Source organism: Streptomyces sp. NPDC048258 (assembly GCF_043201995.1).
GTDB lineage: Bacteria > Actinomycetota > Actinomycetes > Streptomycetales > Streptomycetaceae > Streptomyces.
In genome coordinates this window covers 537,559-594,014 of record NZ_JBICZH010000001.1, presented here as the reverse complement: position 1 = coordinate 594,014, position 56,456 = coordinate 537,559, and the positions used below count along the sequence as shown (strand labels likewise).

At 72.4% G+C, this 56,456-nt stretch carries 50 protein-coding genes, 1 tRNA gene and 1 riboswitch (2 of these 52 only partly in view); of the genes, 28 read left to right on the top strand and 23 right to left on the bottom strand.

All coding sequences use genetic code 11. The features are described from left to right. On the bottom strand, positions 1 to 49 hold the beginning of the coding sequence (locus tag ACGFYQ_RS02815; RefSeq protein WP_393739192.1) for a helix-turn-helix domain-containing protein. It extends 800 nt beyond the left edge of the window; the window shows 49 of its 849 coding nt (coding positions 1–49); it begins with the start codon at positions 47 to 49; the stop codon falls past the left edge of the window. An 84-nt stretch (positions 50 to 133) separates the two neighbouring features. Between ACGFYQ_RS02815 and ACGFYQ_RS02810 the strand changes: the two genes are divergently transcribed. From ACGFYQ_RS02810 to ACGFYQ_RS02780, 7 genes are all read left to right on the top strand, one after another. Further along, on the top strand, positions 134 to 544 hold the full coding sequence (locus tag ACGFYQ_RS02810) for an ATP-binding protein (RefSeq protein ID WP_393739190.1): 411 nt from the start codon (positions 134 to 136) through the stop codon (positions 542 to 544). Positions 545 to 626: 82 nt separating this feature from the next. Continuing rightward, complete coding sequence (locus ACGFYQ_RS02805; protein ID WP_393739188.1) at positions 627 to 2,453, top strand: protein kinase; 1,827 nt, start codon at positions 627 to 629, stop codon at positions 2,451 to 2,453. A gap of 377 nt (positions 2,454 to 2,830) precedes the next feature. Further along, the gene (locus ACGFYQ_RS02800; protein ID WP_393739186.1) at positions 2,831 to 3,463 is read left to right on the top strand and encodes a class I SAM-dependent methyltransferase; all 633 of its coding nucleotides are present in this window, start codon (positions 2,831 to 2,833) and stop codon (positions 3,461 to 3,463) included. A 298-nt stretch (positions 3,464 to 3,761) separates the two neighbouring features. Next, positions 3,762 to 4,700, top strand: coding sequence for an N-acetylmuramoyl-L-alanine amidase (locus tag ACGFYQ_RS02795; RefSeq protein ID WP_393739184.1), 939 nt, complete (start codon positions 3,762 to 3,764; stop codon positions 4,698 to 4,700). A gap of 150 nt (positions 4,701 to 4,850) precedes the next feature. Continuing rightward, positions 4,851 to 5,672 carry a hypothetical protein gene (locus ACGFYQ_RS02790; RefSeq protein WP_393739182.1) on the top strand — a complete coding sequence of 274 codons (822 nt, stop codon included), beginning with the start codon at positions 4,851 to 4,853 and terminating at the stop codon, positions 5,670 to 5,672. 113 nt (positions 5,673 to 5,785) lie between these two features. Further along, on the top strand, positions 5,786 to 6,796 hold the full coding sequence (locus ACGFYQ_RS02785; protein WP_393739180.1) for an LLM class F420-dependent oxidoreductase: 1,011 nt from the start codon (positions 5,786 to 5,788) through the stop codon (positions 6,794 to 6,796). A 184-nt stretch (positions 6,797 to 6,980) separates the two neighbouring features. Further along, a complete protein-coding gene (locus ACGFYQ_RS02780; RefSeq protein ID WP_393739178.1) occupies positions 6,981 to 9,725 on the top strand; it encodes a PKD domain-containing protein in 2,745 nt (914 codons plus the stop codon). Between the two features lie 87 nt (positions 9,726 to 9,812). On the opposite strand, the gene ACGFYQ_RS02775 is transcribed toward ACGFYQ_RS02780, so the two are convergent. Next, positions 9,813 to 10,208 (bottom strand): hypothetical protein, encoded by a 396-nt coding sequence (locus ACGFYQ_RS02775; RefSeq protein ID WP_393739176.1) that lies wholly within the window; start codon positions 10,206 to 10,208, stop codon positions 9,813 to 9,815. A gap of 48 nt (positions 10,209 to 10,256) precedes the next feature. Beyond that, positions 10,257 to 10,859 carry a hypothetical protein gene (locus ACGFYQ_RS02770; RefSeq protein WP_393739713.1) on the bottom strand — a complete coding sequence of 201 codons (603 nt, stop codon included), beginning with the start codon at positions 10,857 to 10,859 and terminating at the stop codon, positions 10,257 to 10,259. A gap of 151 nt (positions 10,860 to 11,010) precedes the next feature. On the opposite strand from ACGFYQ_RS02770, the gene ACGFYQ_RS02765 reads away from it, so the two are divergent. Beyond that, positions 11,011 to 11,313, top strand: coding sequence for a hypothetical protein (locus ACGFYQ_RS02765; RefSeq protein WP_393739174.1), 303 nt, complete (start codon positions 11,011 to 11,013; stop codon positions 11,311 to 11,313). Positions 11,314 to 11,371: 58 nt separating this feature from the next. On the opposite strand, the gene ACGFYQ_RS02760 is transcribed toward ACGFYQ_RS02765, so the two are convergent. The 3 genes from ACGFYQ_RS02760 to ACGFYQ_RS02750 form a co-directional block, all read right to left on the bottom strand. After that, complete coding sequence (locus ACGFYQ_RS02760) at positions 11,372 to 12,460, bottom strand: prenyltransferase (RefSeq protein ID WP_393739172.1); 1,089 nt, start codon at positions 12,458 to 12,460, stop codon at positions 11,372 to 11,374. After that, positions 12,457 to 13,218, bottom strand: a complete 762-nt coding sequence (locus tag ACGFYQ_RS02755; protein WP_393739170.1) for a class I SAM-dependent methyltransferase — start codon at positions 13,216 to 13,218, stop codon at positions 12,457 to 12,459. The genes ACGFYQ_RS02760 and ACGFYQ_RS02755 overlap by 4 nt, the downstream gene beginning before the upstream one ends. A gap of 66 nt (positions 13,219 to 13,284) precedes the next feature. Continuing rightward, on the bottom strand, positions 13,285 to 14,601 hold the full coding sequence (locus ACGFYQ_RS02750) for a glycosyltransferase family 4 protein (protein ID WP_393739168.1): 1,317 nt from the start codon (positions 14,599 to 14,601) through the stop codon (positions 13,285 to 13,287). 206 nt (positions 14,602 to 14,807) lie between these two features. On the opposite strand from ACGFYQ_RS02750, the gene ACGFYQ_RS02745 reads away from it, so the two are divergent. After that, positions 14,808 to 15,431, top strand: a complete 624-nt coding sequence (locus tag ACGFYQ_RS02745) for a TetR family transcriptional regulator (RefSeq protein WP_362398762.1) — start codon at positions 14,808 to 14,810, stop codon at positions 15,429 to 15,431. Between the two features lie 168 nt (positions 15,432 to 15,599). Here ACGFYQ_RS02745 and ACGFYQ_RS02740 read toward each other — a convergent pair whose 3' ends face one another. Together ACGFYQ_RS02740 and ACGFYQ_RS02735 are read right to left on the bottom strand one after the other, a co-directional pair. Next, a complete protein-coding gene (locus ACGFYQ_RS02740) occupies positions 15,600 to 15,833 on the bottom strand; it encodes a ferredoxin (protein WP_328925458.1) in 234 nt (77 codons plus the stop codon). After that, positions 15,833 to 17,296 carry an aldehyde dehydrogenase gene (locus tag ACGFYQ_RS02735; RefSeq protein WP_393739165.1) on the bottom strand — a complete coding sequence of 488 codons (1,464 nt, stop codon included), beginning with the start codon at positions 17,294 to 17,296 and terminating at the stop codon, positions 15,833 to 15,835. The genes ACGFYQ_RS02740 and ACGFYQ_RS02735 overlap by 1 nt, the downstream gene beginning before the upstream one ends. 198 nt (positions 17,297 to 17,494) lie before the next feature. Between ACGFYQ_RS02735 and ACGFYQ_RS02730 the strand changes: the two genes are divergently transcribed. The 7 genes from ACGFYQ_RS02730 to ACGFYQ_RS02700 all read left to right on the top strand — a co-directional run bounded on the left by ACGFYQ_RS02730 (position 17,495) and on the right by ACGFYQ_RS02700 (position 25,997). Further along, the gene (locus tag ACGFYQ_RS02730; RefSeq protein WP_393739163.1) at positions 17,495 to 18,544 is read left to right on the top strand and encodes an MBL fold metallo-hydrolase; all 1,050 of its coding nucleotides are present in this window, start codon (positions 17,495 to 17,497) and stop codon (positions 18,542 to 18,544) included. Positions 18,545 to 18,623: 79 nt separating this feature from the next. Continuing rightward, positions 18,624 to 18,704: riboswitch (cobalamin riboswitch) on the top strand. Between the two features lie 130 nt (positions 18,705 to 18,834). After that, positions 18,835 to 20,100: a prenyltransferase/squalene oxidase repeat-containing protein gene (locus ACGFYQ_RS02725; RefSeq protein WP_393739161.1), complete on the top strand. Its 1,266-nt coding sequence runs from the start codon at positions 18,835 to 18,837 to the stop codon at positions 20,098 to 20,100. Then, complete coding sequence (locus ACGFYQ_RS02720; RefSeq protein WP_393739159.1) at positions 20,100 to 20,747, top strand: SCO2322 family protein; 648 nt, start codon at positions 20,100 to 20,102, stop codon at positions 20,745 to 20,747. The genes ACGFYQ_RS02725 and ACGFYQ_RS02720 overlap by 1 nt, the downstream gene beginning before the upstream one ends. Positions 20,748 to 21,154: 407 nt before the next feature. Beyond that, entirely contained in the window at positions 21,155 to 22,303 is a 1,149-nt protein-coding gene (locus ACGFYQ_RS02715) for an energy-coupling factor transporter transmembrane component T (RefSeq protein ID WP_393739711.1), read from the top strand. After that, positions 22,300 to 24,393 (top strand): ATP-binding cassette domain-containing protein, encoded by a 2,094-nt coding sequence (locus ACGFYQ_RS02710; protein ID WP_393739157.1) that lies wholly within the window; start codon positions 22,300 to 22,302, stop codon positions 24,391 to 24,393. The genes ACGFYQ_RS02715 and ACGFYQ_RS02710 overlap by 4 nt, the downstream gene beginning before the upstream one ends. Then, the gene (locus ACGFYQ_RS02705; RefSeq protein ID WP_393739155.1) at positions 24,390 to 25,256 is read left to right on the top strand and encodes an ECF transporter S component; all 867 of its coding nucleotides are present in this window, start codon (positions 24,390 to 24,392) and stop codon (positions 25,254 to 25,256) included. Before ACGFYQ_RS02710 ends, ACGFYQ_RS02705 begins: the two co-directional genes overlap by 4 nt. 285 nt (positions 25,257 to 25,541) lie before the next feature. Beyond that, positions 25,542 to 25,997, top strand: a complete 456-nt coding sequence (locus tag ACGFYQ_RS02700; RefSeq protein ID WP_393739153.1) for a transglycosylase SLT domain-containing protein — start codon at positions 25,542 to 25,544, stop codon at positions 25,995 to 25,997. 147 nt (positions 25,998 to 26,144) lie between these two features. Here ACGFYQ_RS02700 and ACGFYQ_RS02695 read toward each other — a convergent pair whose 3' ends face one another. Next, positions 26,145 to 27,314 carry a steroid 3-ketoacyl-CoA thiolase gene (locus tag ACGFYQ_RS02695; RefSeq protein WP_393739151.1) on the bottom strand — a complete coding sequence of 390 codons (1,170 nt, stop codon included), beginning with the start codon at positions 27,312 to 27,314 and terminating at the stop codon, positions 26,145 to 26,147. A 242-nt stretch (positions 27,315 to 27,556) separates the two neighbouring features. On the opposite strand from ACGFYQ_RS02695, the gene ACGFYQ_RS02690 reads away from it, so the two are divergent. Further along, positions 27,557 to 28,801, top strand: a complete 1,245-nt coding sequence (locus ACGFYQ_RS02690) for a cytochrome P450 (RefSeq protein WP_393739149.1) — start codon at positions 27,557 to 27,559, stop codon at positions 28,799 to 28,801. A 583-nt stretch (positions 28,802 to 29,384) separates the two neighbouring features. Here the strand turns inward: ACGFYQ_RS02690 and ACGFYQ_RS02685 are convergent. Further along, entirely contained in the window at positions 29,385 to 30,134 is a 750-nt protein-coding gene (locus ACGFYQ_RS02685) for a hypothetical protein (RefSeq protein ID WP_393739147.1), read from the bottom strand. 146 nt (positions 30,135 to 30,280) lie between these two features. Beyond that, on the bottom strand, positions 30,281 to 32,314 hold the full coding sequence (locus ACGFYQ_RS02680; RefSeq protein WP_393739145.1) for a bifunctional glycosyltransferase 87/phosphatase PAP2 family protein: 2,034 nt from the start codon (positions 32,312 to 32,314) through the stop codon (positions 30,281 to 30,283). A 119-nt stretch (positions 32,315 to 32,433) separates the two neighbouring features. On the opposite strand from ACGFYQ_RS02680, the gene ACGFYQ_RS02675 reads away from it, so the two are divergent. Beyond that, positions 32,434 to 32,784 carry an antibiotic biosynthesis monooxygenase family protein gene (locus tag ACGFYQ_RS02675; protein ID WP_393739143.1) on the top strand — a complete coding sequence of 117 codons (351 nt, stop codon included), beginning with the start codon at positions 32,434 to 32,436 and terminating at the stop codon, positions 32,782 to 32,784. A 135-nt stretch (positions 32,785 to 32,919) separates the two neighbouring features. Here the strand turns inward: ACGFYQ_RS02675 and ACGFYQ_RS02670 are convergent, their stop codons facing one another. After that, entirely contained in the window at positions 32,920 to 33,315 is a 396-nt protein-coding gene (locus tag ACGFYQ_RS02670) for a nuclear transport factor 2 family protein (protein ID WP_393739141.1), read from the bottom strand. Positions 33,316 to 33,424: 109 nt separating this feature from the next. Here ACGFYQ_RS02670 and ACGFYQ_RS02665 point away from each other — a divergent pair, with 109 nt between their 5' ends. Continuing rightward, positions 33,425 to 33,931 carry a GNAT family N-acetyltransferase gene (locus tag ACGFYQ_RS02665; protein ID WP_393739139.1) on the top strand — a complete coding sequence of 169 codons (507 nt, stop codon included), beginning with the start codon at positions 33,425 to 33,427 and terminating at the stop codon, positions 33,929 to 33,931. Between the two features lie 17 nt (positions 33,932 to 33,948). Here ACGFYQ_RS02665 and ACGFYQ_RS02660 read toward each other — a convergent pair whose 3' ends face one another. After that, complete coding sequence (locus tag ACGFYQ_RS02660) at positions 33,949 to 36,021, bottom strand: MDR family MFS transporter (protein WP_393739137.1); 2,073 nt, start codon at positions 36,019 to 36,021, stop codon at positions 33,949 to 33,951. 224 nt (positions 36,022 to 36,245) lie between these two features. Here ACGFYQ_RS02660 and ACGFYQ_RS02655 point away from each other — a divergent pair, with 224 nt between their 5' ends. Beyond that, entirely contained in the window at positions 36,246 to 37,088 is an 843-nt protein-coding gene (locus tag ACGFYQ_RS02655; RefSeq protein WP_393739135.1) for a peptidoglycan-binding protein, read from the top strand. A gap of 141 nt (positions 37,089 to 37,229) precedes the next feature. After that, entirely contained in the window at positions 37,230 to 37,913 is a 684-nt protein-coding gene (locus tag ACGFYQ_RS02650; RefSeq protein ID WP_393739133.1) for an HAD-IA family hydrolase, read from the top strand. A gap of 1,705 nt (positions 37,914 to 39,618) precedes the next feature. Here ACGFYQ_RS02650 and ACGFYQ_RS02645 read toward each other — a convergent pair. Then, the gene (locus ACGFYQ_RS02645; RefSeq protein ID WP_393739131.1) at positions 39,619 to 40,200 is read right to left on the bottom strand and encodes a TMEM165/GDT1 family protein; all 582 of its coding nucleotides are present in this window, start codon (positions 40,198 to 40,200) and stop codon (positions 39,619 to 39,621) included. Positions 40,201 to 40,776: 576 nt separating this feature from the next. On the opposite strand from ACGFYQ_RS02645, the gene ACGFYQ_RS02640 reads away from it, so the two are divergent. The 4 genes from ACGFYQ_RS02640 (at position 40,777) to ACGFYQ_RS02625 (ending at position 44,831) form a co-directional block, all read left to right on the top strand. After that, the gene (locus tag ACGFYQ_RS02640) at positions 40,777 to 41,421 is read left to right on the top strand and encodes an HNH endonuclease family protein (RefSeq protein ID WP_393739709.1); all 645 of its coding nucleotides are present in this window, start codon (positions 40,777 to 40,779) and stop codon (positions 41,419 to 41,421) included. 220 nt (positions 41,422 to 41,641) lie between these two features. Continuing rightward, a complete protein-coding gene (locus ACGFYQ_RS02635) occupies positions 41,642 to 43,303 on the top strand; it encodes an alkaline phosphatase D family protein (protein WP_393739129.1) in 1,662 nt (553 codons plus the stop codon). A 131-nt stretch (positions 43,304 to 43,434) separates the two neighbouring features. Further along, entirely contained in the window at positions 43,435 to 44,067 is a 633-nt protein-coding gene (locus ACGFYQ_RS02630) for a DedA family protein (RefSeq protein ID WP_393739127.1), read from the top strand. 173 nt (positions 44,068 to 44,240) lie between these two features. Beyond that, positions 44,241 to 44,831, top strand: coding sequence for a hypothetical protein (locus ACGFYQ_RS02625; RefSeq protein WP_393739125.1), 591 nt, complete (start codon positions 44,241 to 44,243; stop codon positions 44,829 to 44,831). Positions 44,832 to 44,862: 31 nt separating this feature from the next. Here the strand turns inward: ACGFYQ_RS02625 and ACGFYQ_RS02620 are convergent, their stop codons facing one another. The 5 genes from ACGFYQ_RS02620 to ACGFYQ_RS02600 form a co-directional block, all read right to left on the bottom strand. Next, a complete protein-coding gene (locus tag ACGFYQ_RS02620) occupies positions 44,863 to 45,087 on the bottom strand; it encodes a DUF2277 domain-containing protein (protein ID WP_393739123.1) in 225 nt (74 codons plus the stop codon). Between the two features lie 15 nt (positions 45,088 to 45,102). After that, positions 45,103 to 45,756, bottom strand: a complete 654-nt coding sequence (locus ACGFYQ_RS02615) for a hypothetical protein (protein ID WP_393739121.1) — start codon at positions 45,754 to 45,756, stop codon at positions 45,103 to 45,105. Positions 45,757 to 45,932: 176 nt separating this feature from the next. Then, positions 45,933 to 46,832, bottom strand: coding sequence for a PaeR7I family type II restriction endonuclease (locus ACGFYQ_RS02610; RefSeq protein WP_393739119.1), 900 nt, complete (start codon positions 46,830 to 46,832; stop codon positions 45,933 to 45,935). Positions 46,833 to 46,843: 11 nt separating this feature from the next. After that, positions 46,844 to 48,523, bottom strand: coding sequence for an Eco57I restriction-modification methylase domain-containing protein (locus ACGFYQ_RS02605; RefSeq protein ID WP_393739117.1), 1,680 nt, complete (start codon positions 48,521 to 48,523; stop codon positions 46,844 to 46,846). A 394-nt stretch (positions 48,524 to 48,917) separates the two neighbouring features. After that, positions 48,918 to 48,992 (bottom strand) — tRNA-Val (locus ACGFYQ_RS02600). A gap of 21 nt (positions 48,993 to 49,013) precedes the next feature. Between ACGFYQ_RS02600 and ACGFYQ_RS02595 the strand changes: the two genes are divergently transcribed. From ACGFYQ_RS02595 to ACGFYQ_RS02585, 3 genes are all read left to right on the top strand, one after another. Continuing rightward, positions 49,014 to 50,342: a hypothetical protein gene (locus ACGFYQ_RS02595; RefSeq protein WP_393739115.1), complete on the top strand. Its 1,329-nt coding sequence runs from the start codon at positions 49,014 to 49,016 to the stop codon at positions 50,340 to 50,342. Positions 50,343 to 50,412: 70 nt separating this feature from the next. Further along, entirely contained in the window at positions 50,413 to 51,138 is a 726-nt protein-coding gene (locus ACGFYQ_RS02590; protein ID WP_393739113.1) for a DUF4383 domain-containing protein, read from the top strand. 94 nt (positions 51,139 to 51,232) lie between these two features. Further along, positions 51,233 to 51,448, top strand: coding sequence for a zinc ribbon domain-containing protein (locus ACGFYQ_RS02585; protein ID WP_362398684.1), 216 nt, complete (start codon positions 51,233 to 51,235; stop codon positions 51,446 to 51,448). A gap of 28 nt (positions 51,449 to 51,476) precedes the next feature. Here the strand turns inward: ACGFYQ_RS02585 and ACGFYQ_RS02580 are convergent, their stop codons facing one another. The 4 genes in view from ACGFYQ_RS02580 to ACGFYQ_RS02565 are tightly spaced (at most 8 nt apart) and all read right to left on the bottom strand, a layout consistent with a single transcriptional unit that may run on beyond the window. Continuing rightward, positions 51,477 to 52,136, bottom strand: a complete 660-nt coding sequence (locus ACGFYQ_RS02580; protein ID WP_393739111.1) for an O-methyltransferase — start codon at positions 52,134 to 52,136, stop codon at positions 51,477 to 51,479. After that, a complete protein-coding gene (locus tag ACGFYQ_RS02575) occupies positions 52,133 to 52,954 on the bottom strand; it encodes an HAD family hydrolase (RefSeq protein ID WP_393739109.1) in 822 nt (273 codons plus the stop codon). The genes ACGFYQ_RS02580 and ACGFYQ_RS02575 overlap by 4 nt, the downstream gene beginning before the upstream one ends. Then, positions 52,951 to 55,527: a phosphoribosyltransferase gene (locus ACGFYQ_RS02570; RefSeq protein WP_393739107.1), complete on the bottom strand. Its 2,577-nt coding sequence runs from the start codon at positions 55,525 to 55,527 to the stop codon at positions 52,951 to 52,953. The genes ACGFYQ_RS02575 and ACGFYQ_RS02570 overlap by 4 nt, the downstream gene beginning before the upstream one ends. Positions 55,528 to 55,535: 8 nt before the next feature. Further along, positions 55,536 to 56,456, bottom strand: the 3' portion of a protein-coding gene (locus tag ACGFYQ_RS02565) for an HpcH/HpaI aldolase/citrate lyase family protein (protein ID WP_393739105.1). The gene runs 246 nt beyond the window's last position; the window shows 921 of its 1,167 coding nt (coding positions 247–1,167); the start codon falls outside the window, past its right edge — the gene reads right to left on this strand; it ends in the stop codon at positions 55,536 to 55,538.

The following is a 56,456-nucleotide window of genomic DNA, read 5'->3' as shown; positions in this document are numbered from 1 at the left end:
AGTAGTCCAGCGGCGATGCGCTGGGATCGAGATCGCGGATGTTGACCACGAGGCGGTCACCCCCAAGTTCACGCCGTGCGGCGTTCGTTTCGGTCTGTAGCCGAGCGTAACCACGCCACCGCAGCCTGGTGACATGAATCACGCAACTGACCTCTCCCCCACGGAGATCGGCGACAGCTACCGCATGGGCTTCACCGTCGGTGAGCACTCGGCGCGGCACATGCGGCGCGTCCTGCGGATGATGCTGGCGAGCTGGGGCCTCGGCGGGCTGACCCACCCCGCCGAGCTGGCGCTGACCGAGCTGGTCGCCAACGTCGTACGCCATGTCCCCGGCCGGGACTGCTCGGTACTGATCCAGTGCCGGCGGGCGGGGGTGCGGGTCGAGGTGTCGGACGGCTGCTCCTCCCCGCCCCAGGTGACACGCGGCGACGGGGAGCTCGCCGAGGGCGGCCGGGGGCTGCTCCTGGTCGAGGCCGTCACCGACCGCTGGGGCACGGTGCCGCTGCCCACGGGCAAGACGGTGTGGTTCGAGTGCGACGCGTGACGCACTGAGCCCCCGGCCCCTCGTACTCGGCGATAATGCTCTGCCGAACGGGGTGGATCATGCAGTGACGGGGGCCGGGAGCGTGCGGGAACTGATCGAAGGCCGTTACTCGCTGGAGGAGTTGCTCGGCCAGGGCGGCTTCGGCGAGGTGTGGCGGGCCGAGGACAGCCGGGTGGGCCGCCAGGTCGCCGTCAAGATCGGATATCCGCAGACGCCCGAGGAGACCCGCCGGTTCGAGCGGGAGGCCAGCCTGGCGGGGAACCTCGCGCATCCCAACATCGCCACCGTCCACGACTTCGGGCGTACGGAACGGGCCGGGCGCAGTGCCGTCTTCCTCGTCATGGAGCTGCTCCAGGGCCGCAGCCTGGCCGAGGTCCTGGAGGCCGGCGTACCGCCGCTCGCGGACGCGCTGGACTGGGCCGCGCGGATCGCGGACGCGCTCGGGGCCGCCCACGACGCCGGAATCGTCCACCGGGACATCAAGCCGGCCAACGTGATGGTCACCGGGAGCGGGGTGACGAAGGTCCTCGACTTCGGCATCGCCAAGGCCCGGGGCGGACCCGGTACGGAGCTGACGGCCACCGGCATGATCATCGGCTCGTTCCCGTACATGGCACCCGAGCGGTGGACCGGGGGAGCGGACGGCGTGCCCGTCGACGGCCGGGCCGACCTGTACGCCCTGGGCTGCGTCCTCATGGAGCTGCTGACCGGCGCCCGCCCGTTCCCCGCCCGGGAGATGCACGAGCTGCTCGCCCAGCACCTCACGACGCAGCCGCCCGCACCCGGTTCCCTGCGGGCGGGGCTGCCGGCCGCGCTGGACTCCCTCGTGCTCGACCTGCTCGCCAAGGACCCTCGCGAGCGCCCCGAGAGCGCGGGCGAGGTGTCCCGTCGGCTGGCGGAGATCGCCCGGGGTGGGACGGCCGACTCCGGCAGCGCCGACGCCCTGCCGGTGACCGCGCCCGTGACCGCGCCGGTGGCTGCCTGGCCGGCTCCGCCGTCGTACTCCCCCACCGTGCACACCGAGGCCGGCGATCCGGTCCGCACCATGCTGGGGCGCAGGCTGACGCAGCTGCTGGAGGACGCACCGGCCGACGTCGTGGAACGGCTCGGGATGCTGACCTCGGACCTGGCCGAGGAGCTCGGCGCGCAGGACCCGCTCACGATGCGCGCCGCGTACCACCACGCGATGCGCGTCCGGGGGCGGTCCGTCACGGAGCTGGAGCGCATCCTGCCCAGGATGGTGCGGGTCCTGGGACTTGAGCACCCGGACACGATCACCGCGCGTGCCACGTACGTCGGCGAGGCCGCCGCCTTCGGGCCCGGCGACGGCCGCCGGCACGAGGAGGAGCTGCGCGAGATCATCGGGCAGGCGACGCGGGTGTTCGGCGCGCACGCCACCGTCACGCTGACCGCCCGCTACCACCTGGCCTCGGCCATGCACCGGGGTTCCCGCGACCGCGACGGCCAGTGGGACGCGCGCACCCGTGAGCGGGCGGAGAGCGAGCGGGCCTGGCTGGGGCCGCTGCTGCCCGACCTGGAATGGGCGCTGAGCGCCGACAGTCCGGTCCTGCTGGACGTACGGCGCCGGCTGGCGCACGACGCCTGGCTGCTCGGTGACTTCGCCGCCGCCGCGCCGCTGTACTGGCGGCTCTTCCCGGACCTCGCCGAACTCGCGGAGCACGGCGACCCGGAGGTGGCCCACCGCGTGCTGCGCAGCATCGGCGAGGCGGGCGATCCCGCGAGCGCGCTGGCGCACATGAACCTGCTGCTGCACCGGCTCCCCTTCCTCGCGGGCAGCCGCTGGCTGGCCCAGGAGGTGTCCGAGACCCGGACGGAGTTCCGGCGGGCGGTGCGCGAGCAGCGCCGAGCCGACGGGGGCGGCGGCCTGTCCCGCCTGTTCGGCCGCTGAGCGTCCCGGGTACGCGGGTGCGGCTACAAGCCCGGGGCTCCGCCCCGCACCCCGCGCCTCAAACGCCGGCGGGGCTGGATGTGGCTGATGCCGCCTGCCCGGCGGAGCTGGATTGCCCGCAGGGCAATTCCAGCCTCGCCGGCGTTTGAGGCGCGGGGTCTGGGGCGGAGCCCCAGGTCTTTTCAGCCTCGCCGGCGTTTGAGGCGCGGGGTCTGGGGCGGAGCCCCGGGTCTTTTCAGCCTCGCCGGCGTTTGAGGCGCGGGGGCTCGGGGGCAGGGCCCCCGCAATGGCGCCGCACCGGACCACGGGACCCGCCATGGACCGCTACTCAGCGGTAAGGCAGCATGGGCCGACCAGCCGCAGCTCAGGAGGAACCCATGGCCGCCACCCCCAAGCCGGAGACCCTCGCCGCCTTCGAGGCCGCCAAGGGGTTCATGCCCGTAAGGGAAGGGCTCGCCCTGTACGAGGCCGCCACCGCCGCGGCGACGCTCGGGCTGCCGCTGCTGGAGGTCGGGACGTACTGCGGGCGCTCCACCATCCTGCTGGCCGACGCCGCCCGTGAGGCCGGCGTCGCCGCGATCACCGTGGACCACCACCGCGGCAGCGAGGAGCAGCAGCCCGGCTGGGAGTACCACGACCCGACGGTCGTGGACCCGGAGATCGGCCTGATGGACACCCTGCCCACCTTCCGCCGCACCCTCCACAAGGCCGGGCTGGAGGACCACGTGATCGCGATCGTCGGCCGCTCCCCGCAGGTCGCCGCCACCTGGGGCGGCAAGCTCGGCCTGGTCTTCATCGACGGCGGCCACACCGACGAGCACGCCACCGGCGACTACGAGGGCTGGGCCCCGCACGTCGCCGAGGGCGGGACGCTCGTCATCCACGACGTGTTCCCGGACCCAGCCGACGGCGGCCAGGCCCCGTACCGGATCTACCTGCGCGCCCTCGCCTCCGGCGCCTTCGAGGAGATCTCGGTGACCGACTCCCTGCGCGTGCTGCGCCGCCGTTAGCCCGCGGCGCGAAGCCGGCCCCCGGGACGCCCCCGACCCGCTCGCCCCGGACCGGCAGGGGCTCCGTCCCCGGACTGGGCTCCGTCCCAGGATCGGCAGGGGCTCCGTCCCTGGACCGGCGGAGGCTCCGTCCTCGGACCCCCGCGCCTCGCACTCCCCCGGCCACCGCTGGGGCGTGCCCCTAGCGGAGCTTGAGGGCCGCCCGGACCCACCCCCGGCGCTTAACCGACAATCGCACCGCGCCCTCGGATGGCCCAGGGTCCGTCCGGCCCGGGGGACCCCGGTCTAGCATCGCGGCGTGCGCTACCACGACACTCCCCCGCCCTCCGGGTCCGCCTCGCCGGCCCCCTCCGACCGGCCCTGGTTCACCCGGCGCTCCACCCACGTCGTCGCGGTCGCGGCGCTGGCACCGGCCTGCCTGGCGGCCTGGCTGCTGACCCAGGTCCTGACCGGGGCCGGGACCGCGGCCGGGCACGACGCGAAGCCCGGCACCACCCCGGGCACCACCCCGAGCGGGAGCCCGAGCGGGAGCCCGAGCCCCGTCGCGCCCGCCGCCCCGGCCAAGGCCCTGGCCGGCCGGACCGTCGTCATCGACCCCGGCCACAACACGGGCAACTTCAAGCACACCGACGAGATCAACAAGCGGGTGGACATCGGCACCGGCCTCAAGGAGTGCGACACCACCGGCACCACCACCAACTCCGGTTACATGGAGGCGGAGTTCACCCTCGACGTCTCCGTGCGCCTGCGGGCCGTCCTGGAGGCCCAGGGCGCGAAGGTCGTGCTCACGCACGAGGCCGACCGCCCCTGGGGCCCCTGCATCAACGAGCGCGCCCGCATCGGCAACGAAGCCAAGGCCGACGCCGTGGTCTCCGTCCACGCCGACGGCGTCTCCGCGGGCAACCGCGGCTTCCACCTCATCCTCCCCGCCAAGGTCAAGGGCGGCGCCGCCGACACCGCGGCGATCGTCGAACCCTCCCGGCGGCTCGGCGAGCGGATCGCCGGCAACTTCGCCCGGACCACCGGATCGGCGCCCGCCAACTACCTCGGCGGCGGTACCGGCTTGGTCGTCCGCGACGACCTCGGCGGACTGAACCTGTCAACCCGGCCCAAGGTGTTCATCGAATGCGGCAACATGCGTGACGCCAAGGACGCGGCGCAGCTGACGAGTCCGGAGTGGCGGCAGAAGGCGGCCCAGGGCATCGCGGACGGCATCGTAGGGTTCCTCGGCGGGTAGTCCCACCGGAGGTCCCGCCGGGACTGCTCGCAGCCCCGATCCTCTCGGTCGCGCGAGACCTCCGTACCATGGTGCCGCCCGCCCGCTCCCAGGCAAGCTCTGCGACCGCGGTACCACGAGACGACCGAGACCGAGAAGGACACCTAAGACGTGAACATCCGCTCCCTCACTCGAGGCGACGGCGTGGTGATCGGAGCAGCGGCGCTGCTGTTCATCGCCTCGTTCCTCGATTTCTACTCCACCACCGGTGGCGACCTCCCGAGCGCATGGGACACCGACGCCTACCGCCTGGTGCTCCCCAGCGTCTTCCTGCTCGGCTTCATCGCCGCCGGCCTGCTGATCGCCGGCCGCTTCCAGCCCGAGACCCGCAAGGTCCTGGGCCTCCCCATGGCGGCCTGGGGCACCGTGCTCGCCGTGTCGGCCGCCTGGTCCGCGCTGTGGGCCCTGATCACCTGCCCGAGCACGATCGACCTCGGCGCGGGCGCCATCCTCGCCTTCCTCGCCACCCTGGCCCTGGCCGGCGTGGCCGTGGCCGGCGCGAAGGTCCCGGCGCTGGCCGGCCAGCTGGTGCCGGAGCCGAAGCCCGCCGCCGTCCCGCCGTACGGGGGCCAGCCCCAGCCGGGTGCCGGTTACGGCTACCCGGGCGGCCAGCAGCAGCCGTACGGCTCCACCCCGCAGCCGGTCCCGCCGTACGGCGGCACGCCGACCCCGGCCCCGGCTCCGCAGGACAACGCCCAGCACACCCCGGCTCCGGCGCCCGCCCCGGCGGGCGACTTCACCCCGTTCTGGTTCGCCGTTCCGGTGGCCCGCCCCCTCTTCCCCGAGGACGGCTCCCCCACCCCGATCGCCGAACTCGCCCCGGGCACCTGGTACCTGGCCGTCGAGCAGCGTGACGCCGCCACCCTGATCGCCCAGACCCAGGACGGCCGCCGCGGCGTCCTGAACGACACCTCGGGCATCCAGCGCGGCTGATCCCCCGCTCCGCCCGGCCGACGGCCCCCCGCCCTTCCGGGCGGGGGGCCGTTGCCCTACAGTCACCTGACGCATCGTCAGAAATGACTGCCGGCATCGCGGAGGGACCGTACATGCGCCTCGGACTCGCACTCGGCTACTGGGGCCGCGGCCCCCACCCGGACCACCTCGCCCTCGCCACCGAGGCGGAGAACCTCGGCTACGACTCGGTGTGGACCGCCGAGGCCTGGGGCTCGGACGCCTTCACCCCGCTCACCTGGATCGCCGCGCACACCTCCCGGATCCGCCTCGGCACGGCCATCGCGCAGATGGCGGCGCGCACCCCCACCGCGACCGCCATGCACGCCCTCACCCTGGACCACCTCTCCGGCGGCCGGATGATGCTGGGCCTGGGCCTGTCCGGACCGCAGGTGGTCGAGGGCTGGTACGGGCGCCCGTTCCCCGCGAGCCCGCTCACCGCGACCCGCGAGTACGTCGACGTCATCCGGCAAGTGCTGCGCCGCGAGGGCCCGGTCGCGCTGGAGGGCCGCTTCCACCAGCACCCGTACCGGGGCGGGGACGGCACCGGCATCGGCAAGCCGCTGAAGCCGATCACCCATCCGCTGCGCGCGGACCTGCCGGTCCTGCTGGGCGCGGAGGGGCCGAAGAACATCGCCCAGACGACGCGGATCGCGGACGGCTGGCTCCCCCTGTACTGGTCGCCGGCCCGCACCGACGTCTACCGGGCCTCGCTGGCCGACCTCCCCGAAGGGTTCATGATCGCGCCGATGGCTCGGGCCAGGGTCTGCGACGACGTCGCCGAGGGGCTGCTTCCGGTCAAGGCGATGCTCGGCTTCTACATCGGCGGCATGGGCCACGCGGCCCGCAACTTCCACGCCGACCTGATGGCCCGGATGGGGTACGAGGAGGAGGCCCGCCGCATCCGGGAACTGTTCCTCGCCGGACGCAGGGAGGAGGCGGTCCTCGCCGTCCCGGACGCGTTCGCGGACGAGATCTCGCTGGTGGGCCCGCGGGAGCGGATCGCGGAGCGGCTGGAGCTGTGGCGCAAGGGCCCGGTCACGGACCTGCTCGTGACGGCCCCGGACCCGCACACCCTGCGCGTCCTGGCGGAGCTCAACACCTAGGATCCGACGCTCCGATATGACCATCGGAAGTGACAGCGACTGTCCGAAAGTGGATGATGATCGTTGCCGCTACGGGTTTCGCGAGTGCCCGACTGCCGCCGGGGGGAACTGGCCGCATTGACAGGTCGCGAAGCGCCGCGCCCGTGGCGACCCACGCCATCCTCTGCTCGAAGGAACACTCCTGGTGCGTCCCACTCGTGCGACGGTCCTGCTGACCGCGGGTCTCGTCTCCCTTCTCGGCCTGCCGGCCACCGCGGCCGCCGCCGACATCCCGACCTACCTCTACGTGAACCATGCCGCGCACTCCGGCTGCTCGGACAGCGGCCCCGGTTCGGGCAGCACTCCCTTCTGCACGATCTCGGCCGCGGCCAAGACCGTACAGCCGGGCCAGACCGTGCTCATCGTGCCGGGAACGCCCTACGACGAGGCCGTCACCATCAATCGGCCCGGGCAGCCGGGCAAGCCGATCACGTTCATGTCCGAAGGGATGGAAGCCCTCCCGAAGTTCAAGCTGGCGCCGGGCAAGGCCCTGACCATCAACGGCACCTCCCACGTGACGGTCATCGGGCTGGACGCCCCGGCCGGCGTCCGGGTCACCGGTTCCACCGACATCGAGCTCCGCGGGATCGCCGTCACCGGCAACCCCGACTCCGTCACGGTCGACGGGGGGAGCGCGAACGTACGCCTCAAGCACAGCAAGCTGAGCACGTCCGTCCGGGTCGAGAGCGCGCGCGACGTCGTACTGAGCCGCAACGAGATCCAGGGCTACGTCCACCCGGCGGTCATCGCGTGGGACGCGACCGGCCTGGTCGTCACCAACAACACCATCCGCCGCGACTGCGAGGCGGGCATCAAGCTCACCGGCGGCTCCACCGGCTCCGCCCTGTTCAACAACGTGGTCCACACCGACTTCGAGGCCGGATGCGGGGACCCCGGTCCGCGCTACGGCATCGAGGTGGCGCAGACCTCGGCCGCCGACACCCGCGCCGACTACAACCTGATCACCGGCCCCTTCACCGCCGACCGGGTGGCCTACAAGTGGGCCGGCACCACCTACCCGGACCAGGCGGCCTTCCACGCCGGCACCGGCCAGGGCGCGCACGACATCCTGACGCCGTCGGCGCAGGGCGTCGGCGCCGTGGACGGCTCCCCCACGGTCGACTCCGCGGACGCGACGGCGCCGGGCGTCCTGCTCACCGACTACTTCGGCCGGCAGATCGGGGACGACCCGCGCGTACCCAACACCGGTAAGGACGGCGGCTACCTCGACCGCGGTGCCTTCGAACTGTACGACGACCTGCGCGGCGTCCGGGCGGAGCTCGAACCGGGCTCGGCCCCGGCCGGCACCACGTTCAAGGTGAAGGCCACCGCGGACAGCCGCTGGCTCGCCGCGCTCACCTACGAGTACGACTTCGGCGACGGCACCGCCCCGGTCGTCACCCAGGCCGCCACCGCCGAGCACGTGTACGGCAAGCCGTGCGAGTGCACGGTCAAGGTGACGGCGTCCAACCTCGTCAGGCAGGAGGTCTTCACCTACGTGACGGCCAAGGTGACCGCGGCCGGCTCGCTGACCACGGCCTTCACCACCAGGCCGTACCTGCCGAACCCGGACGACCAGAGTGTGTTCGTGGCTCCGCTGGCCATCGAGGTCGACCCACGGACCTCCGCCACGCCGTGGCCGATCGTGCGGATGGACGTGGACTACGGTGACGGTGCCAAGGAGGTCAGCGACCCGATAATCATCACCCGCCACGCCTACAAGCAGCCCGGCACGTACAAGGTGACGGTGACCCTCCAGGACGCCAAGGGCGCCACGTCCACGGCCGAGCGGACCGTGCAGGTCGGCTACACCCCGGCCGGTTACGTCCCCGTCGCCCCGTCCCGCGTACTGGACACCCGCACCACCAACGCGCCCGTCCAGGGCGGCACCGCCACCCCGATCATCCTGCCGGTCGCCCACTACAGCTGGGGCCCGAGCCACACGGCCGGCGCGTCCGCGGCGGTCCTGAACGTGACGGTCACCGGCGCCACCGAGGACACCCACCTCGGCGTCTGGCCCTCCGGCCAGCCGCGCCCGGTCACCTCGAACGTCAACGTCAAGGCGGGCGGCACCTCGTCCAACACCGTCACCGTCCCGATCGGCGCCGACGGCAAGGTCTCCGCGCAGCTCAACTCGGGCAAGGCCGCGCTGATCGTCGACTTCGTCGGCTACTACCAGCCGAACACCGGGCAGCGCTTCTCGCCGCTCGCCCCGACCCGCGTCGTCGACACCCGGATCACGGGCGGCGCCCTCGGCGGCGGCCGGACCCGCACCGTCAAGGTCGCCGGGGTCAACGGCATCCCCGCCGACGCCACCGCGGTCGCGCTCAACCTGACCGGCACGGGCGCGACGGAGAACGGCCACGTCATCGCCTACCCGGACCCGGCCAAGCGACCCACCACCTCGAACCTCAACCTCGAACCCGGCAAGGACAAGTCCAACCAGGCCATCGTCCCCGTCGGCCCGAACGGGACCATCACCCTGTTCACCAACACCGGCTCCACCCACCTGATCCTGGACGCGGTCGGCTACTACGCCAAGGACGGCAAGGCCCTCTTCACCCCCGCCGTCCCCCAGCGCCTCGCCGACACCCGCACTACCGGCAAGCTGAACCCCGGCGCGACCACCACCGTCACCGGGATCCCGGCGAACGCGCTCGGCGCAGCCCTGAACGTCACCGCCACCGACACCTCCGGGCCCGGCTTCCTCACGGTCTACGGGCACGGCGGCACGCGGCCCGAGGCCAGCAGCCTCAACACCCGCCCCGGTGAGACCGTGCCCAACCACGTCACCACCCCCGTCGCCGACGGCCGCGTCAGCATCAGCAACAGCTACGGCGGCAGCACCCACGTGATCACCGACCTCTTCGGCTACTTCACCCAGGGCTGACCCCACCCGCAGAACACTGGAGCCCCGGCCACCGCGACACGCGGCGACCGGGGCTCCCGGCTGTGAACGGGGTCTCAGGAGTGCTTCTCAGGAGTCCTTCCCGGGACCCTGCACGATGGCCGCCAGCAGCTCGCGCAGGTCCAGCGCCATGACGGCGATCTCGATGCTCCCGCCGCCCTCGTAGGCGCAGGTGACGATCCGCGAGCCGGGGTTGATGGACATGCCCTCCTTCACGGAGGGGGCCCGTACCTCGGTGGCACGGGCGCCGGGCAGCGGCACGGGCTCGCCGCGCTGCGGGACCCAGCGGGCCGCGCCCTCGTCGGCGTACACCCGGCCCGGCCGCCAGCGGCCCTCGCCGGCCGGCCTGCGGGCCATGCCGGGGATCCCGGGCACGGGCCCGGCGGCCGTCCGCGCGAGGTGCTTGCGCCGCAGGAGCCAGCCGGCTCCGACGGCGGCGAGGACGGCCACCACGATCTCGATCACGCGACCATTGAAACAGGCCGCAGGGGCCGGGTCGTGACCTGTTCGCTCCTATCCGCCCAGCTGGGAGACGCTCGGGACCTTGTCGGTCACCTCGGCGCCCGCGCTCTTGCCGGCTTCCTTGACCCCGTTGATGACGTTGCCGAAGGAGTCGATGTCGGCGTCACCGGCATCGCCCTTGCGGAGCTTGCTGCCGAGACCCTTGAGGGACTCGATGCCCGCCGTCAGCGGGACGAGCGCCTTCGACAGCAGCGGGTCGCCCTTGGCGTTGTCGGCGGCCGCCTTCAGCCGGTTGTACGCGAAGGCACCCGCGAGGCCGGCCTTGATGAGCGCGAACGTACGGCCCTTCGCGCCCTTCTTGAACTTGCCGGCACGGTACGGCTTGATGATCCATTGGTACGTCGCCCCGGCCGCGAGGCCCGCGTTGGCGACGAAGCGCGCCTTGGCGAACTTCTGCTTCTCGGCGGAGGTGGTGGGCGAGGGTGTCGGGGCGGCCAGCTCATCGGCTTCGACGGCGGCCGGCTCGGCGGCCGCCAGGGCGGCCAGCTCGCCCATGGAGGCGGCCGAGAGCTCCTCCTGCCGACCCCTGTCGCCACCGCCGTCGCCGCATGCGGTGGCGCCGGCCAGCAGCGCGGTGGACAGGACCACCGCCATCAGGGCACGGCGGATTCGGACGGTCGTGGGTACGGACACGGTTTCCTCCGGGGAGTGGGGTGTCCCTCGCAGCCTCGCCCGGGCCCCGGGGCTGCGCCACTTGGGGGACCCGTTCGGGTTTGCGGCGCGTCCGCGCGGCAAGACGCGTGACATGCGCACACACACCCGAGTACACGCCCGAGGAAGCAGTCAGGCAGGCCGGGCCGTCGCACTGGTGGCGGACGTGCTCGCCTTCGTGATCGTCCTGTGGATCCTGCTGTACCTGCTGGACGCCAACCGCGGCAACGAGCTGGTGGAGTTCGTGCACGACACGGCCTCCTGGCTGGCCGGCTGGTCCTACGACCTGTTCACCTTCAGCCGCGAATGGGTCCAGGTCGTCATCGGCTACGGCCTGGCCGCGGTCGTCTACGTCCTCGTCGGACACGCCGTCGCCGGCTGGCTGTACCGCCGCTGACGTCCGACGAAGGGGCCTTCCCCCACCGCACGGTGGAAGAAGGCCCCTTGTCCACACCTCAACGGCAGCAGTCGGGCTCCAGCCCGGCCGGGAGCGAGGTCCCGCCGAACACCTCGGTGGTGGCCTCGTCGCCGCCGAGCGCCGCGACGGCGAGCAGCAGCGACCCGGCGGTCCAGGTGGTCTGCTCGACCGGCCACACCGCCTCGTCCTGGAACACGTACCCCGTCCAGTACATGCCGTTGTCGGCGCGCAGGTGCGTGATCGAGCGCAGGATCTCCAGCGCCCGGTCCGACTCCCCCGTCGCCCACAGCGCGAGCGCCAGCTCGCAGGACTCGCCGCCCGTCACCCACGGGTTCGGCAGGACGCAGCGCACGCCCAGGTCCGCGACGACGAACTCGTCCCAGCGCTCCTCGATGCGCGCCTTGGCCTCGGGGCCGGTCAGGGCCCCGCCGAGGACCGGGTAGTACCAGTCCATCGAGTAGTGGTTCTTGTCGAGGAACCGCTCGGGGTGGCGGCGTATGGCATGGCGCAGGGCGCCGGCCGCGAGCTCCCAGTCGGGCTGCGGCTCCTCGCGGTGCTCGGCGATGGCCAGCGCGCAGCGCAGGGCCTGGTGGATGGAGGAGGAGCCGGTCAGCAGGGCGTCCGTGACGGGCGTGCCGTCCGCCTCCCGCTTCCAGCCGATCTCGCCGCCGGGCTGCTGGAGCGAGAGCACGCACTCCACGGCCGCGTAGACGGCGGGCCACATCCGGTCGAGGAAGGCGTCGTCGCCGGTGGACAGGTAGTGGTGCCAGACGCCGACGGCTATGTACGCCGTGAAGTTGCTCTCCCGGCTCGCGTCCTGCGGCTCGGCGGTGTCCACCCCGTCCGGCCGGTCGGCGTAGGCCGCGTACCAGGAGCCGTCCTGGTTCTGGTGGGCGGCGAGCCACTCGTACGCCTTCTCGGCGGCCTCGTGCTCGCCGGCCGCGTCCAGCGCCATCGCGGCCTCGGTGTGGTCCCACGGGTCCAGGTGGTGCCCGCGGAACCACGGGATGGCCCCGTCCGTCCGCTGCGCGGCGAGGATGCCGGCGACGGTCTCGGCGGCCTGCTCGGCGGTCAGTACGCCGTCCAGGACGAGGTGTTCGGGTGCGGTGCGCCCGGGCGAGGTCACTGTGCGGCGCCGACGGGGTGGGGGTACCCCCCGCGAAGCGAGGGGGAGTGCGGCTTGGTCGCGTACGCCACGAAGCTCTTGCCGATGACCGGGTTGAGGGCCTGCTCCGCGAGGCGGGTGAGCGCGGGCTTCTTCATGATGTCCCAGACCAGGAGCTTGTGGTACGCCTTGACGGGCAGCGCCTTGTCGTTGTCGACGCCGAAGGCGCACTTGAGCCACCAGTACGGGGAGTGCAGCCCGTGCGCGTGGTGCGTGCCGTACGGCTTGAGGCCCGCGGCCTCCATCTTGCCGAGCAGCTCGTCCGCCTTGTAGATGCGGATGTGGCCGCCCTCGACCTCGTGGTAGGCGTCGGAGAGAGCCCAGCAGATCTTCTCGGGGCCGTAGCGCGGCACGGTGACGGCGATGCGTCCGCCGGGCTTGAGCACGCGGACCATCTCGGCGAGGACGCCCTTGTCGTCGGGGATGTGCTCCATCACCTCGGAGATGATGACGACGTCGAAGGACTCGTCGGGGAAGGGCAGCGCGAGCGCGTCGCCCTCCATGGCGGTGGCGGTGGCGCCGGCCGGGGCCTCGCCGGCCTCCTTCATGGCGGCGAACCACTTGGCGACCTCGCGGATCTCCTCGCCGTTGCGGTCGACGGCGACCACCTGGGCGCCTCTCCGGTAGCACTCGAAGGCGTGCCGGCCTGCGCCGCAGCCCAGATCGAGCACGCGGTCGCCTGCGGCGAGCGGGAACCGGGAGAAATCGACGGTCAGCACGGGGTCCTGCCTTCGCGGTCGCGGGGGTGGAGGGGGTGGGGGTGGTTCATGGAGGGACGTGGAGGGTCAGCGCGCCCGGCGGGTACGGCCGGCGGCCTGTTCGATGGCGGCCCGGTAGTGCGCGGCGGTGCCCTCGGCGGCCTTGGCCCAGGTGAAGCGGGTCAGGACCCGTTCGCGCCCGGCGGCGCCGAGGCGGGCCCGCAGCTCCGGGTCGCCCAGCATCCGGCCCAGCGCGCCGGCCAGCGCGCCCGCGTCGCCCGGGGGCACCGCGAGGCAGGTCTCGCCGTCGGGGCCGGAGACTTCGGGGATCGCGCCGCCGGTGGTGGCGACGAGGGGGGTGCCGGTGGCCATGGCCTCGGCCGCGGGGAGCGAGAAGCCCTCGTAGAGGGAGGGCACGCAGGCGACCTGGGCGCTGCGGACGAGGTCGACGAGTTCGGCGTCGGTGATGCCCTTGACGAAGCGGACGGCGTCCTGGAGCCCGTACGTCTCGATGGCGCGGGCGACCGGCCCCTTCTCGGCGCGCTTGCCGACGACGACGAGGTGGGCGTCGGGCTGCTCGGTACGCAGCTTCGCGAGCGCCTCGACGAGGTGGACGAGCCCCTTGAGCGGGACGTCGGCGCTTGAGGTGGTGACGATGCGGCCCGGGACCTCGGCCACGGAGGGGTCCGGCGACCACAGGTCGGTGTCGGCGCCGATGTGCACGACGTGGATGCGGCCGTCCTGGACGCCGAGGTGCTGGGCGATCTCCTGCTTGGAGGAGCCGGAGACGGTGAGCACGGAGGGCAGGCGCCGGGCGACGCGGCCCTGCATGCGCGTGAAGGCGTACCAACGCCGTACGGAGGCCCGCTTCTTGCGGTCCTTGGCGGCGGCGAGGTCGAGCTGCCGGTCCACGGTGATGGGGTGGTGGATCGTGGTCACCAGGGGTGCGCCGAGGTCCGCCAGCAGTCCGTATCCCAGGGTCTGGTTGTCGTGGATGACGTCGAACTCGCCGGCGCGGGCGGCGAGATGGCGCCGGGCCCGCAGGGAGAAGGTCAGCGGCTCGGGGAAGCCGCCGGTCCACATGGTGGCGACCTCCAGCGCGTCGATCCAGTCCCGGTACTCGTCGCGCTTGGGAGTGCGGAAGGGGTCGGGATGCCGGTAGAGGTCGAGGCTCGGGAGCTCGGTGAGCGTGGCCCCCGTGTCGAGCACCGGGTAGGGCTGCGCGCCGATGACCTCGACGGAGTGCCCCAGGCGTACGAGCTCGCGCGAGAGGTGGCGGACGTAGACGCCCTGACCACCGCAGAACGGGTTCCCCTTATAGGTGAGGAGCGCGATGCGCAGCGGGCGGTCGCCGTCGGTGGCGGAACCCGGGAAAGGGCTCGTCACCATGGCCTCAGCGGTCACTCCTGGCCCCCTTCATACCCTGCACTTTCGCCGGAGCGTAACCGCTCGGATAATGTAGAACAAGTTTCAGACTTGATCCGTTGAGACCATTGAATCTACCGGCCGGAAACCACACCGTAAGAGGCGGAGCAGGTGATTCGCGCCACGGCTTCGGCGCCTGACATGCTGGCTCCGGATCAGCCCCGCAACGACTCGGAACGGGACACATGACAGCGGAAGCGAAGGCCGCCCACACCTCGGCGTCCCCTCCCCTGACGGAGCGCCAGGAGGCGCGCCGCCGCCGGATCCTGCACGCCAGCGCCCAGCTGGCGAGCCGGGGCGGCTTCGACGCCGTCCAGATGCGCGAGGTCGCCGAGTCGTCCAGCGTCGCGCTGGGCACTCTGTACCGGTACTTCCCGTCCAAGGTGCACCTGCTGGTGGCCACCATGCAGGACCAGCTCCAGCACATGCACACCACGCTGCGCAAGCACCCCCCGGCCGGGGACGACCCGGCGGCGCGGGTCGCGGAGACGCTGATGCGGGCCTTCCGGGCGCTCCAGCGGGAACCGCACCTCGCGGACGCGATGGTGCGGGCGCTGACCTTCGCGGACCGCAGCGTGAGCCCCGAGGTGGACACGGTGTCGCGGCTGACCACGGCGATCATCCTGGATGCGATGGGCCTGGAGGCCCCGCCGACGGCGGAACAGCTCTCGGCGGTCCGGGTCATCGAGCACACCTGGCACTCGGCGCTGATCACCTGGCTGTCGGGCCGCGCCTCGATCGCGCAGGTCAAGATCGACATCGAGACGGTCTGCCGCCTGATCGACCTGACGGCCCCCGAAAAGGCCTGATCCCGACCGTCGATGGCGGGGCGAGCCTCGGTCCGGGCGCGGCGGATCGCCGGGCGGGGCTTCGGGGGCGGGAGCCGCTCTGGGCGGCATGAGGGTCTCCGTGGCCGGCGCCGCCGGGTCGTCCCCGGCCGGCGGGCCCCGGCGACGGGGCCCGCCGGGCGCGCCCCGCTACTCCTCCGGCGGGAAGACCGGCTCGCCCGTGGCGGCCAGGGTGATCATGATGGCCTCCACCGGGCAGCCCTCCGCCGCCGTCAGGACCGGCTCGTTCGCGTCCGTTTCCGGGGTGCGCGGGTGCGACTGCCGGGCGGAGTCGAGGGCGAAGCCCTCCGGGGCGTGGTTCACGCACATGCCCGAGCCGATGCAGACCCCCCGGTCCACCTCGACCTGCCAGCGGTCACCCATCAGGCACCCGCCTCATAGCCCGCCGGCAGGTGGATCATCTTGTGCTCCAGGTACTCGCCGAGGCCCTCCGGCCCGAACTCCCGGCCCACGCCGCTGTTCTTGTAGCCGCCGAACGGGCCGAGCATGTCCAGGCTGAAGGTGTTCACGTTGAAGGTGCCCGTCCGGACCTGACGGCCGAAGTCGATGCCGTGCTCGACGTCGGCCGTCCAGACGCTGCCGCTCAGGCCGAACTCCGAGTCGTTGGCCACCCGTACCGCCTCCGCCTCGTCCCCGTACGGGATCAGGCAGACGACCGGGCCGAAGATCTCCTCGCGCGCGATCCGCATGGAGTTGTCCACGTCGCCGAAGAGGGTGGGCTCCACGTACCAGCCCCGCTCCAGGCCCGCCGGCCGGCCGCCGCCCGCCAGGACCTTCGCGCCCTCCTCCTGGCCGATCCGGATGTAGTCGAGGGACCGCTGCTGCTGCCGCCGCGCGACCAGCGGCCCGAGCTGGGTCGCCGGGTCCAGCGGGTCGCCGACCACCAGGGCCCCGGCCGCGGCCGCGAGGGCCTCGGCCACCTCCTCGTACCGGCTGCGCGGCGCGAGCACACGGGTCTGGGCCACGCACGCCTGGCCGTTGTTCATCCAGGCCGCGGGCACGATCCCGGCGATGGTGGTGTCCAGGTCGGCGTCCGGCAGGATCACCGCGGCCGACTTGCCGCCGAGTTCGAGGGTGACCCGGGTCAGGTTGCGCGCGGCGACCTCCATCACGCGCTTGCCCGCGGCGACCGAGCCGGTGAAGGCGACCTTGTCGATGCCGGGGTGGCCGACCAGGTACTCGCTGACCTCCCGGTCGGCGGGCAGGATCGACAGCACGCCCTCCGGCACCCCGGCCTCGCGCGCGATGTCGGCGAGGATGTACGAGTCGAGCGGGGACTCCGGGGACGGCTTGAGGATCACCGTCGAGCCGGTGAGCAGCGCGGGCGCGAGCTTGGCGGCGGCCACGAACTGCGGCACGTTCCACGGGATGACGGCCGCGACGACCCCGACCGGCTCGCGGCGCACCAGGATCGGGCCGAGGACGCCCTGGCGGTGCTCCTCGTACGGATAGGCGCGCGCGACGGTGATCGCGGCGTCGTAGACCATCATCGGGCCGAGCGCCTGGGCGAGGACGCTCCAGGAGTACGGGGATCCGTTCTGCGAGCTGATCGAACGGGCGATCTCCTCGTGCCGGACGGCTATGGCGTCCTTGATCCGGGAGACGACGGCGACGCGTTCGTCGAGCGACATCCGCGGCCAGGGCCCCTCGTCGAACGCCTTGCGCGCGGCGGCGACCGCCCGGTCGACGTCGGCCTTCGAGGCGTGCGGGACGGAGCCGATGACCTGCTCGGTGTGGGGGGAGACGACCTGGATCGTGTCGCTGCCCAGCGGATCCGTCCACTCCCCGCCGATGAACAGTTGTCCGTGTTCCACGAGCTCGGTCATGGCTGATGCCTCCTGCGGCTTGGCGTTCCAGAACTGATACCAGTTCTAGTTGGAGGAGTCCACGGCCAGGACGGAACAGCCCGGAAGATCCAACGACTAGTCAGAAAGGGCTGGAGGTGGTCGACTTGGGCTACTACTGAAACAAGTTCTCGTTCGGTTCGGGTTCGGTTCGGGTTCGGTTCAAGGACTGGGGGTCTCATGTCAGAGGACACGTCACAGGTGACCGACCACGGCGGAGGAGTGTGGGCGATCAAGGTCCCCATCCCCGACAACCCCCTCGGGCACACCCTCGTCCACGTCCTCGACACCGACCGCGGCCCGGTCCTCGTCGACACCGGCTGGGACGACCCCGAATCCTGGGACACCCTCGTCGCCGGCCTCGCCGCGCTCGGCATCGCCGTCGCCGACGTCCACGGCGTCGTCATCACCCACCACCACCCCGACCACCACGGCCTGTCCGGCCAGGTCCGCGCCGCGTCCGGCGCCTGGATCGCCATGCACGCCGCCGACACCGAGGTCGTCGTACGGACCCGGTCCGCCGAGCCGGGCGTCTGGTTCGACTACATGAGCGAGAAGCTCGCGGCCGCCGGAGCCCCCGAGGAGCACATCGCCCCGCTGCGCGCCGCCCGCGCCAGCGGCCGCATGCGGACCCTGCCCGGCCTGCGCGCGGCCGTCCCCGACCGGGAGATCGTCCCCGCCGAGCTGCTCCCCCTCGCCGGACGCCGGCTGCGCGCGATCTGGACCCCCGGCCACACCCCCGGCCACGTCTGCCTGCACCTGGAGGAACAGCACCCGGCGAACCTCCCCGGCAACGGCCGCCTCTTCTCCGGCGACCACCTGCTGCCCGGGATCTCCCCCCACATCGGCCTGTACGAGGCCCCGGAGGACACCCGCGTCACCGACCCCCTCGGGGACTACCTCGACTCCCTCGAACGCGTCGGGCGCCTGGGCCCGGCCGAGGTGCTCCCGGCCCACCAGCACGCCTTCACCGACGCCCCCGCCCGCGTACGGGAACTCCTCGACCACCACGAGGAACGGCTCACCGGGCTGTGGGCGCTGCTCGCCGAGCCGCTCACCCCGTGGGCGCTGGCGGAGCGGATGGAGTGGAACCGGCCCTGGGAGCAGATCCCGTACGGCTCCCGCAACATCGCCGTCTCGGAAGCGGAGGCCCACCTGCGGCGGCTGGTGAAGCAGGGCCGCGCGGAGGCGGTCCCGGGCACCGACCCGGTGACGTACCGCGCTGTGTAAGGGGTGCGGGCGGGCATCGCCCCCGGGCGAGCGGGTTACGGGCCGGTAGAGTGAACCCGTCGTCCACACCTCTGTACGGGGGGAAGCCGGTGCGAATCCGGCGCTGACCCGCAACCGTGACCCGCCCTCGGCACCGCCGCGGCGAGGAGCCGGAATGCCCCGTACAAGAGGTGCGCGGCTCGTGCCGCCGGGGCCCCCGGCGGCCGGCACCGTCGAGGTAAACGGAGCCGGAGCCCGGTGCCTGAGCGTGCCTGCCTCCAGCCCCCCAGCACGAGAGGCACCCCCGCCCCATGAACGTCCGCCGCAGCGCCGCCGCGCTCGCCGCCTCCGCCGTGCTCTGCGTGGGCGCCGCCCCCGCAGCCCTCGCCGACACCGCGCCGCCCGCCTCCCCGTCCGCGCCGCCGGTCATCCCCTCCGGGCTCTACGGCAAGAAGGACCCGGTGTACGACGGCGTGTGGCGCCAGTCCTTCGCGCTGCTCGCCCAGCACACGGTCGGCGTGAAGCCCGCCGCGCAGGCCGTGGACTGGCTGACCGGCCAGCAGTGCGCGAACGGCTCCTTCCCCGCCTTCCGCGCGGACACCGCCCAGGCGTGCGACGCCTCGACGTACATCGACTCCAACGCCACCGCGGCCGGCGTGCAGGCGCTGGCCGCGCTCGGCGGCCACGACGAGACGGTGAAGAAGGCCGTCGGCTGGCTGAAGTCCGTACAGAACGAGGACGGCGGCTGGAGCAACAACCCCGGCGGCGCCATGGACAGCGGTACGGACGCCAACTCGACCGGCATCGTGATCAGCGCCCTGGCCGCGGCCGGTGAGAAGCCGGCCGAGATCAGGTCGAAGGCGGGCAAGTCGCCGTACGAGGCGCTGCTCACCTTCCAGCTGGGCTGCTCCGCCGAGCCGGCCGCCGACCGGGGCGCCTTCGCGTTCCAGCCGCTCGACGGCAAGCTGCTCGCCAACGCCGACGCCACGGCCGCCGCCGCGCTGGCCGGCCTCGGCAAGGGCGCGGCCGTTCCGCCCGCCACGACGGACACCCCCGCGACGGCGCTCGCCTGCCCGGCCGGCTCCGCCGACCCGGTGGCCGCCGCCCAGGGCGCGGTCGGCTACCTGGCCGAGGCCCTCAAGAAGGACGGCCACCTCACGGCCTCGACCCCCGGCTCGGACCAGGCGACCGCGGACACCGGCAACACCGCCGACGCGGTGATCGCCCTGGCCGCGGCCGGGCACAAGCAGTCGGCGGCGGGCGCGCTGGAGTGGCTCAAGGCCAACTCCGCGGAGTGGTCGAAGGGCAGCCCGGCGGCCCTCGGCACGCTGATCCTCGCCGCGCACGCGACGGGCACCGACCCGAAGTCCTTCGGCGGCACCGACCTGGTGGCGGCGCTGAACGCGACGGGCCCGGCCCCGCAGGGCGCGGACACCTCCGCGACCACGGTGGACAGTGACGAGGACAAGCCCTCCGGCGGCCAGAGCATCTGGTGGATCATCGGCGCGGGCGGCGCGGCCGGCGTGGGCATCGGCATCCTGCTGAGCGGCCGCCGCAAGAAGAAGAACCAGCTCTGATGCCCCGCCGCCTCCTTCCTCTCGTTCTGGGCCTCACCCTCGTCCTGCTGGCCGCCGCCCCGGCACTGGCGTCGAGCTACCGCTACTGGTCGTTCTGGGACGGCGCGGGCGGCCGGTGGGCGTACGCCTCCGTGGGCCCCTCGACGGCCCGTCCGGCGGACGGCTCGGTGCAGGGCTTCCGCTTCGCGGTGAGCAAGGACGCGGCGGCCGAGGCGGCTCGGCCGCGGGCGGCGGCGGACTTCACGGCGATCTGCGCGGCGACCCCGCCGGCCGAGGGCAGGAAACGGGTGGCGCTCGTCATCGACTTCGGCGTCCCGGCGGACGCCCCGGCGGGCGACGCCCCGCCGCAGCCGGAACCGCGCACGGCCTGCGCCCAGGTGGCCCCGGAGGCCACGACGGCCGAGGCTCTGGCATCGGTCGCGAAGCCGCTGCGCTACAACAGCGCGGCCCTCCTGTGCGCGGTCTCGGGCTACCCGGCCCAGGGCTGCGGCGAGCCCCTGGCCGACGCCCCGGCCACCCCCGCGGCTACCGCGGCCACTCCCGAGAAGAAGGACGGCGGCCCGTCGGCGGGCCTCCTGGCCGGCATCGCGGCGGTGGCCGCCCTGTCCGCAGCCGCCCTCTGGCAGTCCCGCCGCCGCACCCGATGACATCCGACGACACGGGACCGGGTAACGGCGCGGCGGACGCCGACGGCGCCAAGCCCATCACCGCGCCCCCGGCGGCCGGACCGGCTCTCGGAGCAGAGCCGACCCCGCGCCCGCCCGGGGCGGCCCGGCCTCGCAACGGCGGGGCGGACGCCGACGGCGCCAAGCCCCTCACCGCGCCCCCGGCGGCCGGACCGGCTCTCGGCGCAGGGCCGACCCCGCGCCCGCCCGGGGCGGCCCGGCCTCGCAACGGCGGGGCGGACGCCGACGGCGGTCAGGCACCCACTGGGGCCAGCCGCACCCGGGGTGCGGGCCGCACGGGTGGTGCGGGTGGGTATCCCGCCCGGCCGGAGGCCGGGCGCGCGCCCACCGGAGCCGCACCCGGCGACGTGACCCCGGCCCGGCGGAGCCTGCCCTCGGCGCCGGATCCGGCGCACGGGTCCTCGTACAACCGCCGAAGGCGCTGGGAGGCTCCGCAGGCCCGCCGGGCCACGGCCCTGCACGCGGGAGCCTGGTGGCTCTGGGCCCTCGGCCTCGCCACGGCCGCCTCCCGCACCACGAACCCCCTCCTCCTCGGCCTGATCACCGGCGTCGCCGGCTACGTGGTCGCGGCCCGCCGCACCAGCGCCCCCTGGGCCCGTTCCTACGGGGCCTTCCTCAAGCTCGGTCTCGTCGTCATCGGCCTGCGCCTCCTCTTCTCCATGCTCCTCGGCTCCCCCATCCCCGGCTCGCACGTCCTCTTCGCCCTCCCGGAGTTCCCGCTCCCCGCCTGGGCCCAGGGCATCCGCTTCGGCGGCAAGGTCACCGCCGAACAGCTGGTCTTCGCCTTCTACGACGGCGCCAAGCTCGCCGCCCTGCTCGTCTGCGTGGGCGCCGCGAACGCCCTCGCCAACCCGGCCCGGCTCCTGAAGTCCCTCCCGGCCGCCCTCTACGAGGCGGGGGTCGCCGTGGTCGTCGCGATGACCTTCGCGCCGAACATGGTCGCCGACGTCGTCCGCCTGCGGACCGCCCGCCGGCTGCGCGGCCGCCCCACCGGAGGGGTGAAGGCCATCCTCCAGATCGGCCTCCCCGTCCTGGAGGGCGCCCTCGAACGGTCCGTCGCCACGGCCGCGTCGATGGACGCGCGCGGGTACGGGCGCACGGCGCAGGTCCCGCCCGCCGTCCGGCACACCACCAACGTCCTCACCCTCGGCGGCCTGCTCGGCATGTGCGCGGGCACGTACGGGCTGCTCGCCGCGCAGGGGGCGGCGTACGGCCTGCCCCTCCTCCTCATCGGCCTGGTCCTGGCCCTCGCGGGCCTGCGCCTCGGCGGTCGCCGGTCGGTGCGCACCCGCTACCGGCCCGACCGCTGGGGGGCGCGCGCCTGGCTGGTCGCCGGGTCGGGCGCGGCCGTCGCCGCCCTCCTCATATACGCGGGCACGCGCGACCCCGAGGCCCTGGCCCCGGGTGTGGTCCCGCTGGTCGCGCCCTCGCTGCCGCTCTGGCCGGCGGCGGCGATCCTGATCGGCCTGCTGCCCGCCTTCGTCGCACCCGTACCGCCCAAGGAGGCGTCCCAGTGATCCGCTTCGAGCAGGTCTCGGTCACGTACGAGGGCGCGGCCGGCCCGTCCCTCCAGGGCGTCGACCTGGTGATCCCCGAGGGCGAGCTGACGTTGCTGGTCGGCCCGTCGGGGGTCGGCAAGTCCACCCTGCTGGGGGCGGTCTCCGGGCTGGTCCCGCACTTCACCGGGGGCACGCTGCGGGGCCGGGTGACGGTCGCGGGCCGCGACACCCGCACGCACAAGCCGCGGGAGCTCGCGGACGTGGTGGGTACGGTCGGCCAGGACCCGCTCGCGCACTTCGTGACGGACGTGGTCGAGGACGAGCTGGCGTACGGCATGGAGTCCCTCGGGCTGGCCCCGGCCGTGATGCGCCGCCGTGTCGAGGAGACCCTGGACCTCCTCGGCCTGAACGAACTGCGCGACCGCCCCATCGCGACGTTGTCCGGCGGGCAGCAGCAGCGGGTCGCGATCGGCTCGGTCCTGACCCCGCACCCGAAGGTCCTGGTCCTGGACGAACCGACCTCCGCCCTCGACCCGGCGGCGGCGGAGGAGGTCCTGGCGGTCCTCCAGCGTCTGGTCCACGATCTCGGCACCACCGTCCTGATGGCGGAGCACCGGCTGGAGCGGGTGGTCCAGTACGCCGACCAGGTGCTGCTCCTGCCCTCCCCGGGCGAGGCCCCGCTCCTCGGCACCCCGGCCGAGATCATGGCCGTCTCCCCGGTCCACCCCCCGGTGGTCTCCCTGGGCCGCCTCGCGGGCTGGTCCCCGCTCCCCCTGTCGATCCGCGACGCCCGCCGGCTGGCCGCGCCGCTGAGGTCCCGCCTGTCGGCCGCGACCGCCTCCGCGCCCGGGCCCCTGGGCTCAGCCCCGACCCTGGCCGATGCCGCGACCCCGGCCAACCCCGCCGCCCCACTGTCCGCACCCGCCCGCGCCGCCACTTCCCAGGGCTCCGCCCCGAACCCCGCGCCTCAAACTCCCCTGGACTGCGCCTGTGGGGACCCCGAGGCGAGGCTGGAAGTACCTCCGTCCACACCCGCCCGCGGCGCGTCGGCGGGGCTGGCCGGCTCGCCAGGTGGTCCAGCCGCGCCAGGCGGTCGGCACCAGCCAAATCCAGCCCCGCCGGCGTTTGAGGCGCGGGGGTCCTGGGGCGGAGCCCCCAGCAGCGCAGCCCCCGGGCTGCTCACGCGCCTGCTCCGCCGGAGCAACCCGGCCCGGTCCCGCCAGGCGCCGACCCCCGTCGAGCCCGCCCCGGCGGCGGCAGCCGGCAAGGTCGCCGAGGCCCGCAACCTCGGTGTACGCCGCGGCCGCGCCGACGTGCTCCACGGCATCGACCTCGCCGTCGCACCCGGCGAAACCGTCGCCCTCATGGGCCGCAACGGCGCCGGCAAATCCACCCTGCTCGCCACCCTCGTCGGCACCCTCGCCCCCACCACCGGCCAGGTGACCGTCGACGGCCGGACCCCCCACCGCACGGCCCCCGCCGAGATGGTCCGCCGCGTCGGCCTCGTCCCGCAGGAGCCCCGCGACCTCCTCTACGCCGACACGGTGGCCGCCGAGTGCGCCGCCGCCGACTCCGACGCCGACGCGGCCCCCGGTACCTGCCGGGACCTGGTGTCCGCCCTGCTCCCGGACGTCCCCGACGACACCCACCCCCGCGATCTGTCCGAGGGCCAGCGCCTGGCGCTGGCCCTGGCGCTGGTCCTCACCGGCCGGCCCGCCCTGCTGCTCCTCGACGAGCCCACCCGCGGCCTGGACTACGCCGCCAAGGTCCGCCTGATCGAGATCCTCCGGGCCCTCGCCGCGCGGGGTCACGCCATCGTCCTGGCCACGCACGACGTGGAACTCGCCGCCGAGCTGGCCCACCGCGTGGTGATCCTGGCCGGCGGGGAGGTCGTCGCGGACGGCCCGACCGCCGAGGTCGTCGTCTCGTCCCCCGCCTTCGCCCCGCAGGTGGCGAAGGTCCTCGCGCCCGGCCACTGGCTCACGGTGAGCCAGGTCGCCGAAGCCCTGGCAACCACGCCCCCGCCCCCAGCCTCATCCCCCGAGACGGCCCCCGGGGCGGCCCCGGGAGCCACGCCCGGAACAGCCACCGGGACGGCACGCGCATGAGCCGCCCCGCGACCCGCCCCGTCCGGATCGGCCCCCGGGCCGCCGCCGCGCTGGTCCTCGTCACCCTCATCGGCATCGCGGCCTTCGGCTGGCCGCTCCTCGCCGACCGGCAGTCCGGCCTCGCCCACTCCCAGGACGCGCCCTGGCTCTTCGCCGCGCTCCTGCCCCTCCTCGTCGCCGTCGTCGTCGCGACCATCGCCGACAACGGCATGGACGCCAAGGCGGTGGCGATGCTCGGCGTGCTCGCCGCCGTCGGGGCGGCGCTGAGACCGCTGGGCGCCGGCACGGCCGGCCTGGAGCCCATGTTCTTCCTGATGGTGCTCAGCGGCCGCGTCCTCGGTCCCGGCTTCGGCTTCGTGCTCGGCTCGGTGACCATGTTCGCGTCCGCCCTGCTCACCGGCGGGGTCGGGCCGTGGATGCCGTTCCAGATGCTGGCCATGGGCTGGTTCTCGCTGGGCGCCGGGCTGCTGCCCGGCCCGGAGCGGATCCGGGGCCGGGCAGAGCTGCTGATGCTGGCGGCGTACGGCTTCGCCGGTTCGTTCGCGTACGGCACGGTCATGAACCTGCAGGGCTGGGTGATCCTGCAGGGCATGGGGCAGGGCGTCTCCTTCCACCCGGGCGAGCCGGTGGCGGCGAACCTGGCGCGCTTCGCCGCGTACTGCCTGGCGACCTCGGTGGGCTGGGACCTGGGCCGGGCCGCGCTGACCGTCGTACTGACCCTCACGCTCGGCGCCGCGCTGCTGAAGGCGCTGCGGCGGGCGACGAGAAAAGCGGCTTTCGACGCGCCTGTCACCTTCGATTCGGGGGCCGGAAGTGGCCCGGACCACACCCCTCAAAGGGATACGAAGGAGCACAGAGGGTGAGATTCAGGCCCCTCAGTGGTGAGCCGCCCCATAGGACCCAGGTCACAAACGAAACGGAATAGTAGCCTCCAAACGGGACATATACACCCTCCCGCAACCCATCCCACCTGCACGGATACGGGTCACCCCCACGAAGGGCGGCTCCACCCCCGCTCCGAGGGCCGCTAGTAAGCGGGCTCGTTGCCAGGGGGGCGGGGCGTCTGTAGAACTGGATGAGTCGCAGGGCGGCAGGGGTGCTTCACCCGCCGCCGACGAACCCCTCTCCTTTGCGTGAGTGGCTCACGCATGTCCTCGGCATGCCCGCGACCGCCCTTGTCCCCTTCGGAAGGTCAATCCGTGTCCAACGCTGTCATCCGCCGCATCGCCGCTTCCAAGAAGACCCTCGCGGGTACCGTCCTCGCCCTGGGTGTCGCCGGTTCCATGCTGGCCGCCGTTCCCGCGCAGGCCGCCCCGACGAGTGCCAAGGCGATCGCGCAGCAGATGATCAAGGACCCGGCCCAGTTCGCTGCGTTCGACAAGATCATCTCGCATGAGAGCGGCTGGGACCACACGGCGACCAACCCCTCCTCCGGCGCGTACGGCCTGGCCCAGGCCCTGCCGGCGTCGAAGATGGCCTCCGCGGGCTCGGACTGGAAGACCAACCCGGCCACCCAGATCAAGTGGGGCCTGGACTACATGAACGAGCGCTACGGCAGCCCCGTCGGCGCCTGGAACTTCTGGTCCGCCAACCACTGGTACTAAGCCACCAGCGGTAGAGCAGCAGCAGTAGACATACGAAGGCCCCGGTGGCCGGCCTCCCCAGGTCCGGCCACCGGGGCCTTCTGCATCCCATCCCACGGGTTCAGAGGCGCCCTCTCACGGGCTCACAGGCGCTGCGCGCGAGAGCCGTCACAGGCGCTGGATGATCGTTCCCGTCGCCAGCGCGCCGCCCGCGCACATGGTGATCAGCGCGAATTCCTTGTCGCGGCGCTCCAGCTCGTGCAGCGCGGTGGTGATCAGCCGGGCGCCGGTGGCGCCGACGGGGTGACCGAGCGCGATGCCGCCGCCGTTGACGTTGACCTTCTCCAGGTCCTGGTCGAAGACCTGGGCCCAGCTGAGGACGACGGAGGCGAAGGCCTCGTTGATCTCGACGAGGTCGATGTCCTTCAGCGACATCCCGGCCTTGCCGAGCACGGCCCGCGTCGCGTCGATCGGCCCGTCCAGGTGGTAGTGCGGGTCGGCGCCGACCAGCGTCTGGGCGACGATCCGGGCGCGCGGCCTGAGCTTGAGGGCGCGGGCCATCTTGCGGGAGGCCCACATCACGGCGGCGGCCCCGTCGGATATCTGCGAGGAGTTCCCGGCGGTGTGCACGGCGGTCGGCATGACCGGCTTGAGCCGGGCCAGGGCCTCCATGCTCGTGTCGCGCAGGCCCTCGTCGCGGTCGACGAGCCGCCACATGCCCTGTCCGGCGGCCTGCTCCTCCTCCGTCGTCGGCACCTGCACGGCGAAGGTCTCGCGCTTGAACCGCTCCTCCGCCCAGGCGGCCGCGGCCCGCTCCTGGGAGAGCACGCCGAGCCGGTCGACGTCCTCGCGGGTCAGGCCCCGGTGGCGGGCGATGCGCTCGGCGGCCTCGAACTGGTTCGGGAGGTCGACGTTCCACTCGTCCGGGAAGGGCTTGCCCGGGCCGTGCTTGGAGCCGGAGCCCAGCGGGACGCGGCTCATGGCCTCGACCCCGCACGCGATGCCGATGTCCATGACCCCGCCGGAGATCATGTTGGCGACCATGTGGTTGGCCTGCTGGGAGCTGCCGCACTGACAGTCCACGGTCGTCGCGGCGGTCTCGTACGGGAGTCCCATGGCGAGCCAGGCGTTGCGGGCGGGGTTCATCGACTGCTCGCCGGCGTGGGTGACGGTGCCGCCGACGATCTGTTCGACGCAGTCGGGCTGGATTCCGGTACGGGCGAGCAGTTCGCGGTAGGTCTCGCCGAGCAGGTAGGCGGGATGGAGGTTGGCGAGCGCGCCCCCGCGCTTGCCGATGGGGGTGCGTACGGCTTCGACGATGACGGGTTCCGCGGCCATGAGCTCGTCCTCTCCTGCACTGTGCCGGCGCGGCGGGCCGTCCCGGCGCCCCGCCCGAACTAGTACGCGTTCTAGTTCTCCCCCGCAGTCTTATGACCTCATGCCCCGCCACGCAAGGGTCTTGCACGCGCCCTGCACGGATTCCACACGCAACAGTTGACGCTCCGACCCTTGTCACTTCTAGAACTCGTTACTACCTTCAAGCCAACTTCTGATGGGCCGTCAGACTTTGGAGTCGCCCGATGTCATGCCCCGCGCTGCCCGAAGGCTTCGACGCCACCGACCCCGACCTGCTCCAAAGCCGGGTCCCGCTGCCGGAGTTCGCACGGCTGCGGCAGACCGTACCCGTGTGGTGGTGTCCGCAGCGGCGGGGCATCACCGGCTTCGACGACGAGGGCTACTGGGCAGTGACCCGGCACGCGGACGTCAAGTACGTCTCCACGCACCCGGAACTCTTCTCCTCCACCACGAACACGGCGATCATCCGCTTCAACGAGCACATCCAGCGTGACCAGATAGATGCCCAGCGGCTGATCATGCTGAACATGGATCCGCCGGAGCACACGCGCGTACGCCAGATCGTGCAGCGCGGTTTCACACCGCGGGCCATCCGCGGGCTGGAGAACGCCCTGCGCGACCGGGCCCGGAAGATCGTCGAAGAGGCCTCGGCCGCCTCGGCGGACGGCAGCTTCGACTTCGTGACGCAGGTGGCCTGCGAGCTGCCGCTCCAGGCGATCGCGGAGCTGATCGGCGTACCGCAGAAGGACCGCGCGAAGATCTTCGACTGGTCGAACAAGATGATCGCGTACGACGACCCGGAGTACGCGATCACCGAGGAGGTCGGCGCCAACGCGGCCATGGAGCTCATCGGTTACGCGATGAACCTGTCCGCCGAGCGCAAGGAGTGCCCGGCCAAGGACATCGTCACCCAACTCGTCGCGGCCGAGGGCCAGGGCAACCTCGGCTCGGACGAGTTCGGCATGTTCGTCCTCCTCCTGGCGGTCGCGGGCAACGAGACAACGCGCAACGCCATCAGCCACGGCATGCACGCCTTCCTCACCCACCCCGACCAGTGGGAGCTCTACAAGCGCACCCGGCCCTCCACCGCGGCGGAGGAGATCGTGCGCTGGGCCACCCCGGTGGTGTCCTTCCAGCGCACCGCCACCCAGGACACGGAGCTGGGCGGCCAGAAGATCAAGGCGGGCGACCGGGTGGGGCTGTTCTACTCCTCCGCCAACCACGACCCCGAGGTCTTCGAGGACCCGGACGCCTTCGACATCACCCGCGACCCCAACCCCCACCTGGGCTTCGGCGGCGGCGGCCCGCACTTCTGCCTCGGCAAGTCCCTGGCCATCATGGAGATCGACCTGATCTTCAACGCCCTGGCCGACGCCCTGCCCGACCTCCGCCTGACCGGCGACGACCCGCGCCGCCTGCGCGCGGCCTGGCTCAACGGCATCAAGGAACTCCGGGTCAGCCACAGCTGACCCGCGACCCAGGACGGCAGGGGCCACCCCACCCCCACGCCCCGGCCCCTGCCGTCCGCTGGCACCTCTCGCCACTCCCAGCCCCCAGCCGGCACCTCGATCCCGCCCCCGGCACCTCCCAGCCCTCGCCGGCACCTCGGGCTCCCGCCCGGCAACCTCGATCCCGCCCCCGGCACCTCCCAGCCCTTGCCGGCACCTCGGGCTCCCGCCCAGCACCTTCCAGTCCCGCCCGGCCATATCCAGCCCCGCCGGCGTTTGAGGCGCGGGGTCCGGGGCGGAGCCCCGATCTTTCAGCCCCGCCGGCGTTTGAGGCGCGGGGCCGGGGGCAGCGCCCCGATCTTCCAGCCCCGCCAGCGCTTGAGGCGCCGGGCCCGGGGCAGCGCCCCGACCTTTCAGCCCCGCCGGCGTTTGAAGCGCCGGGCTCGGGGCAGCGCCCCGGCAACGGACCCGCACCCGTTCAGGTGGCGGCCAGGCCCGAACGGGGCCATCCTGACTGACAGCGGCGATCCAGCCGAAGGGGCGCCGGGGCAAGTGCGCCCCGGCGCCCCTTCGGCCCCTTCGGCCCCTTCGGCCCGCGCCGGCGTCACTGCAGAATGCCCACCGCCCGCGACACCACGAGCACCACGGTGATCAGCGACACCGCCGCCTGAATCATCATCAGCAGCTTCGCCCACGTCGTCAGGGGCATCGTGTCGGTCGGGCTGAAGGCGGAGGCGTTGGTGAAGGCCACGTACAGGTAGTCCCCGAAGTAGGGCTTCCAGTCGGCCGGAGCGACCCCCGCCTGCCCCATCTGCGGGAACAGGAAGTCGGCGTAGTCCTTGGTCCCCTGGACCCTGGCCACCGGCCCGCCCCGGTCCCACTCCCAGTACCAGAGCGCGAAGGCGATCACATTGGTCACCCAGACCGCGCCCGCCGTGCTGAGCAGGCCGAGCGCCCCCTCCAGCCCGGTGCCGCGCAGCAGTGCGCGTACGAGCAGCACGGCCGACCACGCGTTGGCCAGGCTGACCGAGGCCGCCAGGCTCAGGCTGAGCCCGCGCAGCAGGTACGAGGTGCGGTCGAGGCGCCGGTGCGGATGGAGGGCGGCCAGCGCCAGCAGCAGGGTGATCTCGAGCGCCGGCAGCAGCCAGTGCGGATCGAGGGTCAGCCGGTCCGGGAGGGCGAGCTGCAGGCCGACGGCGACGAGGATCGCCAGGGTGACCGCCCAGCGTTCCTCTCCCTCGGTGGGCTGCCGCCAGGCCGGCCTCTCCTCCCCCTGCTCGGCGGCGGGTTCGAGCAGGGCCTCGATCCGGTGCAAACGGCGATGCAGCAGTTCCATCGGGTCGTTCTCGCTCATGGCGGACATTCTGCGGCGCCCGGCCACCCGCCGGAGGAAGCCCCGCCCAGGCCTCGGGCGACGCACTCCGCGCACGCGCCCTCAGCAGTGGCGGGCGGGCGGCACGGCACCCGTCGGCCCCCGCCCGCCCGCTGGGCCCACTGGGCTTACCGCGACGCCCGGGCCGCCGGGATGGGGAGCTCCCGCTCCCGGTCCTCGCTTCCCTCGCCCGCCGTCCGCTGCGCGGGCAGGCTCGCGCTCAGCCTGCGCGGCCCGGACAGCACGTACACGAGCCCGAATCCGGCGGCCACGACGGCCGCGCCGCCCACCGCGTCGAGCACCCAGTGGTTGGCGGTGGCGACGATCGCGCACACCGTGATCAGCGGGTGCAGCGCCCCCAGCAGTTTCTGCCAGCCCTTCGGCGCGAGCACCACGATCACGATCCCGCACCACAGCGACCAGCCGAAGTGCAGCGAGGGCATCGCCGCGTACTGGTTGGAGATCGCGGTCATGGCCCCGTACGACGGGTTGGCCAGGTCCTGCGGTCCGTGGACGGTGTCGATGAAGCCGAGGCCGGGCATCAGGCGCGGCGGCGCGAGCGGGTAGAGCCAGAACCCTATGAGCGCCAGCACGGTGGCCAGCCCCAGCGAGGCCCGCGCCCAGCGGTAGTCGCCCGGCCGGCGCCAGTACAGGACCGCCAGGATCGTCAGCGGCACCACGAAGTGGAAGGAGGTGTAGTAGAAGTCGAAGAACGCCTCCAGCCAGGGCGTGTTCACTACGGCGTGGTTCACGGCGTGCTCGATGTCGATGCCCAGCATCCGCTCGATGCCGTGGATCTGGCTGCCGTTGCCCTCGGCGAGCGAGCGGCTGGTGGGGGCCGCGGCCCTGATGTGCGAGTAGAGCGAGTAGCCGACCCGTATCAGCAGGAGTTCCAGCAGCAGGTTGGGGCGGGACAGCACGCGCCGCCAGAACGGCAGCAGCGGCACCCGTGACCACCGGGCGGCCGCGGGGCGCCCGTAGTCCGTCGGGACGGGTTCGCGCCAGTACGGCGACGAGCGCGGCAGGAACGGCACCGCGCAGGCGGCGGCCAGCGCGGCGAGGAGCAGCACGTTGTCGCGTACGGGGGCCAGCGCGGCCAGGTTCGGCAGCAGCACGTCGCTCGGCAGGGTCATGGCGAGGACCACGGCCACCGGCCATACGGGCCGGTCGGCGGCGCGCCGGCCGACCTTGCCCGCGACGGCGAGCAGCACCCACAGCAGCTGGTGGCGCCAGCCGGTCGGGGACACGGCGACGGCCACGCAGCCGGTGATGGCGACGGCGAGCAGCAGCTGCCCGTCGGCGGCGTAGCGGGCCGCGCGGCGCAGGCCGATCCAGGCGATGCCGGCCGCGAGGACGACGTACAGGACGATCTCGGCGGGCCCGGTCAGGCCGAGGCGCAGCAGCGCGCCGTGCACGGACTGGTTGGCGAGGCTGTCGGGGGGCACGCCGAGGCCGGTGCCGGCCAGGTGCTGGACCCAGTACGTCCAGGAGTCGCGCGGCATCGCGGCCCAGGACAGGGCGGTGGCTCCGGCGAAGGTCACGGCGGCGGAGCCGGCCGTGGGGCGACGGCCGGTGAGCCACAGCAGCGGGGCGAAGAGCAGCAGCGCGGGCTGGAGGGCGGCGGCGAGGCCGACGAGGAAGCCGGCCGGGCGTTCGCCGGGCACGCGGAAGACGGCCAGCAGCACCAGCAGCACGGGCAGGACGGCGGTCCGGCCGGGCGAGGCGGCCTCGCGGACGGGCAGCGAGACCATCATCAGGGCGGTCAGCACGGGCGCGGCGAGCAGGGCGGTGCGGCGGGGCACTGGGTCGGGCAGGCCGCGCGCGGCGACGAGTCCGATGGCAGCGACGAACAGCAGCGTCACGCAGATCCAGGCGACCTCCAGCGACGGTGCGGCGAGGCCGAGCAGCGGCTTGAGGACCAGCCCCGCGAACGGCGTGCCGGTGAACTGGCCGCCGTCGTAGAGCGAGCCGGGCAGGCCGCCGGGGAGGTGGAAGCCGCTCAGCCACTCGCCCGGTGGGACGCGCAGCACGGCGGCGGCCTGTCTGACGGCGAGTGCGCCTGCCAGCGCCCACAGGAGGAGGCGTGCCGCCCCGAGCCTGCCGCTACCGCCTATGACTCCGGCATGTCCGTTCGCACCGCTGTGCTCTGCCGCGTTAGCCACGCCTCGCCGGCCTCCCGCCCTGTTGACCGCAACCCTGACTTTGCCTGGCTGCCGCGTTTCGTGCCCCGTTCCATTACCTGGACGACGATATCCCGCGCGGGATACCTAGGATGGCCCGCATGAGCATCGTGAAGATCAACGCGCTGACCGTCCCCGCCGAGCAGCGGGAGGTGCTGGAGCAGCGCTTCGCCTCGCGGGCGGGGGCTGTGGAGGGTTCGGACGGGTTCGAGTGGTTCGAGCTGCTGCGTCCGGTGGAGGGCACCGACCAGTACCTGGTCTACACGCGGTGGCGGTCCGAGGAGGACTTCCAGGCGTGGATGGAGGGGCCGATGAAGGCCGCTCACCAGGGTGGTGCCGGCGGTTCCGGTGGCGGCGCGGGCGGCGGCGGCGAGCGGCCGAAGCCGGCGGCTTCGGCGTCCTCGGTGTGGTCGTTCGAGGTCGTGCAGCAGGCGGCGCCGAAGAAGGCCTGACAGGGCGGGAGGTCCGGGGCACGCGCCCCGGACCCCTTATCGGCGGGCTCTGCCGACTCTGTCGGCTCCGTTCGGCTCCGTTCGGCTCTGTTCGGCTGTCGCCGTGTCGCCGTGTCGCCGATGCCGGCGGCCGGTTCAGCTCCAGAAGGCGTCTTCCTCGTCGATGTCCGCGGTGCACTGGTCGATGTCGGTGATCTTGTTGCCGACGATGGTGATGAAGAGGCCCTCGCGGATCTCGATGCCGCGGTCGCCGCGGTCACCGCGCGCCGTGTGGAAGCTCATCACGTGCCCCCGCCCGTCCGCGAGCACCGATTCCAGGTGTATCTGGAAGGTGCCGTGCGTCTCCTCGGCGAGCCGGCGGTAGAGGTCCATGACGTTCTCCCGCCCCTTGTGGTGCCCGGACAGCGGGTTGTTGCCGGGCACGTGGTGGATGACGTCGGCCGTGAACAGCGTGCTCAGCGTTTCGATGTCGCCCTTGGCGAAGGCCTCGTACCCGCGGCGGATCAGGGCACAGTCGGGATGCTCGGACATGGTGTTTCACACCCTCCAGGTGCGCACGGTTTGCCCTTTTTTCCTATCATCGGCCCGTCCCTGTGGATATTCCACGCGGGAGATCCGCGGCGAACTCCACAATGGCGCCATGACCACTCACAGCGCACCGCGCACACGCACCTGGACCGTGACCCCCGAGGCGTACACCACCCCCGACGCCACGGTCCTGCGGCGCGCGTACTACGCCGAGGTTGCCGGCCGGTACTGGAAACGGACCGTCACCGAGGCCGAGATCGACCAGGGGCTCCTGGACTTCCCCGATGACGGCCTGGTCCCGCCGACGGGCCGGTTCGTGGTCGGCCGGCTGGGCGGCGAGGCCCTGGCCTGCGGCGGGATACGCCTGCTCGACCCCGTCACCGCCGAGCTCACCAGGGTGTACGTCGACCAGCGCGCCCGCGGTACCGGCGGCGGGGCGGCTCTGCTCGCAGTCTTGGAGGCGGAGGCCCGTGCGCTGGGCGCCGAGCGGGTCCGGCTGGACACCCGGTCGGATCTGGTGGAGGCCCGGGCGTTGTACGCGCGGCACGGGTATGCGGAGATACCCGCCTACAACTCGGGCCCGTATGCGCAGCACTGGTTCGAGAAGCGCCTGGTCTGACCCGGCCCGGCCCGGTCCTAGGGCGCGGCGTGGTCCCGCCGCGAGGCGGCGTCGTAGGGCTCCTCGGCGTCGGAACCGCAGAGCTCGGCGTTGATCTCCTGGACCAGCTTGACCAGGTCGGTCGGCCGGTCCGGGCCCCACCAGTCGCCGAGCAGTTCGGCGAGCGACTCCTGCCGGGCGGCGGCGAGCCTGGCGGCCGCCTCGCGCCCCTTGTCGGTCAGGACCAGCGCCAGCCCGTCCCGTACGGCGAGCCCGCGCTCCTCGGTCTGGCGGGCCGCGTCCGTGATGACCTTCAGCGGCACGATGGTGCGATCGGCGAGCATCGCCGGCTCGGCGGAGCCGTATTTGTTGATCCGCAGCAGCAGCCAGCTCGCGGCGGGCAGCAGGTCGTAGCCCGCCTTCTCGGTGATCTTCTCGTAGACGTGCCGGCGGCCCTCCTTCGTGCCGAGGACCGACAGTGCGCGGGCGACCTCGTCACGGGATGAGCGCTCGACGGGGTTGGAGGCGAGGGTCTCGGTCACATCGGGCGCGGTGACCGAGGCGCGGAGCTTGTCCTCCTTGAGGAACCAGGCCACCACGAAGGCGACGAGGACGACCGGCACGGCGTAGAGGAAGACGTCCGTGATGGCGGTCGCGTAGGCGTCGAGCACCTGGGGGCGCAGCTCGGCGGGGAGTGCGCCGATGGCCCGCGGGTCGGCCTCCAGGTCGGCGATGCCGGCACCGGGCGGCAGCGGGACGCCCGCGAGGGAGGCGGCCAGTTTGTCGTCGAGCCGGTTGGTGAAGATCGTGCCGAAGATGGCGACGCCGAAGGAGGCGCCGATGGAGCGGAAGAAGGTGGCACCGGAGGTGGCGACGCCGAGGTCGGCGTAGCTGACGGCGTTCTGCACCACCAGCACGAGCACCTGCATGACCAGGCCGAGTCCCGCGCCGAAGACGAAGAAGTAGACGCTCATCTCCCAGGTGGAGCTGGTGCGGTGCAACTGGTGCAGGAGGAGCAGGCCGACCGCGGTGACGGCGGTGCCGGTGATGGGGAAGACCTTCCACCGGCCGGTGCGGCTGACGATCTGGCCGGAGGCCGTGGAGGAGATCAGCATGCCGAGGACCATCGGCAGCATGTGGACGCCGGACATGGTCGGCGACACGCCCTGGACGACCTGGAGGAAGGTCGGCAGGTAGACCATCGCGCCGAACATGGCGAAACCGACGATGAAGCTGATCACCGAGCAGAGGGTGAAGGTGCGGATGCGGAACAGTTTCAGCGGCAGGACGGGTTCGGCGGCCCTGCGCTCCACGAGGACGAAGGCGACGAGCAGCACCAGGCCGAGGACGGCGAGGCCGATGATCTGGGCCGAGCCCCAGGCCCAGGTGGTGCCGCCGAGGGAGGCGACCAGCACGAGGCAGGTGGCGACGGAGGCGATGAGGAAGGTGCCGAGGTAGTCGATCGTGTGCTTCGAGGAGCGCACCGGGATGTGCAGCGCGGCGGCGATGACGGCGAGTGCGACGAGACCGATGGGGAGGTTGATGTAGAAGACCCAGCGCCAGGACAGGTGGTCGACGAACACGCCGCCCAGCAGCGGGCCGAGCACGCTGGTCGCGCCGAAGACGGCACCGAAGAGGCCCTGGTACTTGCCGCGTTCGCGGGGCGGGACGATGTCGCCGACGATCGCCATGGACAGCACGATGAGTCCGCCGCCGCCGAGTCCCTGCAGGGCGCGGAAACCGATGAGTTGGGGCATGTCCTGCGCCAGGCCGCAGAGGGCGGAGCCGATGAGGAAGAGGACGATGGCGTACTGGTAGAGCCTCTTGCGCCCGTACTGGTCGCCGAGCTTGCCCCACAGGGGGGTGGCGGCCGTGGAGGCGAGCATGTAGGCGGTGACGACCCAGGACAGGTGGGCCATGCCGCCGAGATCACTGACGATGGTCGGCAGGGCGGTGGACACGATGGTCTGGTCGAGTGCGGCGATCAGCAGGCCCAGGAGCAGGGCGCCGATGGAGACGAACACCTCGCGGGAGGTGTGTTCGGCGGCGGGTCCGGAGCTCTGCGGGCCGGAACCGGGATCCGCGGCCCCCGTGGTCACATCCTGAGCCATCGATTCCTCCTCAGGCCGGATCAACATCTCCATCGTGCGTGGTGTGTCCGGTTATGGCCTCTCGGAGGGGGTTGGGAGGTGCCCTGCGGGTCTGCATAATCGCTGGCAGTGCCCAGGGAGGGATTCCAGTGAACGGTGAGCACTGTCCAGATTGCGGCGCCCGTGGCGCCGCCTGCCGGTGTGCGCCGGGTGCGGGTTTCGACCCCTTGCGCATCCGCCCGTACGTGACGTTGCCGGACCCCGGCGAGCCTGACGACGACGCGCCCGCGCCGCCGGTGGCGCGCGTGGTGGTCCCGCCGCCGCAGGACGACACCCCGGCGTACGGGATACCCGTGGCGCCGGCGCAGCCCTGGCCGGACGGCCCGGCCCCCGCGCCGCACCCGTCCGAGACGGCACGGCTCCGCCCGCTCCCGGAGCCCGGATCCAGACCCGGCGGCGGAGAGGGCGGAGGCAATCGCGGTGGAGGGGGTGGGGGCGGGGGCGGGGGCCCGGAGAAGCGGACCGGCCCGGCCTTCCGGCGGCTGCTGCCGCTCCTGATCGCCGCCGTCGCGGTGGTCGCCCTCGGCGGAACCGCCGTGGCGCTGTGGGTACTGCCGAGCTCCGCCGGCAGCGACACGGCCCTGCTGGACGCGCAGGCGTCGGCGCCCGTGACGAGCCTGGCCCCGGCCGAGCCGTCCCGATCCCCGGCCCCCGGGACGACCGGCCCGTCCCCGTCGACCTCGCCGTCGCCGTCGCCGAGCGCCTCCAAATCGGCGTCGCCGTCCGCCTCGCCGAGCGCGTCCCGCTCGTCGGCGCCCCCTTCCCCGAGCCCGTCTCCGACCCCGCCCCGCGCCCCCAGCCCCACGCCGCCCCCGCAGGCACCGACCCTGCGGTACGGGGACTCGGGCCCGGAGGTGGAGAAGCTGCAACGGCTGCTGGCGGCGAAGGGCCTGTTCACGTACAAGATCAACGGAAAGTTCGACTGGCGGGTGGAAGACGCCGTGTCGACGTTCCAGTACAACAACAACATCGACGAGGAGGAGTGGGGCGTCTACGGCCCTGTGACCCGGAAGGCCCTGGAGGGGTAGGGACACGGCTCACACGGCACACGGTTGGCGCGGACCGCTCCTCTTTTGTATCGTGGAGGAACAAAGTGGTTCCGCCTTCACTCCCTGACCGGTGGGCGGAACCACTTGTTCTCTTCTCCCGCCCCGTCTGGAGCACCGCCCATGTCGGCCAGCACCACCACCGCGCCCGTCGTCCTGACCGCCAAGGCCCTGCTCCTGGACATGGACGGCACCATCGTCAATTCCGACGCGGTGGTCGAGCGCTGCTGGCGCGACTGGGCTGTGTCCCACGGACTGGACCCGCACGAGGCTCTCAAGGTGGTCCACGGCCGCCAGGGCTACGCCACCATGGCCGTCCTGCTGCCGGACCGCCCGATGGAGGTCAACCACGCGGAGAACGCCGTGATGCTGGCCCGCGAGACCGCCGACACCGACGGCGTGGTCCCGGTCGCGGGCGCCCCGGAGTTCATGGCCGCGATCGACGGCCTCCCGCACGCCCTGGTCACCTCCGCCGACGCGGCCCTGGCCACGGCCCGGATGACCGCCGCCGGCCTGCCGATGCCCGGCATACGCGTCACGGCCGAGTCGGTCCAGGCCAGCAAGCCCGACCCCGAGGGCTTCCTCAAGGGCGCCGCCGCACTGGGCGTGGACCCGGCCGACTGCATCGTGTTCGAGGACTCGGCCGCGGGCATCGCCGCCGGCCGGGCGGCGGGCATGCGCGTGATCGGCGTAGGCCCCCGCGCGGCCGCCCACACCCCCACGGCCCACGTCCCGGACCTGACCACCCTCCACATCACAACCACCCCCGACGGCTCGATCCAGATCGACATCGCAGCGGAGGCATAGGGGGCGGGGGCTTCGGGGGGCGGGACTTCAGCCGGTCGGCGGCGGGGAACGCTGGTCGGTGGCTTCGGATCGCCGGGAGCCGCTCACTCGGCATCAGGGACGCTGGTCGGTGGCTTCGGTGGGCGGATCCACTGATTCGGGATCGGAGTGGGGCTGGGGGTTTCCCGTCCGTCCCATCGTCTTCCGGGTCGGGCCGGTCCCTCAAGGGCGCTCCTTCGTCGCGTCGCTTCGCGATGTCGCTGCGCTCCACCCTTGACCGACCGGCCCGACCCGGAAAGCTCGAGGACAGACGGGAAGCCCCCAAAAGAACGGTCACGGGTGTTCGAGGGGCCATGCGGCCACATCAGGGATGCGGATGCCCGCTTCCCCGAGGATCAGCCGAGCCCCATCACCGAGCCCGGCCGGGGTCGGGCTCGGGCCAGGGCATCCACCCACACGGGCCCGCATGTAGGGGATTCCCGGGTCGGGGCGGCCCAGCCCGCACGAGACAGCGACCAGAAACCCATCAGGATCCGGGGGCGCGCCAGATCGCTACGCGCTCCTCATTCCTTGGCGTCTGAGGGCCGTCTGGGGCTGGGAATAGGCCGCCACGGATCGCTACACCCCTGACGTGAGCCGGCGGCGAGCACGCGCGCATGTGGCTGGTCACATGCCGCCCACGGCAGTGAACTCGGTGCTGATGGTGGGCGTCTGCGGGCAATTGGGGCGCGGAAAGGCGCCCACCCGCACCGGAAGCGGCCGATGGCGGGTGTCTGCGGGCAGTTGGGGCGCGGAGAGGCGGCCGCCGGGACCGGAAGGGGCCGTTGGCGGGCGTCTGCGGGCGGTCGGGGGCGTAAAAAAGGGGCTGCCGGAGCGTGTTGCCGGATTTCTCGCTCTCCCACTCCGGGAAGTGATCCATTAGCCCTCGACTCGCGCCCAAATGCGGGCAAACTACCCGCAGTCGCCTCCCCGGAGACGTATGCGGCGATCGTGGGCGGTTTATGTCCAGCCCCAGACGGGCGGCGGACGCTTGGCCGTGAGAAGCGCGTAGCGATCTGACGCGACTGCTCGCCTGACCGACCCCGACGGGCTACTGGCCACTGCCGGGTGCGGCCTGGGCCGCCCGGCCCGGGATCTCATGGATGCCGGCCCGTGTGGGTGTCTGGCCCGGCCCGACGCCCCCACCGCCGGCCGGGCTCGGTGATGGGGCTTGGCTGGCCCCCAGGAAATGGGCACTCGCATCCCTGATGACCCTGCCCTTGGATATGAACACTGGTGACCGTTCTTTTGGGGGCTTCCCGTCTGTCCTCGAGCTTTCCGGGTCGGGCCGGTCGGTCAAGGGTGGCCGAAGGCCATCGCGAAGCGACGCGACCGAAGGGAGCGCCCTTGAGGGACCGGCCCGACCCGGAAGACGATGGGACGGACGGGAAACCCCCAGACCTACTCTGATGCCGAGTGAGGGGCTCCCGGCAAATCCGAAGCCACCAGCCCACCTCCCTGATCCCGCCCAGTTGAGGTCCCGCCCCCGAAGCCCCCGCGAACGTCCCTGATGCCGCCCGGCTGAAGTCCCGCGAGCCCCCGCCGCACGTCCCTGACGCCGACCAGATGGACACCCGCCCCCAAAGCCCCCGCCCCGCCACCGCGACCACCACCGCGCCGAGGCCCACGCACACGGGGTCCCAGCGTCAGCCGCTGGCCGCCAAGGCACCCGACGAGGGCGGCCCGATCACCCCGCGACCGCCTCGTACAGCGAGAACACGGCCAGTGCCGCCATCACCGCCGCCGCGACCTTGGTGATCAGGCGCAGCGGCACGTACTTCATCAGGGTGCGCCCGCCCAGGATGCCGATGCCCGCGACCGCCCACAGGGCGAGGACGGCGCCGATGCCGACGGAGACCGGGTTGTCGTACCGGGCGGCGAGATTGGCGGTCATGATCTGGGTCAGGTCACCGAACTCCGCCACCAGGATCAGCATGAATCCGGCGCCGGAGACCTTCCAGAAGGACTGGTCGGCGGGCGGCTTGACCTCCTCCTCCCCGTCGTCCTTCTTCAGCAGCAGCATGGCCGCGCCCGCGAGGAAGAGGACACCGACGACGGCCTGGACGAGTCGGTGCGGGAGCAGGGTGAGCACGCTTCCCGCGGCGATGGCCAGGGCCACGTGCACGGCGAAGGCGGCGGCGACGCCGGCGAAGACGTACGAGGCGCGGTAGCGGGTGCCGAGCATCAGGCCGGCGAGGGCCGTCTTGTCGGGGAGTTCGGCGAGGAAGACGACGCCGAAGGCGATCGCCGTGACGCTGAAGCTGAACACTGGGGTGAAACCTCAATCGGTCGGGCAGGACGCCATCGGGACCGAGAGACCTGGGGTGTGTCAGGGGTCGCTTCGGCTCGGCGGCGCCCTGCGCTTGCGCGTACGCGCACGACAATGCGTGCGCGCCTGTGCGTGAACAGGACACTGCGGCCGAAGGTCTCGCTGGCCGACCGCTGTGCGCGGCCTGCCTCCGGGCGCCGGCTGGGGTGACCCAGCAGTATGTCGACGGTCCGGCGAAGAGCTACTCCCCTTCTGCTCCATCAGGGTACGCGACGCTCGCGCACGCCCGGAATAGGCCCTTGGTCCCGCTCCCACCCCGCTCCTCACCCCGCTCCGACCCCGCTCTCGGTCCTGCTCTCGCCGACCTCTCCGCGCCACACCCACCCCCCACCACCCCCGGAATCTCAACTTCCGCTTGAGTGGGCCGTGTTACGGCACTTGATGTGACGTGCTCATGTCGCCACGCTGTCACCTGGCGCCCATCCCCGCGAAACCTGGCGCCGCAAGCATGGCCGCGCCCCTCCGGGGTCGTACGGCCCACATCCCCCCGCACCCAGGGAGCCCCTCATGGCACTCATACCCACCGTCTACGCGCGTCGAATTGGCGTGTTCGCGTCAGCCGTCGCCCTCGCTTCCCTCACCTCCCTCGTCAACGCCCCGACCGCTCAGGCCGCCCCGCCCACCCCCATCAGCGCCTCGGCCGCCCGCTCGTACCTGGCCACCGTGACGCCGCAGGCCGAGGGTTCCACCAGCGGCTACAGCCGCGACCTCTTCCCGCACTGGAGCACCGTCTCGGGCGCCTGCAACACCCGCGAGACCGTCCTCAAGCGGGACGGCGTGAACGTCGTCCAGGACTCCGCCTGTGCCGCCGTGAGCGGAAGCTGGTACTCCGAGTACGACGGCGCCACCTGGACCGCCGCCTCCGACCTCGACATCGACCACGTGGTCGCGCTCGCCGAGGCCTGGCGCTCCGGCGCCAGCTCCTGGACCACGTCCAAGCGCCAGCAGTTCGCCAACGACCTCACCCGCCCGCAGCTCATCGCGGTCACGGACAACGTCAACCAGGCCAAGGGCGACCTCGACCCCGGCAAGTGGCTGCCGCCGCGGACCGCCTACCGCTGTACGTACGCGCGCATGTGGGTCCACGTGAAGCAGTACTGGGGCCTGAGCATGGACTCCGGCGAGAAGACGGCCCTGGTCAACATCCTCAACGGCTGCTGAGGCCGGCGCCGACGCGCTCCTGGCGGCCGCCGACGCGCTGCTGACAGCCATCGCCCGCGGCCCCCGACGGCGGCCCCCGGCCGACCCCCGGCCGCGGCCGTCGACCTCCGTCGGCCGACATCCGACGAGTCCGGCCGATGATCTCCCCCGCCAGGGGGAGGCGGGGCTCCCCCTGGCCGTCGTACCGTGATCGAAGGCGCTACGGAAGAGGGGGAGTTCCATGGCCGGACTGCGTCTGGGGCCACTGCTGCGCTACGTCGACTGGGACACGGGCGGGTCCGCCACCATATGGGTGGAGGCGGACCGCCCGTGCACGGCCGAGGTGCGGTGCGCCGACGGCGCGGGCGGCAGCGTGCGCACCTTCCAGATCGCCGGGCACCATTACGCGCTGGTGCCGGTGACGGGCCTGACCCCGGGGACGGCGACGGCGTACGACGTGCTGCTCGACGGCGTGCGCGTGTGGCCGCTGCCGGACAGCGCCTTCCCGCCGAGCACGATCAGCGCCCCCGCCGTGGCGGGCTCGGGCCGTCCGGCGGCCGACGGGCTGCGCATCACCTTCGGTTCCTGTCGGCAGGCCGCGCCGCCCGCCGGACAGCACGGCCCCCACGGGCCCGACGCGCTCGACACCCTCGCGGCGCGGCTGGCCGCCGAGCCGGAGGCGGTGCGGCCGGACGTCCTGCTGCTGCTCGGCGACCAGGTGTACGCGGACGCGCTGTCCCGGGAGACCCGGCAGTGGCTCGCGGCCCGGCGGGACCTGCGGGAGCCGCCCGGCGCCCAGGTGGCGGACTACGAGGAGTACACCCGGCTCTATGACGAGTCCTGGCTCGACCCGGAGATCCGCTGGCTGCTGTCGACCGTGCCGAGCCTGCACATATTCGACGACCACGACGTCATCGACGACTGGAACACGAGCGCGGCCTGGCTGGCGGAGATGCGGGCGACGCCGTGGTGGCAGGAGCGGGTGCTCAGCGGGCTGATGTCGTACTGGGTGTACCAGCACCTGGGCAATCTCTCGCCCGCCGAACTGGCGGCCGACGGGCTGTACGGGGCGATACGGCAGACCCCTGACGGCACGGACCTGTTGCGCTCCTTCGCCTCTGCGGCGGACGCCGACCCGGCTTCGGTGCGCTGGAGTTACCGGCGTGACTTCGGCCGGACCCGGCTGCTGATGGTGGACACCCGGGCCGCGCGGGTGCTGGCCGAGGACGGGCGGGCGATGCTCGACCCGGCGGAGCAGGGCTGGCTCCGGGAGAACGCGCTCGCGGGGCACGGGGATTACGACCATCTGCTGATCGGGTCCTCCCTGCCGTGGCTGATGCCGCCGCTGATCCACGACGCGGAGACGTGGAACGCCGCGCTGTGCCGCGGGGAGCGGGGGCCGCGGTGGGCGCGCATAGGCGAGGATCTGCGCCGGCGCAGCGACCTGGAGCACTGGGCGGCGTTCCCGGCCTCGTTCGCGGCGCTGACCGATCTGATCGAGGAGGTCGGGACGGGGCCGCGGGCGCCGTCGACGGTGTGCGTGCTGTCGGGGGACGTGCACCACGCGTATGTGGCCGAGCCGCGCATACCCAGCACGGCGCGGGTGTTCCAGCTGACGTGCTCGCCGGTGCACAACTCCATCCACACGGCGGTGAAGCTGGGCTTCCGGCTGGGCTGGTCGCGTACGGGGCGGTGGCTGGGACGGTGCTTCACGCGGCACGGGCGGACGGGGCGGCCGCCGTTGAGCTGGCGGCGTACGGGCGGGCCGTGGTTCGGGAACCAGCTGATGACGCTGGCGCTGGCGGGGCGGACGGCTCGGTTGCGGCTGGATCAGGCGCGCAAGAGCCGTGCGGGTGCCCGGCTGGTGACGGTGGTCGACCGGGAACTCACCGGGGCGGAGTAGGGGCCGACCCGGGCATCCGGAGTGCGAACAGCGGGCGTACGCTGTATGGCTGTCAAGCCGCTCCTGCCGCTCCCCCGCGACGTCGCGGCGCTTCATGCCGCTGCACGTCAACCGGACTGGGGAGTCCCGCCTTGTTTGAGACTCTGGGGTCGCTGACCGCGAGCCCATGGATCTACGCCGTGGTGGCGGTGTCCGTCGTGCTCGACGTCTTCCTTCCCGTACTGCCGAGCGGGGTTCTCGTGATCACCGCCGCGGCGGCCGCTGCGGCCGCCGGAGCGGCGGGGCCGGTGGCCGTACCCGAGCAGGTGCCGGACATCCTGGCCCTGCTCGTGATCGCCACGACCGCCTCGGTGCTGGGGGACATGGCCGCGTTCCGGCTGGCCCGGCGCGGCGGGGCGCGGCTGGACCGGGCCATCGCCCGCTCCCGTCGGCTGACCCGGGCCCATGACCGGCTCGGTACGGCTCTGGCCCGCGGCGGCGGCGCCCTGGTGGTGATCGCCCGTTTCGCCCCGGCCGGCCGCTCGGTGGTGTCGCTGGGCGCGGGCAAGACGCACCGCAAGGCGACGGAGTTCCTGCCCTGGTCGGTTCTGGCGGGCATGGCCTGGGCCGGGTACAGCGTGGCGCTGGGCTATTTCGGCACCCAGTGGCTCGGTACCCAGTGGCTGGGGACGGCCGTCTCCGTCGTCGCCCTGTTCGCGGCGGGCGCGCTGGCGGCCTTCCTCGTCCGCCGTCCGGCCTCGCCTGCGGCGGCGTCGGCCGCTTGAGCCCGCCCTGCGGGATGTACTCCCCCTGATGGCGCAGTGACTCACCCGTTCACCCGGCCCCGATCGCCGCGCGCGGGCCGGGCTCCTAGCGTCCACAGCACGGTGCGCAACCGAATCCGCGTCACATCCGTGCCCTGGCCGCGCCGTTTCGAGGAGCCCGAGGAGTTCTCTCCATGCCCGCCAAGCCGCCTGTCACGCCGCCCGTCGCGCCTTCCGTCTCACCTCCCGTCCCACTTCTCGCCCAGCCGCCCGCTCGGCCGCCCGCCCAGCGGTCGGCCCGGCGGTCCGCCGCGCCGCGCCGTCTGCTGGCCGTCGCGGCCGCGTCGCTCGCCATCGCCGCCGCCACTCCCGCCTCACTCGCCTACGCCGCTCCCACCGCCACCGTCTCCCCCAGCACGGTCGCCCCGGGCGGCCGGGTCTCCCTCAATATCGCGGGCTGCGGAACCAGGACCGGCCGGGCCTCTTCGAGCGCCTTCGGGGAGGTGAGCCTGACCCCCGGCAACCCGGAGGCCACCAACCTCTTCGGCAACGCCACCGTCTACCGCAACGCCGGCCAGGGCACGCACCGCGTCACCTTCGAGTGCGGCGGCCCGGGCGGTGAGCGCGTCACCGTCTCGCTGAACGTCGCCCCGGGCGGGGCGCGCGGCGGGACGGGCGGCAGCATCGGCTCGGTGAGCACGGGTCAGATCGCCGTGGGCGGCGCCCTCGTCGCGGGCGCGCTCGGCGCCGGGGTGTGGGTGCTGCGGCGCCGCGCGGCCGCCTGACCTCCCGACTCGCGGGGGCCGTAGGCCCGGGTCAGGCGGTGGCGGCCTGGCCCCGTACCTGCAGCCCGTCGAGGAGCAGCCGGGTCGCCTCGGCGACGGCGTCCACGGACGCCTCGAACACCTCGCGGTTGTGCGCGGCGGGCACCCGGAACCCGGACACCTTGCGTACGTACTGCAGCGCGGCGGCGCGGATCTCCTCCTCGGTGGCCTTGTCGGGGATCGCGGGCGGGCGCAGGGTCTTAATGGAGCGGCACATACTCCCACTATCCCGCTATCGCGGCAGCTCCGCCCCGGACAATTTCATGATCAATCCGGCTTGGAGCCGGCTCCTGAGCTCCGGGTCCGCGACCTCGTCCAGCAGCCCGATGGCCTGCTGGGTCGTCTCGGCGGCCCGCCGGTCGTCGCGCAGCGAGGCGGTCTGGTCGGCCATGTGCCTGAGCGCGATGTCGGCCCGCCGGTGGAAGAGCTGCCCGACCAGCGTCGTGACCAGGCCGACCGAACTCATCACGACCCCGAGGTACAGCTCTCCGCCGCCTTCGGCCTTCCAGACGGCCAGCGCAACCCCGGAGAGGAGGATCGCCGCTCCGACCCCGGCGAACCGCTGGCTGGTCGCGAAGCTGCTCCGCGCCTGGGTCAGCCCGTAGGCGTAGTACTCCACGAGGATCGGCGTGAAGTCGTCGCGGCGGTCGCCGAGTTGTGCCGGTGAGTGCGGCCGGATGCCGCCGACGTCGTCGAACTTCGGGTGCCCCGGCCCGCCGACGGGTTCACCGACGGGTTCGCCCACCGGTTCGGCGACGTGGGCGAGCAGCCGTGCCCGCTCCTCGTCCCGCTTGCGCTCGAAGCCCGCGCCGACCGCCCGCTCCAGCATCACCGAGACCGCGGCCACCGCCACGACCACCCCACCCCACGCGAGCCACTCCCCCATCCCCCGACGATCCCACGGCCCGACCGTCGGGCCAAGACCCAGTCATCCCGGCGCGAGGAGATGATGCGGCCGTTCCCGGCATGCGCGGACCGCACGGCGTCGACCTCGCGGCAGAACCACGCGCACCCGCGTCGGCCTCAGCGCGGGGCCGGCACACGGCTCCGTCTCACGGCCGATCAGTCGAAAATCGCAGGTGCCGACCAAGCCGACTGTCCGGGGATCACCGGGCGCGGGACGCCTTGTTTGCGAAGCAGGGCGATCCGAGCGGTGATGGCTTCGGAAAAGGCATCCCAGCCGACCGCCGGAGCGGGTTCTGAAAATACGCCGCTCCCCTTGGGAGCCGTGACGTAGCAGATGGCATCGTAGAGATGATCTTGGAAGAGCCTCTCACAGAACATGCCGCCACGACTCTGGTACGACTTTCCGCGCCATTCTTCGTCTACGCGAATAGGCGATTTCGCCAGGCTGACAGGGCGGCGTGATTTCTCGTCGTCCTCCATGATGAAGAAATATCCCAGCCAGGGCTCACCGGCCTCGGGGTAGACCGCAGTGAAGGCCCTCCGGACATCCGTTGCACTGCCGACGGCTTCCTCTACCCGGTTATTGAAATTGTTCCCGTACGAGGGGCCACCCAGCGCCTTGAGCTCGAACGCCGCGACAAGGGTCTCGCCCCAGTTCACAACGAGGTCCCACTTCTTCTGCGGTCGATAGAACCCCGGGAGCTCCAGCTGCGACGCAGTTTGGATGCAGTTCGCAGGAAAGCCGGCGTCGCGGAAGAATCCGGCAATCAGATCGACGATCGGGTCGAACTGCTTTCCGCCTCTTACGGACCCTTCCGTCCCCGTACCCTCACCGTCATATTCGCCGGTGGCCGCAGACTCCGGATCATCGGCATCGGCGATCACCACAGCCGCCGCCAGATCTACAGCGTCGGAATCGGCGCCTCGGCCGGCGAGAACAGCCTCCGCCTTCTTCTTGTTGGCCGCTTTCTTGGCGCGCGCTCTCGCCGCCTGCTCCTCTTTGATTTCCCAGTACGAGAAAATAGCGCCTTCGAGATCCTGGCGACTGACTGCCAAGATGAACTCTCCTAGTCAGGTAGCTCGGCAAGGCCATAAACTCGGAGCGCGGCTGTCGTCGCCGCGTCGACGTCCCGATCGTCAAAAGCGGACGCCAAAGCATCCTGATCCTCGGGCGAGATATCACCTGGCGAAGGTACGCGGATTCTTCGCAGGTATTGAGCCTGGAAGCGCAATGTCCCGCCACGCATCTTCACCGCGTACGCCTCCACGAACGCTTCGGCCACCCTGGACAGCAGGATGCCTCCGAGTACACGCATGTCCCACGAGTCCGAGACGATGAAGTACAGGTTGTGGTGAGGGTACAGCCGTCCTGGATCAAGGACCGGGTGGATGGTCAACTTCATGTCCGGGAACAGCAGTTTCGGCTGCCCAGCCAGGCGGGGATCGACCTTATCGATGGTTTTGTACCAGCGGCTGGGCTGCTTGACCGCCACGTACCGCTTCCGCAGGACCTCGCTGTGCCGGTCGAAGTACTCGGCCAGCTTGGGGTATTGGGCCAGGTCGACGAGGTTGCCGTCGGCGTCCCAAGGGTTGACGAGGTAGGTGCCGCTCCAGTCGAGTGAGCCACTGGTGGTATCCCGGACCATCGCCATGCGGAGAAGCCGCTCCGACTCCACCACCCCTGCGCTCTGCGTGAGGAATACCTTGTCGGCTCCTGTGGCTACGCCGATTCCGACTCGCGTTCCGGTCGTCGAGTCTTCCAGCAGCCCGAAGCGGTCGCCGAGGTCTTCCAGCATGGCCAGCCGGGCAGGTGATCCGGCAGGCCACGAGTCCGCTCCGGTGAACCAGTGGGGAAGCCGTGCAGCATGAAATGAATTGCGGCTGATCTGGCGTTCACCCGAAGCGCTCACCCATGCCTGGAATTCCCCGACCTCGCTCGGCCCAAATTCCTTCGTGGTATCAGCAACGACGGCGGTTCCCTGGGGGCCGTTGCGGATGATGGAAATGGCAGGATAGGCGGATACCTGCTCTTGGAACGCATCCACATCATGCATGCTCAGTACGAGATCCACACTGTACGAGCGTGATACAAAGTCGCGGAGTTTACTACCGTACTGATTGCGCATCCACCGGTCGGCACAGATGAAACCGAGGATTCCACCCGGCTTAAGGCTCCTCAATCCGATCTCATAGAATCCGATGTATACATCGGATCTCCCACCCATCACTGCGCAAGCGGACCGGTACGCCTTCATGCGATCGGCCGGAACGTCTTCCAGCCGGATATACGGAGGGTTACCCACAACGTAATCGGCATTCCTGCCCGGTTCCTCCTGGAGCAGGTAGTCGCCCTGGTGGATCCAGGCAGTGGCGAGCTTCCTGGCGTCACTCCCGCTCCAGCCGTCCTCGACCAGACGCCGCATGACCAGGTCGCGACTGCTGTCGACGTTGCGAGGCAGCAGATCGTAGGCGCTGACAGCGTCGACCGCTTCCCCTATCGACCTCCCGTGCAGCCGGCAGGAGGCGCTCAGTCGCTCAGCAATCGGTCCGAGGAATGCGCCAGATCCACACGCCGGCTCCACGATGTGGAATTGGGCAAGATCGCGATCGGACGTGTAGCCGACCAGATCCAAGATCGCTTCGACCACCCAGCGGTGTGTGAACACTTCGCCGTGTTGAATCGCCTCGGCAAGCGTTTCACTCAGGGGAGCGCCGGTCATGTCGGTAGTCGTGAGGGTGCTTGCCACGCTGCGACGATACAGGCCTGCGTTCGCGATCCAGGTCGACCGCATGAGTACACACCCGCCGCCCGGGACGACTGGTCACGGGGAAGATGGCAACGCACGTCGGGCCGCCCAAGATTGATGCGCGGCATCTGTCGCCACATGGCCAAGGAAGCCGGGCCGACGGTGATTCGGCTGCATGACGAGCGGCATGGGGCGGACACTCTGGCGGCGGCCGGCGACGTGCCGCGCTGCCTGGTCGTCGAGAGAGCCTCGGGCGTACGCGCGCACGCGTGCGGGACGAGCAGGCCGAGGACAGCGGGGACAGATCCCAGTTGCCCGTGCAGCGCACGGATGTGCCTGGGCTCTCCGTGCATGCAAAAGGCCCCCCGCCGGGACCGGCGGGGGGCCTTCGTGCTGGTGGGCGCGGACGGTTTCGAACCGCCGACATCTGCTTTGTAAGAGCAGCGCTCTACCCCTGAGCTACGCACCCGTGGATGAGTGGACAGCCTACATGCCGGGCACACCCCCCACGCAAACCCGTTCCCGTGGGGGAGAATGGTCCGGGGCATGGCGGACGCGGTACGGGAGAGGGATTGTGACAACGGCATCCCGGCGTTGGTTCGGTGGGCGGGACGAGAGTCGGCGGGCGGATGCGCAGGCGGCGAAGGATGCCGCCGCCGCGGCCTTCTACGAGCTGGACTCCGCGCAGCGGGATCTGCGGATCTCGATCGAGACCATCGCGGCGGCGGACGGGTCGCCCGCCGCGCGGCAGGCGAGCGAGGGCTTCGCCGCGCTGGGGCAGCGGATCGATCAGGTCAGCCATGTCTACATCGAGGCCGTCGACGCGCACGACCTGGACCGGGTGGACCTGGAGGCCTCGGTCGCCACGCAGGCCCGGGAGCAGTTGACCCGGGCGCGCGACGAGCTGGTGCGGGCCAAGGGGGAGCTGGACCGGTTCGCGCAGGGGCTGCAGCCGCTGCTGGACAAGGCCGAGACGCAGCTCGCGCGGGTCGCGCCGGCCCGGGAGCGGGCGAAGGCCGCGCTGCTGGCGGCCAGCGACGCGCTGGATGCCGTACGCGCCAAGGGGATGCGGGCCGATGACCTGGCGGCGCGGCTGGCCGCGCTGGGTCCGGAGCTGACCAAGCTGAACCAGGGCGCGGCCCAGCACGGGGTGCAGGAGACCGTGCAGCGTGCCGACCGGATCCTGCGGGACGCCGAGGGCGTACGGGCGGAGGCGGCGCGGCTGCCGGAGCGGGCCGCGGAGATCGACCGGCGGCTGGTGAGTCTGCGGACGCGGGCCCAGGCGCTGCGCAACCGGGCGGACCGGGTGGATCCGGTCCTGAGCGAGCTGCGCCGGCGGTTCAGCGCGGCGTGCTGGCAGGACCTGCAGCACGTCCCTGACCAGGCGATACGGGATGTCGCGCTGGCGGAGGACCGCCTCAAGGAGGCGTCCCGGGCGCGGGACGAGCAGCGCTGGGCCGACGTAGGCGTGCTGATCGACGGGGTACGGGCTTCGCTGGAGGCCACGGACGAGGCGGTGTCGGCGGCGCAGGACCGGCTGACGCGACTGGAAGCGGTGGCGCGGAACCCGCAGGACGAGGTGGACCGGACCCGGTTCGCGATCCGGGATGCGCAGCGGCTGGCGATGGCGGGCCGCAGCGTGCCCGATCCGCGGCACGCGCGGCCGCTGGACGAGTCGGTGGCCCGGGTGGACCGGGCGCTGGCGGAGCTGGAGGGACGGCACCCTGACTACTGGCATTTCCTGCAGGAGATGGAGGAGGTCCGGGTGGCGGTAGGCCGGGTGGTGGCGGACATCCGGGGCGGACACGCCGTCGGGTGAGGCCGGAGTTGTCCGGGGGTGGGCATCGGCGGATGCTGGAGGTGCCGGAAACGGAGCAGAGGAGGGCGGTATGGCTGCCCACACTTTCCACAGGCCTCGTGCGCACCGCGCACCCCAGGCACCCCCTTCACCCCCTGCACCGCATGAGTCCTACGAGCCTCATGCGCTCTACGGGTGCACCGAGCCCCATGAGAACTACGCGCCCTACGTACCCCATGAGCCCTATGCGACCCACGCACCCCAGGCTTCCCCGGGGAGGCTGCAACGCCTGCTGCACCCCGTCAATGCCCGGCTCGACGAGCATCTGCCCTCCGATCACAAGCTCAGCAAGGTCTACCGGGTCGGCGCCGGCCTGACCGGGCTGCTGCTGGTCGCCTTCGGCATCCTGGGGCTCATCGACCAGATCGGGTTCTTCGACACCGGTGGGGACACGGTGCTCGCCCTGAACACCAACGGCGCGCTGAGTGTCCTGTCGATCTGTATCGGCGTGCTGCTGTTCGTCGGGATGGTGATCGGCGGAACCTTCGCCTCCACCCTGAACATCGTGCTCGGGGTGGCGTTCATCCTGAGCGGGTTCGTCAATCTCGCCCTGCTGGACAGCGGTTTCAACTTCCTGGCCTTCGAGATCCAGAACGTGCTGTTCAGTTTCGTCGTCGGCGTGATGCTGATGTGGTTCGGGATGTACGGGCGGGTGGGCAGCGCGCTGCCGCACGACAACCCGTACTGGCGCGCCCGCCACCCCGAGGCGGCGGCCCGGGAGCAGCGGGCGGCGGCACAGAGCGGGAGACGACTCTAGGACCTCGGACCTCGGACCTCGGACCTCCGCCCTTCTCGCCGGCCTGCGCCCCGCACCCTGCCGTAATTCGTCCCGCCGCCGTTAACCTGGCCGCATGCCTCGATACGAATTCCGCTGCCGGACCTGCGACGACACCTTTGAGGTCAGCCGGCCGATGGCCGAGTCCTCCGCGCCCGCCGACTGCCCCGCCGGGCACGCCGACACCGTCAAGCTGCTCTCCGCCGTCGCCGTGGGCGGCACCAGCAGTGCCCCCGCGCCCGCCCGGGCGGCAGGCGGCGGGGGCTGCTGCGGTGGTGGCGGCTGCGGCTAAGCCGCAGTCCGCAGCCGGGCGGCAGGGCCTAGCGCTTGCGCGAGAGGGTCAGGCCGTCCGAGATCGCCAGCATGACGGACTCCATGCGGGGGTCCGCCGCGACGTGTTCGTTGAAGGCGCGGACGCCGGCCGCCGAGCCGGTGGCCGACTCGTCGAGGACCGTGCCGTGGAACAGGGTGTTGTCCGTGACGATCAGGCCGCCCGGTCGCATCCTCGGCACGAGCTCCTCCCAGTAGGCGATCTGGCTCTCCTTGTCCGCGTCCACGTAGGCCATGTTGATGTGCGGTTCCGCGGGCATCGCGCGGAGCGTGTCCAGCGCCGGGGCGATGCGCAGCTCGATGCGGTCCGCGACGCCCGCCGCCGCCCAGGCCTCCCTGCCGTACGCCGTCCACTCCTCGGAGACGTCGCACGCGATGAGGCGGCCGTCCGCGGGCAGTGCCTGCGCCATCGACAGGGCCGAGAAGCCGGTGAAGGTGCCCACCTCCACGATGTGGCGGGCGCCCGTCAGCCGGACGAGGAAGGCCAGCAGCGGCCCCTGCTCCTCCGCCGACTGCATCCCGGCGACGTCCGGGAACGTGGCGTACGTCGTCTCCACCAGCCCCCGCTGGACCTTGTCCAGTGGGGGGTTGTGGTCGAGCACGTACCGGTAGAGCTCGTCAGTGATCTTGGTGCTGTTGCCCTTGGTCATACGGTCAGTGTCGCAACCGCCCGGCCGAATGCGCGGACGATCTCCTCACCTGCCAGCACGCCCGCCGTGGGCAGGGCGGTCACCGACGGCGCCGTCCAGGCCGCGTCCGCCAGCTCGCCGTGGCCCGGGCGCCAGGCCGCGTCCGCCGCCAGCAGCAGGTCGGCGTCCAGGAGCGAGTCGCCGGCGGCCAGGGTGGTCGTGGCGCCGGTCCGGCGGGCCACCTCGCGCATCGCCGCGCTCTTGGTCAGCGGGCGGGGCACGGCATAGATCTTGCGGCCCTGGAGGGAGACCGTCCAGCCGCGCGCCTCCGACCACTCGGCCAGGGACTTGAGCCATTCGTCGGGCACCAGGGCCCGCTCGACGACCAGGTACGCGAACAGCTCCTCCGCCACCCGTGCCTTGCGCAGCCATACCGGGTCCGCCGTCGCCAGCAGGTGGGCGTGCACCTCCTCCAGCGGGGCGCACTCCTCCGCCAGGCGCGCCGCGACCTGCCGCCGCCAGTCGCGGTCCGGGATCCCGTCGACCAGCAGCTGGCCGCCGTTCGCGCAGATCGCGTACTGCGCGGGGCGGCCGGGGAAGCGGATCCGCTGGTACTGCTTGCGGGTCCGTGTCGTCGTCGGGACGAAGACGACCGACGGGTCGGCCGTCAGCTCCGCCAGCAGTCCCGCCGCCGTCTCCGTCATGTAGGACAGCGGCTTGCTCTCGTGGACCTCGACGCACAGCAGCCGGGGGGCCACCGGGTCGGGCATGGTCAGGCCGAGGGCCGCCGTCGAGTAGATGAGCGTACGGTCGAGATCACTGGCTACCAGGACAGTCACTTCGAGGCCACAGCCTTTCCGTCGGCGCCGGTGGCGCCGCGCGTGTATCGGGGGTGGATGAGCCCGACGCACGTGTAGGGAAGCCCGTCGACCTCCTCCACGGGGACCCCGCGCTGCTCGGCGAGCAGCCGTACGTGGTCCAGGTCGGCGCCCGCGCCGCGCTGCGCGAGGATCTTCCACGGCACCCGGCGCAGCAGCACCCGGGTGGTCTCGCCGACCCCGGGCTTGACCAGGTTCACGTCGTGGATGCCGTACTCCTCGCTGATCCGCTCGACCGCCGCCCAGCCCTCCCAGGTCGGCGTACGGTCGGCCGCGAGCAGCTCCTTGACCTCGGCGTCGACGGCGTCGGCCACCTCGTCGAAGCGGGCGGCGACCGTGTCGACGAAGTCGACGGAGACGTCGGCCGCGGCGAGCTCGCGGTAGAACTTGGCGCCGTGGAAGTCGGCGGGCCCGACCAGGTCGGACCTCAGCACCGTACGCGAGACGAGGCCGGAGACGGTGGAGTTGAGGCAGGCGGACGGGATCAGGAAGTCCTCGCGGGTGCCGTACGTCTCCACGCACGAGCCGGGGTCTGCGAGGACCACGATCTCCGGGTTGAAGCCCTGGAACTCGGCGAGGGCGGCGGTCAGCTCGCGCGTGATGGCGCCCTTGCCGGTCCAGCCGTCGACGAAGACGACGTCGGCCGGGTCGTGGTGGGCGGCCAGCCAGCGCAGGGCGTTGGCGTCGATACCGCGGCCGCGCACGATGGAGACGGCGTAGTGCGGAAGGTCCAGGCCGTGCCGGGCCTGGGCCCAGCGGCGCATCAGCACGCCCACCGGGGTGCCCGCCCGGGCCAGGGAGACCAGGACCGGGGAGGGGGAGCGCTCGGCGAGGACGGTCTCGGTGACGGTGCCGACCGCGCTGGCGATGCGGGCCGCCGAGGCGGTCAGGGCGCTCTGGTAGAGCTCCTGGTACTGCGGGGAGGGCTGGTACTCGACGGGCAGCGATTCGGCGTAGTGCGCGCCGCCCGCCTGTATCGCCTCCTCGCGCTCCTCGGTCGGGGCCTCCAGCTCGATGTCGGAGAAGTCCTGGAGCAGCCAGCCGACGTCCTCGGCGGCGTACGAGGAGAACGCGGGCCCGCGCAGGGGCTCGTGCGTGGTCGGCTCGGTCATGATCGGCTTTTGCTCCTGCCGGTCGGGTACGTAGGAAGGTAGGGCGGCCAGCAGGACGCGGCCGGTGTGCGGAGCCAGGCTCGCGAGCAGCCCCGACCGCAGCTCGGGGGTGTCCCCGGCGGAGTCGACGACGGCGATGACGGCGTCGAAGCCGGCGCCCGCGACGTTGTACGCGTAGCGGTCTCCGGGGCCGTCGGCCGGGGCGTCGTGGGCGGGGAAGACCAGCCGGGTACGGATGGCGTAGCCGGGGTCGTCCACGGCGAGTACGGGCGAGCGGGTGGTGGTGGAGAAGCGGACCTCGCGGGCCGCGCCCGCCTCCTCCAGGGCCTTCGCCAGGCGCAGCGGGGCGTACATCAGCTCTTCGTTGCCGAGTACGAGGACACGGCCGGGCCGGTCGCCGAGCGCGGCTGTGAGCTGGGCGGTCAGGGCCGGCATGGCCTCGTTCAGCTGTTCGCGGTGGGCGGCTGTGAATCCGTGGCGGCCGCCGTCGGGGACTCCGGCGGGCCAGTTCAGGTCGATGCGCGTGATCGGCTGCGGGCCGTCTGCTGGGGCTCCGCCCCAGACCCCGCGCCTCAATCGCCGGCGGGGCTGGATTTGCCCGGCTGCGGGCTGATCCTCGACAAGTGCCGCGGGCTGGATTTCACCAGGTGCCTCGGGATGCGCCTCGGCTAGGGCAGCGGCCTGGGCTTCGTACTCCTCGACCAGGGCCTGGCCCCTGGTCAGGACGCCGTCGGGGAGGGTGACCGTGCCCGAGGCCAGGGCTATGAGGTCCACGCGGGCGCCCAGGTCGGCGGCGAAGGCGGTGAGGCGGGCGCGGTCGGCCGGGGAGCGCATGTCGACGAGGGCGACGACCACGTAGTGCGAGCGGGGGTGGCGGGCGTGGAGGTCGCGGATGGTGTTCAGCACCGTGTTGCCGGTGGAGAACTCGTCGTCGACGAGGACCAGCGGCCCGCTGCCCGCCAGCAGCTCGGGGTCCTCGGGCAGCAGCAGGTGCGAGGTGGCGTGCGAGTGAGCCTCCTCGAAGCCCCCGGCAGGTTCCACTCCCGGCACGGGCCGGCGGGTGGAGTGCAGGTAGGGGGCAGGGCCCAGGCCGTCGGCCACGCAGTGGCCGAGCCCGGTGGCCGTCTCGGCGTAGCCGAGGACCACCGCCGAGGCGGCCCCGCCCGCGCCGAGCAGGGCCCGGACCCGCTCGCCGAGCCCGTATCCGGCGGCGTACACGGCCGCCGGGGACTGCGGGACGTGTTTGCCCAGCACCTGCGAGACCAGCAGGTGCGCCCGCTTGGGGTTGCGCCGCAGGGCCAGTCCGAGCAGCTCTGTCAGCCGCGGCCCTCCTTCGGAGTCCTCCAGGCTGATGCCCAGCCGGTCCGCGACCCACGTTCCCGACCACACCGTGTCGATCGTCTTGCCTTCCCTCGTCGTCACCGGCCCGCTCACACCTGGAGCCCGGCCGTGAGCAGGTCGACGAAGCCGACCTCCTCCTTCGCCACACCGAAGACCTCGGCGCGCAGCATGGTGCGCTCGGCCCAGGCCCGGTGGGGCTTCACCTCGTTCATCTTGTTCGTGTAGGCGGAACGCATTACTCCGCCGCCGCCGCGTTCGGGGCGCAGGATGTCCTGGGCGTCGCTGAACTCCTCGTGGGAGACCACCGACAGCGCGTGGACGGGCGTGACGTGGGCGGGGTGGATGCAGGTCTTGCCGAGCAGTCCGTTGGCCCGGTCGAGTTCGATCTCGCGCAGCAGCCCGTCCAGGTCGTGTTCGATCAGTGCGGTGCGCAGTTCCTCCACGCCTTCCGCCAGGAAGGGGCTGCGGCGCAGCTGGGGCTTGAAGAGGCGCTGCTGGCTGCGGAAGTACTCCCACACCGGTCCGGTGACGGTGAAGCCGGTGCCGTCGGCGCGGCTGAGGACGTTGACCACGTCCGCGATCACGCCTGCCACGATCTGGACGTCGTAGGCGGTCATGTCGGGGGTGCGGCGCAGGCCGTAGGCGGAGCAGAAGTCCGTGACGCCGAGCCGCAGGGCCAGGACCCGCTCGCGGTGGTCGTTGACCGTGCGGGAGATGCCGACGAGGGTTTCGGCGCGGGTTTCGAGGTGGAGCAGGTCCGGGGTCTCCAGGACGGGCATCGCGTACAGGCGGGCCTGGGCGTCGGCGGCCTCGGCCTGGGCCACGGCGTCGAGGAAGGCGCTGCCGCTGCTCTCGTTGAACTTCGGGAGTACGAATCCGGCCAGTCGCCGGGCGGAGCCGCCCAGGCGGCGCACCAGGTCGGGGATCTGCTCGGGCGTGCGGACGCGGATGAACAGGAGCGGGAGCTCGGCGGTGTCCCCGTCGAGCTCGGCGAACTGCCGGACGAGGTT

What these genes read in the sequence shown, in the direction of transcription:
- ACGFYQ_RS02580 (WP_393739111.1), bottom strand. Translation starts at nt 52,136, where the DNA reads ATGACCAAGGGCAACAGCACCAAGATCACTGACGAGCTCTACCGGTAC.
- ACGFYQ_RS02635 (WP_393739129.1), top strand. Translation starts at nt 41,642, where the DNA reads ATGGCCGGACTGCGTCTGGGGCCACTGCTGCGCTACGTCGACTGGGAC.
- ACGFYQ_RS02700 (WP_393739153.1), top strand. Translation starts at nt 25,542, where the DNA reads ATGTCCTCGGCATGCCCGCGACCGCCCTTGTCCCCTTCGGAAGGTCAA.
- ACGFYQ_RS02650 (WP_393739133.1), top strand. Translation starts at nt 37,230, where the DNA reads ATGTCGGCCAGCACCACCACCGCGCCCGTCGTCCTGACCGCCAAGGCC.
- ACGFYQ_RS02745 (WP_362398762.1), top strand. Translation starts at nt 14,808, where the DNA reads ATGACAGCGGAAGCGAAGGCCGCCCACACCTCGGCGTCCCCTCCCCTG.
- ACGFYQ_RS02615 (WP_393739121.1), bottom strand. Translation starts at nt 45,756, where the DNA reads ATGGGGGAGTGGCTCGCGTGGGGTGGGGTGGTCGTGGCGGTGGCCGCG.
- ACGFYQ_RS02625 (WP_393739125.1), top strand. Translation starts at nt 44,241, where the DNA reads ATGCCCGCCAAGCCGCCTGTCACGCCGCCCGTCGCGCCTTCCGTCTCA.
- ACGFYQ_RS02785 (WP_393739180.1), top strand. Translation starts at nt 5,786, where the DNA reads ATGCGCCTCGGACTCGCACTCGGCTACTGGGGCCGCGGCCCCCACCCG.
- ACGFYQ_RS02665 (WP_393739139.1), top strand. Translation starts at nt 33,425, where the DNA reads ATGACCACTCACAGCGCACCGCGCACACGCACCTGGACCGTGACCCCC.
- ACGFYQ_RS02690 (WP_393739149.1), top strand. Translation starts at nt 27,557, where the DNA reads ATGTCATGCCCCGCGCTGCCCGAAGGCTTCGACGCCACCGACCCCGAC.
- ACGFYQ_RS02590 (WP_393739113.1), top strand. Translation starts at nt 50,413, where the DNA reads ATGGCTGCCCACACTTTCCACAGGCCTCGTGCGCACCGCGCACCCCAG.
- ACGFYQ_RS02675 (WP_393739143.1), top strand. Translation starts at nt 32,434, where the DNA reads ATGAGCATCGTGAAGATCAACGCGCTGACCGTCCCCGCCGAGCAGCGG.
- ACGFYQ_RS02620 (WP_393739123.1), bottom strand. Translation starts at nt 45,087, where the DNA reads ATGTGCCGCTCCATTAAGACCCTGCGCCCGCCCGCGATCCCCGACAAG.
- ACGFYQ_RS02720 (WP_393739159.1), top strand. Translation starts at nt 20,100, where the DNA reads ATGCCCCGCCGCCTCCTTCCTCTCGTTCTGGGCCTCACCCTCGTCCTG.
- ACGFYQ_RS02670 (WP_393739141.1), bottom strand. Translation starts at nt 33,315, where the DNA reads ATGTCCGAGCATCCCGACTGTGCCCTGATCCGCCGCGGGTACGAGGCC.
- ACGFYQ_RS02765 (WP_393739174.1), top strand. Translation starts at nt 11,011, where the DNA reads ATGCGCACACACACCCGAGTACACGCCCGAGGAAGCAGTCAGGCAGGC.
- ACGFYQ_RS02660 (WP_393739137.1), bottom strand. Translation starts at nt 36,021, where the DNA reads ATGGCTCAGGATGTGACCACGGGGGCCGCGGATCCCGGTTCCGGCCCG.
- ACGFYQ_RS02810 (WP_393739190.1), top strand. Translation starts at nt 134, where the DNA reads ATGAATCACGCAACTGACCTCTCCCCCACGGAGATCGGCGACAGCTAC.
- ACGFYQ_RS02595 (WP_393739115.1), top strand. Translation starts at nt 49,014, where the DNA reads ATGCCGGGCACACCCCCCACGCAAACCCGTTCCCGTGGGGGAGAATGG.
- ACGFYQ_RS02705 (WP_393739155.1), top strand. Translation starts at nt 24,390, where the DNA reads ATGAGCCGCCCCGCGACCCGCCCCGTCCGGATCGGCCCCCGGGCCGCC.
- ACGFYQ_RS02585 (WP_362398684.1), top strand. Translation starts at nt 51,233, where the DNA reads ATGCCTCGATACGAATTCCGCTGCCGGACCTGCGACGACACCTTTGAG.
- ACGFYQ_RS02725 (WP_393739161.1), top strand. Translation starts at nt 18,835, where the DNA reads ATGAACGTCCGCCGCAGCGCCGCCGCGCTCGCCGCCTCCGCCGTGCTC.
- ACGFYQ_RS02685 (WP_393739147.1), bottom strand. Translation starts at nt 30,134, where the DNA reads ATGAGCGAGAACGACCCGATGGAACTGCTGCATCGCCGTTTGCACCGG.
- ACGFYQ_RS02730 (WP_393739163.1), top strand. Translation starts at nt 17,495, where the DNA reads ATGTCAGAGGACACGTCACAGGTGACCGACCACGGCGGAGGAGTGTGG.
- ACGFYQ_RS02735 (WP_393739165.1), bottom strand. Translation starts at nt 17,296, where the DNA reads ATGACCGAGCTCGTGGAACACGGACAACTGTTCATCGGCGGGGAGTGG.
- ACGFYQ_RS02740 (WP_328925458.1), bottom strand. Translation starts at nt 15,833, where the DNA reads ATGGGTGACCGCTGGCAGGTCGAGGTGGACCGGGGGGTCTGCATCGGC.
- ACGFYQ_RS02770 (WP_393739713.1), bottom strand. Translation starts at nt 10,859, where the DNA reads ATGGCGGTGGTCCTGTCCACCGCGCTGCTGGCCGGCGCCACCGCATGC.
- ACGFYQ_RS02695 (WP_393739151.1), bottom strand. Translation starts at nt 27,314, where the DNA reads ATGGCCGCGGAACCCGTCATCGTCGAAGCCGTACGCACCCCCATCGGC.
- ACGFYQ_RS02800 (WP_393739186.1), top strand. Translation starts at nt 2,831, where the DNA reads ATGGCCGCCACCCCCAAGCCGGAGACCCTCGCCGCCTTCGAGGCCGCC.